Annotated in this window: 48 protein-coding genes and 1 tRNA gene (2 of these 49 running past the window's edge); 26 read left to right on the forward strand and 23 right to left on the reverse strand. The window is 61.1% G+C overall.

Going from position 1 to position 57,529, the window contains the following annotated elements:
* Positions 1-1,220: the 3' portion of an MFS transporter gene (locus QMG80_RS03700; protein ID WP_085771584.1), read on the forward strand. Its footprint begins 28 nt before the window's first position; only the last 1,220 of its 1,248 coding nucleotides appear in the window; its start codon lies off the left edge, out of view; it ends in the stop codon at positions 1,218-1,220.
* Positions 1,221-1,242: 22 nt separating this feature from the next.
* On the opposite strand, the gene QMG80_RS03705 is transcribed toward QMG80_RS03700, so the two are convergent.
* A complete protein-coding gene (locus QMG80_RS03705) occupies positions 1,243-2,328 on the reverse strand; it encodes a hypothetical protein (RefSeq protein WP_085771585.1) in 1,086 nt (361 codons plus the stop codon).
* A gap of 157 nt (positions 2,329-2,485) precedes the next feature.
* On the opposite strand from QMG80_RS03705, the gene pdxR reads away from it, so the two are divergent.
* Positions 2,486-3,979: a MocR-like pyridoxine biosynthesis transcription factor PdxR gene (gene pdxR / locus QMG80_RS03710; protein WP_085771586.1), complete on the forward strand. Its 1,494-nt coding sequence runs from the start codon at positions 2,486-2,488 to the stop codon at positions 3,977-3,979.
* Between the two features lie 82 nt (positions 3,980-4,061).
* On the opposite strand, the gene odhB is transcribed toward pdxR, so the two are convergent.
* On the reverse strand, positions 4,062-5,309 hold the full coding sequence (odhB, locus tag QMG80_RS03715) for a 2-oxoglutarate dehydrogenase complex dihydrolipoyllysine-residue succinyltransferase (RefSeq protein WP_085773656.1): 1,248 nt from the start codon (positions 5,307-5,309) through the stop codon (positions 4,062-4,064).
* Between the two features lie 457 nt (positions 5,310-5,766).
* Here odhB and xth point away from each other — a divergent pair, with 457 nt between their 5' ends.
* The 4 genes from xth to QMG80_RS03735 all read left to right on the forward strand — a co-directional run bounded on the left by xth (position 5,767) and on the right by QMG80_RS03735 (position 8,478).
* Positions 5,767-6,546, forward strand: a complete 780-nt coding sequence (gene xth / locus QMG80_RS03720) for an exodeoxyribonuclease III (protein ID WP_085771587.1) — start codon at positions 5,767-5,769, stop codon at positions 6,544-6,546.
* Positions 6,547-6,783: 237 nt separating this feature from the next.
* The gene (locus QMG80_RS03725) at positions 6,784-7,182 is read left to right on the forward strand and encodes a hypothetical protein (RefSeq protein WP_158658705.1); all 399 of its coding nucleotides are present in this window, start codon (positions 6,784-6,786) and stop codon (positions 7,180-7,182) included.
* A 61-nt stretch (positions 7,183-7,243) separates the two neighbouring features.
* Complete coding sequence (locus QMG80_RS03730; protein WP_342586542.1) at positions 7,244-7,852, forward strand: 2-hydroxychromene-2-carboxylate isomerase; 609 nt, start codon at positions 7,244-7,246, stop codon at positions 7,850-7,852.
* 14 nt (positions 7,853-7,866) lie between these two features.
* Positions 7,867-8,478: a LysE family translocator gene (locus QMG80_RS03735; RefSeq protein ID WP_085771589.1), complete on the forward strand. Its 612-nt coding sequence runs from the start codon at positions 7,867-7,869 to the stop codon at positions 8,476-8,478.
* 70 nt (positions 8,479-8,548) lie between these two features.
* Here the strand turns inward: QMG80_RS03735 and QMG80_RS03740 are convergent, their stop codons facing one another.
* Both QMG80_RS03740 and QMG80_RS03745 read right to left on the reverse strand, forming a co-directional pair.
* Positions 8,549-10,084, reverse strand: coding sequence for an acyl-CoA carboxylase subunit beta (locus QMG80_RS03740; RefSeq protein WP_085771590.1), 1,536 nt, complete (start codon positions 10,082-10,084; stop codon positions 8,549-8,551).
* Positions 10,085-10,240: 156 nt separating this feature from the next.
* Positions 10,241-10,927: a COG3904 family protein gene (locus tag QMG80_RS03745; protein WP_085771591.1), complete on the reverse strand. Its 687-nt coding sequence runs from the start codon at positions 10,925-10,927 to the stop codon at positions 10,241-10,243.
* A gap of 904 nt (positions 10,928-11,831) precedes the next feature.
* Here QMG80_RS03745 and QMG80_RS03750 point away from each other — a divergent pair.
* On the forward strand, positions 11,832-12,719 hold the full coding sequence (locus QMG80_RS03750; RefSeq protein WP_085771593.1) for a hypothetical protein: 888 nt from the start codon (positions 11,832-11,834) through the stop codon (positions 12,717-12,719).
* A 100-nt stretch (positions 12,720-12,819) separates the two neighbouring features.
* Here the strand turns inward: QMG80_RS03750 and QMG80_RS03755 are convergent, their stop codons facing one another.
* Positions 12,820-13,887 carry an acyltransferase family protein gene (locus QMG80_RS03755; protein ID WP_085771594.1) on the reverse strand — a complete coding sequence of 356 codons (1,068 nt, stop codon included), beginning with the start codon at positions 13,885-13,887 and terminating at the stop codon, positions 12,820-12,822.
* 950 nt (positions 13,888-14,837) lie between these two features.
* Entirely contained in the window at positions 14,838-15,014 is a 177-nt protein-coding gene (locus QMG80_RS03760) for a hypothetical protein (protein WP_158658707.1), read from the reverse strand.
* 152 nt (positions 15,015-15,166) lie between these two features.
* Here QMG80_RS03760 and QMG80_RS03765 point away from each other — a divergent pair, with 152 nt between their 5' ends.
* Positions 15,167-17,182: a hypothetical protein gene (locus QMG80_RS03765; protein WP_085771595.1), complete on the forward strand. Its 2,016-nt coding sequence runs from the start codon at positions 15,167-15,169 to the stop codon at positions 17,180-17,182.
* Between the two features lie 638 nt (positions 17,183-17,820).
* Here QMG80_RS03765 and QMG80_RS03770 read toward each other — a convergent pair.
* Complete coding sequence (locus tag QMG80_RS03770) at positions 17,821-18,051, reverse strand: helix-turn-helix domain-containing protein (RefSeq protein WP_245299879.1); 231 nt, start codon at positions 18,049-18,051, stop codon at positions 17,821-17,823.
* Positions 18,052-18,706: 655 nt separating this feature from the next.
* On the opposite strand from QMG80_RS03770, the gene QMG80_RS03775 reads away from it, so the two are divergent.
* A complete protein-coding gene (locus tag QMG80_RS03775) occupies positions 18,707-20,722 on the forward strand; it encodes a hypothetical protein (RefSeq protein WP_085771597.1) in 2,016 nt (671 codons plus the stop codon).
* A gap of 482 nt (positions 20,723-21,204) precedes the next feature.
* Positions 21,205-22,278: a glycosyltransferase family 2 protein gene (locus QMG80_RS03780; protein WP_281926164.1), complete on the forward strand. Its 1,074-nt coding sequence runs from the start codon at positions 21,205-21,207 to the stop codon at positions 22,276-22,278.
* A gap of 146 nt (positions 22,279-22,424) precedes the next feature.
* Here QMG80_RS03780 and QMG80_RS03785 read toward each other — a convergent pair whose 3' ends face one another.
* From QMG80_RS03785 to QMG80_RS03800, 4 genes are all read right to left on the reverse strand, one after another.
* The gene (locus QMG80_RS03785) at positions 22,425-23,456 is read right to left on the reverse strand and encodes an exopolysaccharide biosynthesis polyprenyl glycosylphosphotransferase (RefSeq protein ID WP_085771600.1); all 1,032 of its coding nucleotides are present in this window, start codon (positions 23,454-23,456) and stop codon (positions 22,425-22,427) included.
* 824 nt (positions 23,457-24,280) lie between these two features.
* The gene (locus QMG80_RS03790; RefSeq protein WP_085771602.1) at positions 24,281-24,658 is read right to left on the reverse strand and encodes a hypothetical protein; all 378 of its coding nucleotides are present in this window, start codon (positions 24,656-24,658) and stop codon (positions 24,281-24,283) included.
* Positions 24,659-24,733: 75 nt separating this feature from the next.
* On the reverse strand, positions 24,734-26,644 hold the full coding sequence (locus QMG80_RS03795; RefSeq protein ID WP_085771603.1) for a long-chain-acyl-CoA synthetase: 1,911 nt from the start codon (positions 26,642-26,644) through the stop codon (positions 24,734-24,736).
* 141 nt (positions 26,645-26,785) lie between these two features.
* On the reverse strand, positions 26,786-27,031 hold the full coding sequence (locus QMG80_RS03800) for a phosphopantetheine-binding protein (protein WP_199769075.1): 246 nt from the start codon (positions 27,029-27,031) through the stop codon (positions 26,786-26,788).
* 185 nt (positions 27,032-27,216) lie between these two features.
* Here QMG80_RS03800 and QMG80_RS03805 point away from each other — a divergent pair, with 185 nt between their 5' ends.
* From QMG80_RS03805 to QMG80_RS03820, 4 genes are all read left to right on the forward strand, one after another.
* Positions 27,217-27,906 carry a polysaccharide deacetylase family protein gene (locus QMG80_RS03805; protein ID WP_085771605.1) on the forward strand — a complete coding sequence of 230 codons (690 nt, stop codon included), beginning with the start codon at positions 27,217-27,219 and terminating at the stop codon, positions 27,904-27,906.
* A 264-nt stretch (positions 27,907-28,170) separates the two neighbouring features.
* Positions 28,171-29,355, forward strand: coding sequence for a WecB/TagA/CpsF family glycosyltransferase (locus QMG80_RS03810; RefSeq protein ID WP_158658708.1), 1,185 nt, complete (start codon positions 28,171-28,173; stop codon positions 29,353-29,355).
* Between the two features lie 191 nt (positions 29,356-29,546).
* The gene (locus tag QMG80_RS03815; RefSeq protein WP_281926165.1) at positions 29,547-31,241 is read left to right on the forward strand and encodes a thiamine pyrophosphate-binding protein; all 1,695 of its coding nucleotides are present in this window, start codon (positions 29,547-29,549) and stop codon (positions 31,239-31,241) included.
* Positions 31,242-31,597: 356 nt separating this feature from the next.
* Positions 31,598-32,326 (forward strand): hypothetical protein, encoded by a 729-nt coding sequence (locus tag QMG80_RS03820; RefSeq protein WP_158658709.1) that lies wholly within the window; start codon positions 31,598-31,600, stop codon positions 32,324-32,326.
* A 161-nt stretch (positions 32,327-32,487) separates the two neighbouring features.
* On the opposite strand, the gene QMG80_RS03825 is transcribed toward QMG80_RS03820, so the two are convergent.
* Positions 32,488-33,171: a hypothetical protein gene (locus QMG80_RS03825; RefSeq protein ID WP_158658710.1), complete on the reverse strand. Its 684-nt coding sequence runs from the start codon at positions 33,169-33,171 to the stop codon at positions 32,488-32,490.
* Between the two features lie 586 nt (positions 33,172-33,757).
* Between QMG80_RS03825 and QMG80_RS03830 the strand changes: the two genes are divergently transcribed.
* A complete protein-coding gene (locus QMG80_RS03830; protein WP_085771609.1) occupies positions 33,758-34,423 on the forward strand; it encodes a class I SAM-dependent methyltransferase in 666 nt (221 codons plus the stop codon).
* Between the two features lie 100 nt (positions 34,424-34,523).
* Here the strand turns inward: QMG80_RS03830 and QMG80_RS03835 are convergent, their stop codons facing one another.
* Entirely contained in the window at positions 34,524-35,450 is a 927-nt protein-coding gene (locus QMG80_RS03835; protein WP_085771610.1) for a glycosyltransferase family 2 protein, read from the reverse strand.
* Positions 35,451-36,545: 1,095 nt separating this feature from the next.
* A complete protein-coding gene (locus tag QMG80_RS03840) occupies positions 36,546-38,000 on the reverse strand; it encodes an NAD-dependent succinate-semialdehyde dehydrogenase (RefSeq protein WP_085771613.1) in 1,455 nt (484 codons plus the stop codon).
* 196 nt (positions 38,001-38,196) lie between these two features.
* Here QMG80_RS03840 and QMG80_RS03845 point away from each other — a divergent pair, with 196 nt between their 5' ends.
* Positions 38,197-38,748 carry a Uma2 family endonuclease gene (locus tag QMG80_RS03845; protein ID WP_085771614.1) on the forward strand — a complete coding sequence of 184 codons (552 nt, stop codon included), beginning with the start codon at positions 38,197-38,199 and terminating at the stop codon, positions 38,746-38,748.
* A gap of 59 nt (positions 38,749-38,807) precedes the next feature.
* On the opposite strand, the gene QMG80_RS03850 is transcribed toward QMG80_RS03845, so the two are convergent.
* Both QMG80_RS03850 and QMG80_RS03855 read right to left on the reverse strand, forming a co-directional pair.
* Entirely contained in the window at positions 38,808-39,299 is a 492-nt protein-coding gene (locus QMG80_RS03850) for a peptidoglycan-binding domain-containing protein (RefSeq protein WP_085771615.1), read from the reverse strand.
* A 216-nt stretch (positions 39,300-39,515) separates the two neighbouring features.
* Positions 39,516-40,550: a CorA family divalent cation transporter gene (locus tag QMG80_RS03855; RefSeq protein ID WP_085771616.1), complete on the reverse strand. Its 1,035-nt coding sequence runs from the start codon at positions 40,548-40,550 to the stop codon at positions 39,516-39,518.
* A gap of 376 nt (positions 40,551-40,926) precedes the next feature.
* Here QMG80_RS03855 and QMG80_RS03860 point away from each other — a divergent pair, with 376 nt between their 5' ends.
* Complete coding sequence (locus QMG80_RS03860) at positions 40,927-41,358, forward strand: YeeE/YedE family protein (RefSeq protein WP_085771618.1); 432 nt, start codon at positions 40,927-40,929, stop codon at positions 41,356-41,358.
* A gap of 12 nt (positions 41,359-41,370) precedes the next feature.
* Positions 41,371-41,835, forward strand: coding sequence for a DUF6691 family protein (locus QMG80_RS03865; RefSeq protein ID WP_085771619.1), 465 nt, complete (start codon positions 41,371-41,373; stop codon positions 41,833-41,835).
* Positions 41,836-41,910: 75 nt separating this feature from the next.
* Here QMG80_RS03865 and QMG80_RS03870 read toward each other — a convergent pair whose 3' ends face one another.
* A complete protein-coding gene (locus tag QMG80_RS03870) occupies positions 41,911-43,080 on the reverse strand; it encodes a sensor histidine kinase (RefSeq protein WP_158658711.1) in 1,170 nt (389 codons plus the stop codon).
* Positions 43,081-43,270: 190 nt separating this feature from the next.
* On the opposite strand from QMG80_RS03870, the gene QMG80_RS03875 reads away from it, so the two are divergent.
* Together QMG80_RS03875 and hpnH are read left to right on the forward strand one after the other, a co-directional pair.
* Positions 43,271-44,539, forward strand: a complete 1,269-nt coding sequence (locus tag QMG80_RS03875) for an Hsp70 family protein (protein ID WP_085771620.1) — start codon at positions 43,271-43,273, stop codon at positions 44,537-44,539.
* Between the two features lie 164 nt (positions 44,540-44,703).
* Entirely contained in the window at positions 44,704-45,855 is a 1,152-nt protein-coding gene (hpnH, locus tag QMG80_RS03880) for an adenosyl-hopene transferase HpnH (protein WP_085771621.1), read from the forward strand.
* A gap of 68 nt (positions 45,856-45,923) precedes the next feature.
* Here hpnH and QMG80_RS03885 read toward each other — a convergent pair whose 3' ends face one another.
* The 4 genes from QMG80_RS03885 to QMG80_RS03900 form a co-directional block, all read right to left on the reverse strand.
* Complete coding sequence (locus tag QMG80_RS03885; protein WP_158658712.1) at positions 45,924-46,424, reverse strand: SH3 domain-containing protein; 501 nt, start codon at positions 46,422-46,424, stop codon at positions 45,924-45,926.
* A gap of 126 nt (positions 46,425-46,550) precedes the next feature.
* Positions 46,551-47,309 carry a phosphorylase family protein gene (locus QMG80_RS03890; RefSeq protein ID WP_085771623.1) on the reverse strand — a complete coding sequence of 253 codons (759 nt, stop codon included), beginning with the start codon at positions 47,307-47,309 and terminating at the stop codon, positions 46,551-46,553.
* Complete coding sequence (locus QMG80_RS03895; RefSeq protein ID WP_085771624.1) at positions 47,306-48,469, reverse strand: M48 family metallopeptidase; 1,164 nt, start codon at positions 48,467-48,469, stop codon at positions 47,306-47,308. Before QMG80_RS03895 ends, QMG80_RS03890 begins: the two co-directional genes overlap by 4 nt.
* Before the next feature lie 9 nt (positions 48,470-48,478).
* Positions 48,479-49,702, reverse strand: a complete 1,224-nt coding sequence (locus tag QMG80_RS03900) for a DUF898 family protein (protein WP_085771625.1) — start codon at positions 49,700-49,702, stop codon at positions 48,479-48,481.
* 233 nt (positions 49,703-49,935) lie between these two features.
* On the opposite strand from QMG80_RS03900, the gene clpB reads away from it, so the two are divergent.
* The 6 genes from clpB (at position 49,936) to QMG80_RS03930 (ending at position 56,896) form a co-directional block, all read left to right on the forward strand.
* The gene (gene clpB, locus QMG80_RS03905; protein WP_085771626.1) at positions 49,936-52,560 is read left to right on the forward strand and encodes an ATP-dependent chaperone ClpB; all 2,625 of its coding nucleotides are present in this window, start codon (positions 49,936-49,938) and stop codon (positions 52,558-52,560) included.
* A 282-nt stretch (positions 52,561-52,842) separates the two neighbouring features.
* A complete protein-coding gene (locus tag QMG80_RS03910) occupies positions 52,843-53,025 on the forward strand; it encodes a DUF1328 family protein (RefSeq protein WP_085771627.1) in 183 nt (60 codons plus the stop codon).
* A 241-nt stretch (positions 53,026-53,266) separates the two neighbouring features.
* A complete protein-coding gene (gene apaG, locus QMG80_RS03915) occupies positions 53,267-53,659 on the forward strand; it encodes a Co2+/Mg2+ efflux protein ApaG (protein ID WP_085771628.1) in 393 nt (130 codons plus the stop codon).
* Positions 53,660-53,666: 7 nt separating this feature from the next.
* The gene (gene argE / locus QMG80_RS03920; protein ID WP_085771629.1) at positions 53,667-54,821 is read left to right on the forward strand and encodes an acetylornithine deacetylase; all 1,155 of its coding nucleotides are present in this window, start codon (positions 53,667-53,669) and stop codon (positions 54,819-54,821) included.
* A gap of 47 nt (positions 54,822-54,868) precedes the next feature.
* Positions 54,869-55,660: a hypothetical protein gene (locus QMG80_RS03925; RefSeq protein ID WP_085771630.1), complete on the forward strand. Its 792-nt coding sequence runs from the start codon at positions 54,869-54,871 to the stop codon at positions 55,658-55,660.
* 18 nt (positions 55,661-55,678) lie between these two features.
* Positions 55,679-56,896, forward strand: coding sequence for a hypothetical protein (locus tag QMG80_RS03930; RefSeq protein ID WP_085771631.1), 1,218 nt, complete (start codon positions 55,679-55,681; stop codon positions 56,894-56,896).
* Between the two features lie 49 nt (positions 56,897-56,945).
* Here the strand turns inward: QMG80_RS03930 and QMG80_RS03935 are convergent.
* Positions 56,946-57,030: transfer RNA gene (locus QMG80_RS03935), tRNA-Leu, on the reverse strand.
* 307 nt (positions 57,031-57,337) lie between these two features.
* On the reverse strand, positions 57,338-57,529 hold the final stretch of the coding sequence (dksA, locus tag QMG80_RS03940) for an RNA polymerase-binding protein DksA (protein WP_085771633.1). Its footprint extends 225 nt past the window's final position; only the last 192 of its 417 coding nucleotides appear in the window; its start codon lies off the right edge, out of view — the gene reads right to left on this strand; its stop codon occupies positions 57,338-57,340.

Genomic DNA, 57,529 nt, shown 5'->3' on the forward strand with positions numbered 1-57,529 from the left:
ACTTCTTCCTCGCGGACGTCCGAGGCGGCCTCGGGCCTTACGTCAATGTCCTTCTGGTCACCGACGCGCATTGGAGCCAGTTCGCCGTCGGCGCCACATTGATGGTCAGCGGCCTCGTCGGCGTCGCCGCGCATCCGGCCGTGGGCGCTTTCATCGACCGCACCTATGCAAAGCGCGAGGCCATTATCCTCGGCGCGTTTCTTTTGTCCGCCTGCGCTCTGGCGATCGCAAACCGGCCGATCCTTCCGGTCGTGCTCGCCGCCGACGTCATCATGGCCGTCCTTGGCGGTCTCTTCGCCCCGGCGATCGCCGCCATCACCCTGGGTCTCTACGGCCATGAGGCGCTGGCAGGGAGGCTCGGACGAAACGCCGCTTTCGACAAGGCGGGCAATGTCTCCATCGCCGTGATCGCAGGGGTCGTCGGGGTCACTGTCTCGCAAAAGGCGCCCTTTTACCTTGTGCCGCTCTTCACCCTCTTGACCGCCGCGGCGGCGCTCTCGATCCCCGCGCGCGCCATCGACCACGCCCGGGCGCGCGGCCTGGAGCCCAGCGCGACTCGCGAGGAGCAGCCCACCGACTGGCGGACTCTTCTCACCTATCGCCCGCTGCTCATCTTCGCGGCGTCGGCGGCGATTTTCTACTTCGCTAACGCGCCCATGCTGCCGCTAGTGGCCCAAAAGCTGGCCTTGGCCAATCCCGGCTGGGAGACGGGCCTCACCTCCCTATCGATCGTCCTCGCGCAGCTCGTGACCATTCTCATGGCCCTGCTGGTCACGCGCGCGAATAAGATCGGCCGCCGTCCGCTCCTCATCGCGGCCTTCGTCGCGCTTGTGATCCGCTGCGCCCTTTGCGCCGGGTTCAGCCACCCGGCGGTCCTATTGCTGCTGCAGGCCCTTGAAGGCGTGACGGGCGGGCTTTTCGAAACCCTGCTGCCTCTCATCCTCGCGGATGTGATGGAGGGGACCGGACGCTACAGCCTCGCGCGGGGCGTGGTCGGAACCGTGCAGGGCGTCGGCGGCTCCTGCAGCCAAGCTGTGGCCGGGTTCATCGTCACACGAGCCGGCTATCCCACGGCCTTTCTCGCTTTGGCGCTCTTCGCAGCGGCGGGACTTCTCATGGCCCTGCTCCTCTTCCCGGAGACGACGCCAGCAACCGCCAGGTCACGCGGCGTGAGGGCGAAATCGCCCGATGGGAGGAGGGCGATCGATTCCCGAAATTAGAAATTCAGCCTTCAACAGCCTGCTAGACCAAACTAAGACGCAACCCGCACATTCCGAGGAGGATGAGGAGCGTGATGAGAGCGCCGGAGGCCGAACCCCAGAACAGCATCCCATCCGCCCATGCTCTCGAAGCGCCGCGCGCGAGCAGATTTGTGCGGATCGCCGCGAACACATGTCCAAGAGCGAAAAAGACCGCCCATGCATAATGCGGAATGAGACGAGCGCTCCAAGGGTCTTGGATCAAGCCCATGGGCGCTCCCGTGGCGAAATCCCAATCCGAATCGATCTTGAGATAGGATCGCGCCAGGACGAAGACCGCGTTGAGATGGGAGACGATATAAAAGAACAGATAGATCCCGGAAGCGAGCTGAAAAGCGCGAAGGCCATCCATGCGCCGCGCGCTTGCGCGCCACGCCAAAAAGCCCCCAGAAGCAGCTGTTGAGAGGAAGATGAGAGGGAGAGCGGGCTCTAAGAAGGGAAACCGATAAACATGGCGCAGAGCCTTCATGACGCCCATGTATGCGCTCGGCCCGACGAGCCCGAAGAGATGATTGGCGACATGCGCGAGAACGAAGATCGTGATCGCGACTCCGAGCACTCGGTGCGTCAGCCGCGGCCTTGACGAGGCGGGAAGCGCTCGGCTCGATAGGCGCTCGTCGCCAGGCGCGGCGACCAAAACTATCGCCACAATCCAGAGCGCCGAAACAATCCATTTGTCGAGAGCCGATACGCTGGCCATGTAGCATAGCACGCCGATGAACGTATAGATTGGCACGGCGGCTACAGCCAGGAACGCCACTCGCGCGGCGCGTAACTGCGCCGTGCTCTTGAGCTCCGCTCGGGCCAAGCGCGCCGCGGCGAGCCCGGCAATCGCGGGCGTCGCGACGGCGAGCGCAAGAAGCGCGAGGGCCGATGGAAAAAGCATCGCGGCCGACACCGCTGAAGCAATCTTCAATCGCTCAATGCAGAAGTGGAAGCCGTCGAGCCAGAACGGATAGAATAGAGCCGCCAGGGGCGCCATGAAGCGTTCATAGCCCATCATCGCAAGGCGGCCGGAAGTTCGTTGCGGCGTTTCAACATAGGAAGCGCGCGTCGATGGGTCGTGCATCGTCCTTCCTCCCTTTCGAATATTGGGTGTCCGAGCGCGCGTTAGCTGAAGTGCGCCGCTTTTGCGCTCGTTGAGGCGTTGCGATAATTGACGGTGGTATGGCTCTGCGTAAAGCGCCATTTAGAAGATAATGACAGAGCCATTTAGGGGGCTGGCCATGCGCCGCGCGGAAGAAAGAGAGTTTGGAATAGCGGCTCGGCCCTCGCATCTCTCGCTCCAACGTTGGCTCTATGGCGAGCTGCGCGAAGCGATTTTGGCCGGTCGGCTGTCCCCAGGCTCCAGGCTCCCGGCGAGTCGGGATTTCGCGCGCCAGCACGGCGTATCCCGAGGCGTCGTCCTGATCGTTTTCGCCCAGCTGACAGCTGAAGGTTATCTGATCGGCAGGGTGGGCAAAGGCACTTTCGTTTCGGAAGCGCTGCCCTTGAAGAGCGCTTCGTCGCAAACGCCCGAGAGGAAGGCCTCCCCCAATCTCCTCTCGCGGCGCGGTCGGCTGCTCGCGCAGAGTCCATTTCCGATTCACAACCGGCCCAAGACCGCGCGCCCCTTTCGTCCGCATCAACCCGACATTGACGCGTTTCCACTGAAAGTCTGGAATCGTATCGCGGCCCGACGATCAGGCCTGCTTCAACGTCAGCAGTTGCAAAGCGGCGACGCACGCGGCTTTGGGCCGCTGCGCCAAGCAATCGCAGATCATCTGCGTTACTCGATGCGCGTTTCCTGCGACGCGGAGCAAGTCATGATGCTCGGAAGCGCGCAACAAGGATTGGATCTGTGCGCCCGCCTCTTGCTCGATCCGGGCGATGAAGTCTGGGTGGAAGATCCCGGTTACATGGGCGCCCGTGACATCTTCGCCGCCGCCGGAGCCAAAGTCGTGGCGGTTCCGGTTGATGCTGAAGGCGCAGATGTGTCGGTCGGCGTTCAGCGGGCCCCGCGCGCCCGCTTGGCTTACGTCACGCCCGCGCATCAGACGCCTCTGGGCATGTCCATGGCGCTGGAACGGCGTCTGGCGCTGCTACGATGGTCGCGCGCGGCGAATGCCGTGGTGATCGAAGACGATTACGATGGAGAGTATCGCTACACGGGGAGACCTCTGGCGCCTCTCAAGAGCCTCGATGAGGACGATCGCGTGATCTATGCGGGCACGTTCAGCAAATTGCTATTCCCCTCGCTGCGCCTCGCCTATCTCGTCGTCCCCGACAGACTCGCCGACGCTTTTGCCGCGGCTTTGTCGCTCAGCAGTCGTCATCAGTCGCTCCTGCCTCAAATCGTGCTGCATGAATTCATCGCCGAGGGCCATTTCGCGCGGCACCTGCGCGAGATGCGAATTCTTTATGGCGAGCGCGCGCGGCAAATGGAGAAGTTCGCGGCGTCTCGTCTATCCGGACTGCTCACGCTGCCGCGGATCGCGACGGGGCTCGATGCTTCAGCGCTTCTTCCGAATGACGCGGATGATCGACGCGTCGCCGCCGCCTTACTCCAGGGCGGCATCGAAGCGCGCGCGATCTCGGAGTATAGGTTGTCGGAGCCGGCGCCGAGCGGGTTGGTTCTTGGGTTCGCGGCTTTCGGAAATGTCGCGATGGAGGAGGGCGTTGCGCGCGTCGCCGAAATACTGGAGCGCCTCAAACGGGGCGTCGGTGACGACGACCCATAGGACGCGGTGACACAGATGCTGTCGCTCGCTCGGGCGCGACAAACTACTGCGTTCAGCGCATTTCGCCCGAACGCAGCGCGATCTAAAGATCGAGCGCCAAGCGCTCCGGCTCCTCGAGCTGCTCCTTGACGCGCACGAGGAAGGTCACCGCCTCCTTACCGTCGACGATGCGGTGGTCATAGGAAAGCGCGAGATACATCATCGGGCGGATCTCGATCTTGCCCGCGACGACGACCGGCCGCTGCTCGATCTTATGCATCCCCAAAATGCCCGATTGCGGCGGGTTGAGAATGGGCGTCGACATCAGCGAGCCATAGACGCCGCCATTCGATATCGTGAAGGTGCCGCCGCGCAGATCCTCGATCGAAAGCCTGTTCTCGCGCGCCTTGGCGCCCAGAGCCGCGATCGCCGTCTCGATCTCCGCGAAACCGAGCCGGTCGGCGTCGCGCAGCACCGGCGTGACGAGGCCCTTTTCGGTCCCGACCGCGACGGCAAGGTCGACATAGCGCTTATAGACGATGTCCGAGCCGTCGATCTCGGCGTTGATCGAGGGAATTTCCTCGAGCGCGCGGCAGCAGGCTTTCACGAAAAAGCCCATGAAGCCGAGCTTGACGCCGTGCTTTTTCTCGAAAAGGTCCTTGTACCGGCTCCTCAGCCCCATCGCCGCGCTCATGTCGACCTCGTTGAAGGTCGTGAGCATGGCGGCGGTGTTTTGGGCTTCCTTCAGGCGCAGCGCGATCGTCTGGCGCAATCGGCTCATCCGAACGCGCTCCTCCTCGCGTTCGCCGCGAAGGGACGGCGCCGGGGCGGGGAGGGGCGCGCGGGGCGGGGGCGCCGTGGGACGAGCGGCGGGCGCCGGCGGCGCGGCCGTCGCTGCGAGCACATCGCCCTTCAGGACCTGCCCGCGCTTTCCCGAGCCTTCCAGCGTCGAGAGGTCGACGCCGCGGTCGAGCGCCGTCTTCAGCGCGGCGGGCGACGGCGGCATGGCCGTGGAGCTGGACGGTAAGGCGGGAGCAGCCGGAGCGGGCGCCCGCGGGGCGGGCTGAGCCGTCTGCGGCGCAGGCGCCGATTTTGGGGCGGGCGCCGCCGCCGCGGCTCCCTCGCTGATTCGCGCCAGCAGCGCGCCGGGCGCGACGATCGCGCCCTCGGTCGCGAGAATTTCCGAAAGCACCCCGGCGGCCGGCGCGTTAACCTCGAGCGTGACCTTGTCCGTCTCGAGCTCGGCCACGGGCTCGTCGATGCGTACGGCTTCGCCGGCCTGCTTGAACCAGCGGCCGACAGTCGCTTCGGTGACCGATTCGCCCAGCGTCGGCGTAATGATGTCCGTCATTTCTAAAGGTCTCCGAATCGGCGCGGCAACGAACTCCGCAATTCGCTCCAACTGATTGGTCTGGCGCGGTTTCTCGAACTCTGCTGTGCGAGCGGACAGCGCGCTGGCGGCGTTGCGGAAAATATTAGGGCGCATTGCCGCGTCGCTCCAGCCCTTTCGCAAACCTCGTCGGCGCGCGCCTGGAGCATGTCACGGAAAAGCGCGAAGCGGTTTTCCTGTCATGACATGCTCTAACTTTTTGACTTTGCGCGATTCCCTATCGCTCGAACGATTCCGTTCGAGCGGGAAACGCGCTAGGTTTCCGTTCGATCGGAAAGCGGGTTAAATCGTCGCCTCGGCGCCCTAGTGCGCGACGCACAAGGCGCGCTCTAGACTTCTGGAATCGATCATTTTCTGCGTGCAGGCGATTCTGCCTGAACGCGGCGTGATCTGGCGCCGCGCTGGAGACGGGGCGCCAATGCGCATTGCGAGCTGGAACGTCAATTCCGTGCGGCTGCGGCTGCCGGCGCTGCTCGGCTATCTGAAGGAAAAAGAGCCCGACGTCCTCGCGCTGCAGGAGCTCAAATGCCAGGACGAGGCCTTTCCGCGCCAGGAGATCGAGGACGCGGGCTATAATGTCGCGGTCTTCGGGCAGAAGGCGCTGAACGGCGTCGCGCTCTTGACCAAGACCCCGCTCGAGGATGTGTCGCGCGGGCTTCCGGGCTTCGAGGACCCGCAGTCGCGCTACATCGAAGGCGCCGTCACGGACGGGAGCGGCGAGGTCTGGCGCGTCGCGTCCATCTATCTGCCGAACGGCAACCCGCCCGAGAGCGAGAAATACCCCTACAAGCTCGCCTTCATGGACGCGCTCGCCGCCCATGCGCGAAAGCTGCTCACTTTCGAGGAGAAGCTCGTGCTCGCGGGCGACTATAATGTGATCCCGGCGCCGGAGGACGTCTATGACCCCAAGGCCTGGGTCGGCGACGCGCTCTTTCTGCCGCAGACCCGGGCGAGGTTCAACGCGCTCCTGAACCTCGGCTTCACCGAGGCGCTGCGCGCAACGAGCGACGCCGCGGGGCTCTATACTTTTTGGGATTATCAGGCCGGCTGCTGGCAGAAGGACAAGGGCCTGAGGATCGACCATCTGCTGCTTTCCCCGCAGGCCGCCGACCGTTTGCAGAGCGTCGCGATCGATAAGGAACTGCGCGGGGCGGAAAAGCCCTCGGACCACGTGCCGATAAGGGCGGTGTTCGGGTGAGGGGCGGATACGGGGATGCAAGCATTCGCCCAGTCCAGACAGAGCTGAAACAAGCGCCGACTTCGGCGGCGCCTCGCCATTGAATGCATGGATGCGATTATGCGAGCGCCCTCAGCAAACTCAAGGACGGCCTGTGGCGATCCTTGACTTTGCTGAGAGCACTCGCGACGCTCCACCATGCATTTCAACGGCCTACTCTCATTCCGCTCTGAAGGTCCTCTCGCGCCACGCTCCGCCATGCATTCAATGACAAGTTTGCGCTCCGTCTCGGCAGTCCTGACGCTCGCCCTTCTGGCCTTTGCGCCGCAAGGCGCGGAAGCGGCGACAAAATCTCATCAGACGATCACCTGCCCGCTCCCGGGCGGCGAGACTCTGACCTTCGTTAAGCCGGTAAAGCTCGGCGATCTGCCAAAAATCGAGCTCGATTATCCGTCCAAGGTCACGCTCTTCAGCTTCCGCGACGGCAATTTTCTTACCGTGGCCGTGGATGAGTCCGACTCCTCGCGCGTGCGGCTCGTTATCTCGGCGCAGCTCAACAAAGCGACCGGCGCTTACGATGGTCAGCTCGTGATCGATTCGGGCGGCCATGAATTGCAGCTCGATAATGGGCCGGTGCGCTGCAAGACGGGATCGTGAGGACGCGCCGGGAAAAGACGACAAGACCTGAAGCGACTCTCCGGCCTTCGCGAGGATGGGAATGAGCACAATCGACTTCTGGTACGAGTTCGCGAGCACCTATTCCTATCCAGCAGCCCTGCGCATCGGCGCTTTGGCCGCCGCCCGCGGCATAGAGGTGACGTGGCGTCCGTTCTTGTTGGGGCCGATTTTCGCCGCGCAAGGCTGGCGCGACTCGCCCTTTAATATCTACCCCGTGAAGGGCCGCTACATGTGGCGTGACATGGAGCGCATCTGCGCCTCGCTGGCGTTGCCGCTGGTCCGCCCCGAGCCCTTTCCACAGCAGAGCCTGCTCGCCACCCGAATCGCGATCGCGCTCGACGCGCAGGCGCGGCCGGCGTTTTCGCGTAGCGTCTATCACGCCGAATTCGGCGAAGGCCGGCCGATCGCCGAGGCTTCGACGCTTGCGCCGCTGCTCGTCTCGCTAGGCCTCGACCCGGAAGAGGTGATGGAGCGGGCGCAAAGCCCCGAGAACAAAGATCTCCTGAAGCGGGAATGCGCGCGCGCCGCGGAGATCGGTTTGCCGGGAGCGCCCTGCCTCGTCACCGCCGATAACGAGATATTTTGGGGCAATGACCGACTGGACGCGGGGCTGGACTGGGCTGCAGGGACGCGACGCCCGTCGACATAAGAGGAAACGCTCAAATGTCTCTCCACCTCTATTTTGCATTCCTCGCGACGGCGACGGTTCTCATCTTGATTCCGGGCCCCAATGTCGCGCTCATCGTGGCGAACAGCCTTGCTCATGGCGCGCGCAATGGACTGTGGACGGTCGCGGGAACGAGCACGGCGATGTTGTTTCAGCTCGCTCTGACCGTGCTTGGGCTTTCGGCTGCTTTGTCGTTCCTAGCGGAGGGGTTTGAAATGCTGCGCTGGATCGGCGTCGCTTATCTCGTCTATCTCGGCGTGAAGACCTGGCGCGCTCCGCCCGTCGATCTCGCGCGGACCCGAGCGCAAGCAGACTCCAGGCGCGCGGCCCTGCGGGGATTTCTGGTCTCGCTCACCAATCCGAAGACGCTTCTGTTCTTTGGAGCTTTCCTGCCGCAGTTCATAAGCGCTGAAGCTGAGTCGACCGGGCAGCTCGTATTGCTCGCGGGAAGCTTTCTCGCCCTGGCAATGTTTTCCGATTCAATGTGGGCGCTGTTGGCCCATCGACTTCGCGGAGCGCTGACCCGCCGGCAGGCGCTGCGCAACCGCCTTACCGGCGGCCTGCTTCTGGGCGCCGGCGTGGGGCTCGCGCTGGCGCGCAGGCCCTGAAGCGCGAGAGGCTTGGCCCCAGGCAGAATTGCCCGGGGGGCGCCTCAACGGTCTCGCGGATGCAAAGCCCCTACAGCGGAATATTGTCGTGCTTCTTCCAGGGGTTCTCGAGCTGCTTGTGGCGCAGCAGCGCGAGCGCGCGGGCGATGCGCTTTCGCGTGGCGCTCGGCATGATCACCTCGTCGATATAGCCACGCTCGGCGGCCACAAATGGCGAGAGGAAGCGATCCTCATAGGACTTCGTGCGCTGCGCGATTTTTTGCGGATCGCCGATTTCGGAGCGGAAAATGATCTCCACCGCGCCCTTCGCGCCCATCACGGCGATCTGCGCTGTGGGCCAGGCGTAGTTCACGTCGCCGCGCAGGTGCTTTGAAGCCATGACGTCATAGGCGCCGCCGAAAGCCTTGCGCGTGATGAGCGTCACTTTCGGCACGGTCGCTTCGGCATAGGCGAAGAGGAGCTTCGCGCCGTGCTTGATGAGCCCGCCATATTCCTGCGCCGTGCCCGGCAGGAAGCCCGGCACGTCGACGAAGGTCACGATCGGAATGTTGAAGCAGTCGCAGAAACGCACGAAGCGCGCGGCTTTCTTCGACGCGTCGATGTCGAGCACGCCGGCGAGCACCATCGGCTGGTTCGCCACGAAGCCGACCGTGCGGCCTTCGATGCGCCCGAAGCCCACGACGATGTTCTTCGCGTGGGTCTCCTGGATCTCGAAGAAGTCGCTCTCGTCCACGACCTTCAGGATCAGCTCCTTGATGTCATAGGGCTTGTTGGGATTGTCCGGGATCAGCGTGTCGAGCGAATGGTCGATCCGCTCGGAATCGTCGAAGCTCGGCCATTCCGGCAGCTCGTCGCTGTTCGACGAGGGCAAGAAATCGAGCAGCCGCCGCATCTGCAGGAGCGCCTCGACGTCATTGTCATAGGCCTTGTCGGCGATCGAGCTCTTGGTCGTGTGCACCGAGGCCCCGCCGAGCTCCTCGGCCGTGACGATCTCGTTGGTCACGGTCTTCACGACGTCCGGGCCGGTCACGAACATATAGCTCGTGTCGCGCACCATGAAGATGAAGTCGGTCATTGCCGGCGAATAGACGTCGCCGCCGGCGCAGGGTCCCATGATCACGGAAATTTGTGGGATGACGCCGGAGGCTAGCACGTTGCGCTGAAAGACCTCGCCATAGCCTCCGAGCGCCGCGACGCCCTCCTGAATGCGCGCGCCGCCGGCGTCGAACAGCCCGATGATCGGCGAGCGGTTCTTGAGCGCCATGTCCTGCAGCTTGGTGATCTTTTGGGCGTGCGTCTCGGAGAGCGAGCCGCCGAAAACCGTGAAGTCCTTGGCGAAGACGAAGATGGGCCGTCCGTTGACCGTGCCCCATCCGGTCACGACGCCGTCGCCGGAGATCTTCTCGCCCTCGTCCATGCCGAAATCGGTGCAGCGATGCTGCACGAACATGTCGAACTCCTCGAAGGAGCCGTGATCGAGCAAGAGCTCGATGCGCTCGCGCGCCGTGAGCTTGCCTCGGCCGTGCTGCGCGTCGATGCGCTTCTTGCCGCCGCCGAGCTGGGCGGAGTCTCTTCTTTCTTGCAGCTTGTCGAGAATATGCTTCATTTTTCACGCTCTGCATTGCGCCGCAGCCAGATTAGGCAGGCGCATTTTGGGGATTGTCGATCGAAGGCCATTTCAACGGCTAAGGAATCTCCTCGCCGCGCGCCGCGGGTCGAGGAGGGCTTGCCCGTTCGGGATAGGATTTAGGCGCGACCCATCTCAAAGCCGCTGCGAGGCGAGGCGCCAGCGTTGGATCTCGGCGCGCGTCAGCACATGGACCTGGTCCGACGAGCCGCGCTCCGCCGAGTCGATGAGCCCGCTGTCGACGCCCATGCGTCGCGCGTAATTGGAGAGCTTCCGGCGCATGCCGCCATCGTCGTAATAGCGCTCGTTGACGAAGCCGCCCTGCGCGGCGTCGAAGCTCGTGTTGTAGTTGTACATGCGGTGGAGGCCGACGCGACTTTGCGGCGGGATGACCCGCTTCTTGCCGCCCATGAGCGCGTAAACGCAGGCGGAGTAACAGACGCCCGCCGGCAGGGCGCCGTCATAGGCCTGGCCGCTCCCCGGACGCGCCACCACCACCGCCATGCCGAGACGGCGGATCGTCGCCCCGAGCTCCATCGCCGCCTGGACATGGCCGCCGGGCGAATCGAGCAGTAGGACGCGGCGCGCTCCGCCCCCGTTCTGCTGGAGGAACTCCAGAAGGCTCTGGGCGGTCCCGTCGTCGATCTGCCCCTGCGCCGAGATCACTTGCGGGCAACCGCCGCGGCAATTCGGCGAGTCGATCGAGACGAGCGAGAAGCTCATCGTGTCCCCCGCCCTCGCCGGAAGACTAGCCGTCAGAAGGGCGAAGAGGCTGAGCCCCGTCGCAAGCCGACGGAATACGTCGGCGCCGATGCTTCCCATGATGAACCCGCCCCAAGCTTAAAGATTAAACCATCCTAATGCGTCGCGGCGACGGGGTGAAGAGCGTTCTGCGCGCTGGAATCAGCAAGCCCCTCGGCGCATAGGACGAAGCTAGCATGAACTTGTCAGTTGAGCTCGACCGTGGTACTCGCTTCCCAGAATTCAGCGGGATCCGGGCGCATGAACAGGAACAGGCTCTTCACGCTCGTCACGATCCTCGCGTCGCTCATCGCTCCGGCGGCCTGGGCCGCCGGCACGGCCGAGCAGCGAGCGGCCTGCCAAGACGACGCTTTCCGCCTTTGCTCGGATGACGTGCCTGATACTGCGGCCATCGAAGCCTGTCTCCAAAGGCACATTCGCTCGATAAGCCCCGCTTGCCAGCGTCAATTTGGTTATGCGCCCGGCAAGGCCAAAACATCTCGCCGCCAATAGCCTCTGCCGCTCTAGGGGAACGGCAGGCCACGAGAAACCGCGTCTGGGATCGAAGCCGCGAGGCGCTGCGGCCTGGACGGCGAGCCTCTTGTGGCTGGAGTCGGCCTTCGCCGCCGCGCCTGGCTGAGATCTTTATGGGCGCCGCCTCGATTATAACGCGCAGGCCAAGCTTCGAGCGATCAATAGTTTCCTAATCAACAGTTTCTTCAAGGATTTCCCCGAATTGATAGTGACTTTCCGTCGCGGCCGAAATCCATTAATACTGCGACTCAAGGAACGCAAGCAGCGCGCTATACTTTGTCGAACGCTTGCCCTGGCGCTGAGATCACGATGCGTTCGAGCGGGATCGCTCAAACGCAGATAACGTGATCGATTCCAAAGCTTTAGAGCGCGATCCGCGCGAAAAACCGGTTTTCCACTTTTTCGTATCGCGCTCTAGAGCAAGTCGTCGAACACGGAATGGTGTAGGTTTATGACGATCCAGATTCAACAGCAGCTCCGTGCACGCCAGATCAACGAGTCGGATCTTTCCCTGGTCGTGGACTTGCTCGCGCGCAAATTTCCCTCGTGCAGCCGCGAATATTTCGACCGCGGGCTCGATCGCCTCGCGCGGCGTCCAGCGCCAACGGGCTATCCCCGCTTCGGATACATGCTGGAAAGCCAGGGCGCGCCGGTCGGCGTCGTCTTGACGATATTCTCGACAAGGAGCTCGAACGGCAAGACTAGCGTGCGCTGCAACCTCTCGAGCTGGTGCATAGACGAGGCCTTTAGCGGCTGCGGCCCCTTTCTCAGCGCCATCGCCGTGCGCCACAAGGACGTGACTTACATCAGCGAATCGGCGGCGCCTCATACGTGGCGGCTGATGGAGGCGCAGGGTTTCGTGCGCTTCTGCGAAGGGCGAATGCTGACATTCCCCGCCCTGACCTGTCGCCAACGGATCGGGAAAGCGCGCGCGCGCCGCTTTGATGAGCGCGAGGATTATGGGCCGGACCTCTCCCGCGAGGAGCGCGACATTCTAATTGCGCATTCGAATTATGGATGTCTCGCCTATGTCGTGGAGGAAGAGCGGGGGGCCCATCCTTTCGTTTTTCTAAGACGACGCATCCCGCGTCGATTGCTTTCGACGCTTGAGCTTATCTATTGTCGCAGCGTCGAAGACTATCGGCATTATGCGGGTCCGCTTGGTCGCGCTCTGATGGCTCGAGGCGCGTTTTCCGTCGTCTTGGATGCGAATCATCCGATCCCCGACCTCGTGGGCGAATATTCCCCTGTTGTCATGGGAAAATATATCAAGGGCCCGGCGCTCCCCAGATTTGGCGATCTCGCTTTTTCGGAGGCAGCGCTGTTCGGCCGCCCCTGAGAAAGCCATGAGCCCGACAGCGCCTGATTGGTGGAACGGACGCCGTCGACAAGGCTGCGCTCGAGACCTGGGCCACTCGAGCCCGGGGCGGGGCAGATGATTAGCGCCGGTCTGCCCCGCATTCGTCGGACGACGTTGGACTTGCTTCGACGGAATCTACCAATTCTCGCAAATTGTCAGAAGGTTGCGCTCCATTCTTCACGCCCTCATGACGAAGCCGATGAACGAGTCGAAGGGCGAGGCGCCCGGGTTCCATTTGATCGTAGAAACGCGTCGCGTAACGCTGCGCAACCCAGGTGGCGCCAAAGGAAGCTGTGCACGCATACACTGCAACCAATGTATCTGAACTCGAGAGCAGCTTTCTGGACACACTTAGAAAGAATGGATGAACAAGATACACACCATAAGTCAAACGGGAAAGGATTCTAAGAGAACTGGATCCTTGCGTATTACTGCGGGTAGCAAGCGCGCCAAGCAACAGGACGGCGGCAAGTGCATCCTGAAACCCGAAAGCGAGCGGACAGGTCCAACCTGCGATGAGTAGAGCCGCCAATAAGGCGATTACAAACGAACGTGGAAGGGATCCGTTCTGAGAACTTCCAAACATTATTCCAAGTAAAGCTGCCGGCAGCGCTTGGATGTATTGAGGTAGCGGTGGGTATAGTTCGGCTCCGGGAATCCATCCAAATGAGATCCAGGGGATAACGATGAAAAATGCGGCAGTAGAGCATGCGAAAACAATCTTCCTAGAAGTCAAATTTATAGCGATGGACATAGTAATTGTTATTAATACAACATACGGTATGTACCAAAGATGGATGCTCGTCCCCGCGAGAATCTTTAGCAGAGGCGGAGCGCTGCCATAGGAGGGCGGAAAAAAGGGCACATGGGCTGCCAGTCGAAAAATTCCATAAAATAGAAACCAAAAAAACCAAGGAATAATATAGCGCGTTACCGCGTTCTGTAAAACAGAATTGATTGGGAGCGCTCTTCGTGTTTCAAAATAAAGAGAAACAATTAGAAAAAAACTCAGGCCGGTATAGGCGAATTCATGACCAGGCGCGCCAGAATGAAACCAGACAATTCCAATGGCTGCAATAACGCGCAAAGCCTCGATCGCAGGAAGGCGCGGCGTGCTCATGACACGCGGATTCGAGCTTTCATCCATGTCTTTAATCCATTTTTGCCGTCCAAGCGCAGGTTGAGAAATCCTTCGCGAAAAGGAGGGTTCTCCCTCTGATCTGCCGGGACCGCAGCAGTCGTAGGACACTCCAACGGTCTCCCGTTCAAGAGGATCTGAACGGAAAGGGTCCGCAATGGGCTCTTTGTTTTGTGGCCGCCCGCGTCGAAATCGCCAAGGGCGAAAGCGGGTTTGCCAGGGGCCTTGAGCGATTTATGCTCTAAAATTCGAGATTCTGGGGTTTTGACTGGTTCCGTAGAATCGAGCACCCCTTAGTCGGAAATTATCTGTTAAGCAATTCCCTTGCCGATGGTCGCTCCGCCAAAAAATAGGCGGCTGGGAAGGGGTCGTCAGCAAACGCCGCTCCCGCAACAGTTATTCGCGCGCGTAGCCTGTTGGTGGCCCGATTATCTTCGAAACGCGGAAATCTCGCCAAGAACTCGTCCGCTCGTAGCGGATGCAGGGTCGAGATCATGGCAGTCTCATTCAGCCGCCGTTCGTCGCAGGGCGGCTTAGGCGACCCGTCCAAGCCTAACAGCCGGTCCCACAGCGAAAATATTTCTGCGCAGGTTCCGCTGCCACAGTCCTGCCACAATAGGGCGGTACGTACTTCCCGCAGTACGTAAAAGGCGGTACGTACTTTCACAATGCGACGGTACGTAAAAGTACGTCGTCGTCATGGCAGACATGCTTGCCAGGATCCTGAGCGAGTTCGCCTATGCAGGTTTCTCCGAGACATATTTTAACGACGTTTTTACGTGCCGAAGCCCGCTTCGTTCGGCCTGACTGGGTTCCTTGTCCAGACTCTCCTGGCGCAGGCCGGTCCCATGCCGCCAGCTCCCATCATCAATAGAATCTATGCCGATCCAAGCGGCATGGCTCGTCGAGCATGCCCGACGGTCTCCCCGCGTGCAGCCCGAACATGGGTTCCCGAAGGCTCAGTTCCCCTCGAGAATCAGGCGCCGCACCGCCCCTGTCAGCCTCGAGCTGCGCCCTTTCCCATCCTCTTTGACGAAGAGGAGGCCAGCCAGTTCGAATGCGAGGCGAAGCTTGGCGATGATGAACCGTCCCACCGCCGAAAGCCCGAATTCGGCTTCGAGCGGGCGCTCCATCACGTGAGAGACCCCTCGCGGCGCGTCCCCTGGATGCGCTGCGCGCGGCAGTCAACGAGGCGCTGCGAAGCGCCGCGCCCGACGCGTGCAGGACCCGAATCCTCGCATGCGTCAGCTCAGGATCACCGGAGACGCGCTCTGAAAAGGAGAAGCGCATGACATACTCATCTTTGATTGAACTTGTCTCGGTCCGCGCGAAAAAGACGGCGCTCGCCTTCATCTTCGCGCTCTTCGGGCTCGCGCTCGTTTCCGATCCCCTGCTTGCTGGCGGCGCTAACGTCTTCCCCGGCGCGCCCCCTGTTGTCACCTCGGCGTATTTCAGCCTACCGGCAAATCCTGCGCCGGGCTCGTCGGTGGGCACGATCACCGCGACCGTCTCGCCCACTTCCTGGTCGCTTTCTGGAGCGGGAAGTCAGTATTTCGTCATCACCGTGGGCTCGAAAGGCTGGGGCGTCGTTACCGTCGGCGCCTCCAGTCCTCCCTCCGGCAGCTACAATCTCATCGCAACGGCCACGAATAAATGGGGATCGGGGTCAGGAACACTCGGCATCACCGTGGCCGCGCCCGCCATCAACGGCGCCTGCGGCCCGGCCAACGGCCAAAGCCTGTCCTCCGCGCCGACGACAGGGCTTTGTAGCGCGGGCACGGCGTCGAGCGTCTCCGGCTCTGGCCCTTGGACATGGACCTGCGCTGGGTCCGGCGGCGGCACGACGGCGAGCTGCTCGGCTTCCCTCCAGTCGAGCTCTGGTTCCCCGCCGTCCTATTCTGCCGCCACCTGGAAGAATTACCCGCAGGACCCCAATTATTTCCCGACTGTTCTGTGGCTGCAGGACCTGCGCACGACGATCCCCGGCTACTCTTCATTCCTGGCGGCCATGAAGGGCACGGGGATGAACACGCTTTTGGACCTAAACGGCTATACGGGCGGACTATGGTGGCCGTCGAGCTTCGGCGTGGACAACACCGGTTTCTTCGCCCAAATCGCCGCCGCGGGAGTCTATCTCATTCCGCAGGTCAACTCGGCGACGAACCTCCCGAGCTGCATCGGCGGCTGCATCGGCAACCTCAGCCCCAACAACACGGATGTGAACTCGGTCGCGTCCTATCAGGCGCTCATCGCAAACACAGGGCTCAAGTCAACGATCATCGGCTATGTCATGGCCGACGAGCCGCAGACCGGCTCCTGCACGCAATGGCCGATGAGCGGCATCCCGACCGAAGTCGCGATTTTCAAGAGCTATGACTCCACGCGTCCTTTCTTTCTAAACAGCGGAGATTACGTGTTCAATTCCGGATGGTGTCCGGGGACGCTGAACGCAGATTTCATGGCGGCGATGCCCATTGGATCGATGGACTCCTATCCTCTCATCAACCCCTGGACCACCTATAACGCCGCAGGCACCGGAACGCCCGTCGACTCGCTTTGGATCCAGGGGTGGTCTGTCGCTCAGATGGTCTCGCAGCGTCCTGCTGGCGCGCCCTTCTGGGCATTCGTTGAGACTGGGTCGGACGCGCTCGGCTTTGGTGGAAGCGGCAACGGCTTTACATGCAACACATCGACCAACACCTGCACGAACGGGTCGTGGACGATCTATCAGCGTGCGCCCGCCAATCTCGTCAACGCCGAGGTCTGGATGAGCATCATCAACGGCGCGGCCGGGATCGAATATTTCTGCGAGGACACAACGGCCAGTTTTGCCTACTGCATGGGACAGGGCGGTAGCGTCGGCGCGCTCGCGGCGCAGGCGAACGTCACCTACATCAACTCAAACCTCAAATCCTTCGCGCAGGTGCTCAATTCCCCGACGGTCGGCAGATGCACGATGAACACGGGCATGGCCTACGCCAATTACACCACGTCCTGCTCGAACGGGATCCTCACCATCACGACGGGAACATCGACGGTTCCGGCGTCGGCGTTGGTCAAGAGCTACAGTGGCGCAACCTATCTCATCGCGCAGCCGGATCGTAACGGTTCGGCGGCGTTCACCTTCACGCTGACGGGTCTTGCGGGCAAGACGGCGAAGGTGGTCTACGACAGCAACTCTCGCTACGACAGCGCCAATACGAGCCTCGGCTCGACGTTCACCTTGAATAGCGCGGCGCAATTCACTGACAAGTTCGCCGCGAACGGCGACAATTATCAAGTCAAAATATACCAAATCCAGTGACACGTCGTGACGGCGGAGAGGACAGATTCGCGGCTTCGAAACGCGGTGAAGCTGTCCGGAACCGCCGTCACGCCACGGATTGTCGCGAGTTGCAGCCCGCTGGACGCTCCGCGTGTCCAGCGGGCTGCGATCCGAAGGTTCTCGGCCACGCTTTGCTTGTTGTCGGGAAGCAGCATGAGGAGCGGCTTGCGGATTTGATCGCGGCGGACTAAGCCGCGCAACGAAGTCGACCGTCGCTTTTGCTTAGGGTCCGTTCGGATTCCCTGCCAAAACTCTCCTGGCGCGTTTCCCGCTCGAATGGAATCCTTCGAGCGATAAGGAATCACGCCAAATCAAAAGGTTGGAGCATGTCATGACCGGAAACCGCTTCGCAATTTTCCGGGACACGCTCTAGAGTCGGCTCGATCCCATGCCGACAGCTCGAATCAACCGTAGCGCTTATGGGCGCCCCCGCGGAATCACTAGTCGAGCAACCCTGTGAGCGCGGTTCCCGGCGCGCAGCCGGAACATGCGCCCTAGACCACGCTGCGTTCCGGCGGAATGCCTTGAACGCAGAAAATGTCATCGATTCTAAAGATTTAGAGCGCGATTTGCGCGGAAAAACCGCTTCCCACTTTTTCGCATCGCGCTCCAAGGGCTCAATTGCCCTCGAGGATCCGGCGCCACTGCGCCTTTCTCAGCCTCAACCCGTGCCCTTCCCCGTCATCCTCGACGAAGACGATGCCGGCCGATTCGAGGGCTGAGCGAAGCTTGATGATGGTGGACGGCCCAGCAGCCAGGGGCCCGGGCTTAGCTTCGAGCCGGCGCACCGTAACATGAGAGACGCCCGCCGCCTCGGCGAGAGTCTTTTGATCCCAACGGAGTAGCATCCTGCCGGCGCGGATGATTTCGGAGGTGAGAGGGATGCTGAGGCTTTGGGGAGATACATGGTGTATCATTTTCGTTGACAGACCCTCTGTTCTGATGCACGGAAAGCGCCGCGGAGGTCCATGCAGAGCCGAGGCCTCGACGGGGAGATGCACCGTGATACACGATCCGATGGCAGCCCCACATCGTGGACTATACGAGTCGTAACTGCGCATGGTGAGGGACGGTTCTCCCACCGTGCGCGCTCTGACGATGAGAGACAATATGGCTAAGCCTGGCGTTAATCCAAGGTCTATACCGTAACAGCGCTGCCAAGCTCTCGTTGACCGTCTCTCTGCCGAAAAGGACAACTACAGCATTATCCAAGCATGTCAACTCAACTTCCAGTTGAATTTACATGGAGCCTCATATCGTGAGGAGCGCTTTCCAGGAGAGAGCGCGAGGAACAACGAAGGGAAAGCATGCGATCCGATCGAGCAAGTCATCTCCAAGCTCAACTCGATCATCCTCGCGGCGCGCGTCGCCGATACGCTGTGAGCGGCAGTTGGCAGGGGCGCTGCGAAGCGCCGCGCCCGACGCGGGCAGGACCCGAATCTTCGCTTGCTATCAACAGTTCAGCATCATCTGAAACGCTCAATTCCCAAAAAGGAGAAGCGCATGATATATTCCTCCTTGATTGAACTTGTCTCGGTCCACGCGAAAAAGACGGCGTTCGCCTTCATTTTCGCGATCTTCGGGCTCGCGCTCGTTTCCGATCCCCTGCTTGCTGCCAGCGGGAACTCTTTTCCCGGCGCCCCCCCTGTTGTGACCTCGGCGTATTTCAGCCTACCGGCAAACCCTGCGCCGGGCTCGTCGGTGGGCACGATCACCGCGACCGTCTCGCCCACTTCCTGGTCGCTTTCTGGAGCGGGAAGTCAGTATTTCGTCATCACCGTGGGCTCGAAAGGCTGGGGAGTCGTTACCGTCGGGGCCTCCAGTCCTCCCTCCGGCAGCTATAATCTCATCGCAACGGCCACGAATAAATGGGGATCGGGGTCAGGAACACTCGGCATCACCGTGGCCGCGCCCGCCATCAACGGCGCCTGCGGCCCGGCCAACGGCCAAAGCCTGTCCTCCGCGCCGACGACAGGGCTTTGTAGCGCGGGCACGGCGTCGAGCGTCTCCGGCTCTGGCCCTTGGACATGGACCTGCGCTGGATCCGGCGGCGGCACGACGGCGAGCTGCTCGGCTTCCCTCCAGTCGAGCTCTGGTTCCCCGCGTTCCTACTCTGCGACCACCTGGTCGAATTATCCGCAGGACCCCAATTATTTCCCGACTGTTCTGTGGCTGCAGGACCTGCGCACGACGATCCCCGGCTACTCTTCATTCCTGGCGGCCATGAAGGGCACGGGGATGAACACGCTTTTGGACCTAAACGGCTATACGGGCGGATTGTGGTGGCCGTCGAGCTTCGGTGTGGACAACACCGGTTTCTTCGCCCAAATCGCCGCCGCGGGAGTCTATCTCATTCCGCAGGTCAACTCGGCGACGAACCTCCCGAGCTGCATCGGCGGCTGCATCGGCAACCTCAGCCCCAACAACACGGATGTGAACTCGGTCGCGTCCTATCAGGCGCTCATCGCGAAAACAGGGCTCAAATCGACGATCATCGGCTATGTCATGGCCGACGAGCCGCAGACCGGCTCCTGCACGCGATGGCCGTTGAGCGGCATCCCGACCGAAGTCGCGATTTACAAGAGCTACGATTCCACGCGCCCATTTCTCCTGAACAGCATGGACTACATCTTTAATTCCGGATGGTGCCCTGGGACAGTCAATCAGGATTATATGAAAGCGACGCCCATTGGATCGATGGACTCCTATCCTCTCATCAACCCCTGGACCACCTCTAACGCCGCAGGCACCGGAACGCCCGTCGACTCGCTTTGGATCCAGGGGTGGTCGGTCGCTCAGATGGTCTCGCAGCGTCCTGCTGGCGCGCCCTTCTGGGCATTCGTGGACTCTGGGTCGGACGCGCTCGGCTTTGGTGGAAGCGGCAACGGCTTTACATGCAACACATCGACCAACACCTGCACGAACGGGTCGTGGACGATCTATCAGCGTGCTCCCGCCAATCTCGTCAACGCCGAGGTCTGGATGAGCATCATCAACGGCGCGGTCGGCATCGAATATTTCTGCGAGGACACAACGGCCAGCTTTGCCTACTGCATGGGACAGGGCGGCAGCGCCGGCGCGCTCGCGGCGCAGGCGAACGTCACTTACATCAACTCAAACCTCAAATCCTTCGCGCCCGTGCTCAATTCTCCGACGGTCGGCAGATGCACGATGAACACGGGCATGGCCTACGCCAATTACACCACGTCCTGCTCGAACGGGATCCTCACCATCACGACGGGAACATCGACGGTTCCGGCGTCGGCGTTGGTCAAGAGCTACGGTGGCGCAACCTATCTCATCGCGCAGCCGGATCGCCGGGGCTCGGCGGCGTTCACCTTCACGCTGACGGGTCTCGCGGGCAAGACGGCGAAGGTGGTCTACGACAGCAATTCTCACTATGACAGCGCCAATACGAGCCTCGGCTCGACGTTCACCTTGAATAGCGCGGCGCAATTCACTGACAAGTTCGCCGCGAACGGTGACAATTATCAAGTCAAAATATACCAAATCCAGTGACACGTCGTGACGGCGGAGAGGACAGATTCGCGGCTTCGAAACGCGGTGAAGCTGTCCGGAACCGCCGTCACGCCGCAAGAGTCGGCGAGCATGAGAAGCGGCTCGCCGGCTTGATTGCCGCGGATGCGGAGCTTAGAGTTCAGCCTTCCATTCTTGCGCGCGAGACCAGAGAAGGAATTTCGATTTCATAACAGCAGCCGGTTTCAAGTCGGTCGCGCCGATAAAGGAAAATCGCAAGGACCCCGGGCAAGCGCAACATGGAACTCGCGAAGCCGCACTGAAGTCGAAGGCCTCTTCCGCAAGATAGTGGCCTTCGGGCGCGCCTTCACGCGTGTTGAAAGACCCGTCCCGTTCAACGGCTTCTTCCATCTCGCGCCCGCCGATCACATCTTGTAGGGTTAATGCGCGCAAGTTGGTGCGCTTATTGCGATTATTTCGTATGCCTGCTCAAAGGGTGCAGAAACTGGAGCTGGAGCCTGGTCATGAACCGCGAGTGGCCGTCAACACCCGTTATCATCGTCAGCTATCGCACGGCCGACGATGTTGCCGGCTGCCTGGAAACGCTCGACGCGCTGCACACGGAGACCGATATCAGCGTGCACATATGCGAGAATGGGGGCGCGGCGGCTTGGGACAATCTCTGCGCGGCGTTGCTGCGCCCGGGCGGCCCGTGTCAGCCGGCAGACGATCTATCGTTTCCATTTGGGACCTGTTTCAATCGTATCGCGTGCTTGCGGCTTCGACGTAGCGGGAGCCTCGTGCTCGTGGGCGAGGCCCGGGAGAATCTCGGTTACGCAGGGGGGATCAATACGTGGCTGTCGCCGCTTACAAAGCTTTCCGGCTGGAGCGGCTGCTGGATCCTCAATCCTGATACCTTGGTTGCTCCAGACGCTCTGACCGCTCTGGCGGTCCATGCCTCCAACCGCGACCTTGGCATTGTGGGAAGCCGCATCATGGCGGCCCCCACGGACACGCACGTCGTGAGCAGAGGTTTGCGCTGGCGGCGTGTCTTCGCGAGCACATCAGCTGTAGGCGGAAACAGTCTCGCCGCCGACGAGCCAAACCCCGAAGCGATCGAAGCGGTGCTGGACGCCGCTTCCGGGGCTTCCTGCTATCTGACTCGTCCTTGCGCCGAAGCGCTCGTTCCGCTGGATGAGCAGTATTTTCTCCTTTTTGAAGATCTCGATTGGGGAGCTCGCGCCCGACGGGCCGGCTATCGAATCGGGCATGCTCATAGTTCCGTTGTCATAGACCTCGGGGGCACGAGCATCGGCAGCAGCCGCTCTACCGGCTCCGTGGCCTCCCCCCTTTCAACCTATCTGGAGTTTCGCAACCGCCTCCTATTCGTGCGAGCTCACCATCATCGCTGGCTGATGTGGACCACGCTGATGGGTTGTCTGCATGCGATTCGTCTGTTGCCACGGGGAGGCTTCGGCCCGGCCGTTCGCGGCTTGCTGGCGGGACTGCAAGGCGAGACCGGTCGTCCCGACTGGCTGGTCGCCCGACACCATGTCCCCGGATCCTTTCCCTCCACTCAGGCTCCCCCATCCCCATAGGGGCGCGGCTGGATCTGGAGCGCGTCCCGATCGCTTGGACTCACCGGATCGAAAAGGAACTCGTTCCGCCTAAAGTCGAACGGACGCTTTAGAGACGAGGCTCGCGCGAAGGAAGCGCGGCGCGTTTAGCAATATGCAGAATCGCGTCAATAGGCGGATTTGTCATAGAAGACAAGCGGTAGCGTTTTCAGGATGATCTTGAGATCCAGCCAGATCGACCACTTATCAATATATTCGATGTCATAATCGACCCGGCGGCGTAATTTCTCGACCTTGTCGAGCTCGCCGCGGAGACCGTGCACTTGCGCCAAGCCGGTGATCCCGGGCTTTACGCGATGTCGAGCGGCGTAATGCTCGACGAGCTCCTCGAGACTCTTGCCCTCGGTCTTGGTCTGCAGGGCGTGCGGGCGTGGTCCCACGATCGACATCGTTCCTTGCAGCACATTGATGAATTGTGGCAGCTCGTCCAAGCTCGTGCGCCGAAGAAAACGGCCGATACGGGTCACCCGTGGATCGCCCTTGCCGGTCTGACGGGTTGCGTCGGGATCGGTTTGATGCATGTACATCGTGCGAAATTTCAATATTTCGAAAATTGACCCGTTGAGTCCGACGCGCCGTTGCCGGAAAAAGACCGGGCCTTCGCTGTCATACTTGATCATAAGAGCGACGGCCAGCAGCAGCGGTAAGAGCAGCGTCAGCACCACGGCCGCGATCGCTATGTCTTCTTTTCGCTTAAGCCAAAGATTCCAGCCGCTAATGGGCGGCTCAACGGCGCAGATCGATATGCGACTGCTTTGAAGGCTTCGTCCGAATTCTTGGCGACTCGCCAGGTTTTGCCCGACTTGGGGGTCAAACGCCAATACGATCACTTCTGCGGAGAGATGTCTCAGCAAATTGACATTATTCATGACGAGAGGCGCGTGCTGCCATGGCGTCAATATATGCACCTGATCAATTTCAGCGAAGGAGACCTCGCCGGAAAGGGTCATGAGTTCATTGAGATCGTCGAGCCGCAGCCTGCGCACGACATGGGTCTGGCCTTGGGTTTCGTGCGCGAGTTCCTGCCCATGCAAGGGTTCGCAAAACATCCCCACAGAAAGGCTTTTATTGACGAACGCGCCGTTTTTTACCGAATGGCGCACGTGAGCCTGCATGGCGAGACGAACGGTGACGATAATGAGAGAGCTGACGAGCGCCCCAAAAAAAAATGCGGACGCGAGTAGGCGATGTTGGTCGTTTCGGCGGGGATGAGAAAGAGGCCAAAAGCGGCCCCAAGAGCCGAAATTGGGCTTCGCATCGCGCCACGCCGATCGAGAATTGTGGAAGTGCTATAGTTTTTGAATGCGATGGACGCCAGAAGATAGGAGATGCTTACTATAATCAGGCTCGGACTTGCCCAGCTGACGGAGGACTTCGGAAGGAACAAATATTGAAGCAGGACCCAGCTGCCGACGATGGTCGCCAAATCGGCGAGCATCAACGCAAACGCATAATCCTGCATAGAAATACGGCGCTTTGAGCGCAGCGGAGTCGACTCAGCGGGGCGCTCCGCGCAGCTCGTCGGTCGCGGTATATTCGCCTCGTTGGGATCTTTGAATGAACGGGAAGAATACACTGTGCGACCCATATCAGAGAATCTCCATCGACTGGGATCGAGAGCGCGTCCTAATAGCCTTTTTTAACCATATTTGCAAGAAACGGTCATGCTGACCGGCCTGTTGCTCGAGCGAACTAAGCGATTGAACCTATGCGGCTTTTCTTATTCGAAAGGGTTTTCTGGTTTTGCGTACATTCCCTCATGGGGATGCTTTCCTCGATGAGAGGATTCTCTCGCGGGGGGCCGAAAGGGCAATGGCCGCTTTGGCGTCTTCAGCCTGAGTCCGAGCGGACGACCGCGTCCGTGATCAACCGCGCATTCGGCCGCCGATCGAACGGCGTGCCCCTCTCTCGATGACGACGGAGGCTGCATCCGAACCTCCCATTAGGGCATCGCCGCTGAAAATCATGCTTTGGGCTTGCAGGCGAATTTCTTGAAGCGTCCGTCCTTATGGATGAGAAACAAATCGCCGGTGAAGTTGAAATATTCTCCGATCCAGCTGTCGACTGTAAATTTCAGTTGTATGGGGTTGCTTGAAATTGTGCGAGTATTCGTCTGCTTCTTCGATTCAGGCAATTCGATCGCGGCGGGATTCTTCCCTTCTCGCTTGAAGGATAGCGTCTCGGTTGTTGGAAACGGATCATTCGCTTTCGCATAACTGTTGCCGGTGCAGACAAGGTCGAGATCGGATGCCGAGGATCCGGCGCTGGCGCAGGGCGTGGCAACTACGAAAAACGCCAGAGAGAAACCGGCGATGGCTGAAGCGGAAAGGTTGAGTTTCAATTCCAAGCTCCCGTGCGGGGTCGGCGCTCGCGCCTTCGGCGAACTGGCTCACGTCACGGGCCCGAGGAAGCCCGATCAGAGCCTTACGCGACCGTCGACAATCTTTGCATAGAGTTCTTTTCCAATAGGCGCGCAAGCGGCCTCGCCAGGAGAAACGAAATAAAGCGGGTCGTCAATCTTGCTGGGATCAAATCCCTGCTCCATGAGCGACCGCTTCTTGAGCTTGAATGTCTCGGTGAAGTCGAGCCGGTCTGTGAGGCGGAGGAAAAGCGGCCTGGCGTATCCCGGCAATTGCTCGTCCATGATCGCGCGCAAGACGGAAAGGTCGAAGTCTCGGCCAACCGCCAAGGCCGCCATGCCGGCTCGTCCCTCATAGCTGGGCGCCTCGACGCCATAAACGATGACGTCGTTGACGTTAGGGCATCCCAAAAGGACCTCAGCGACTTCCTGGGTCGACACATTCTCGCCTTTCCAACGGAAGGTGTCGCCGATCCGATCGACAAAATAGAAAAAGCCTCGAGCGTCCTTACGCATCAAATCGCCGCTGCGCATCCAGGAGTCGCCCTCCGCGAAGACGTTTCGCAGGATCCGACGCTCCGACGCCTCGGGATCGAGATAGCCCTCGAAGTTGCTCGCGCCGTCCGCCGCGCGTTCGATCTTCGCGATCGCCTCGCCGGTCGTTCCGACGGCGCAGAGTTGGCAGCGCCCTGTGGGAAGGCGCAGCGGTTCCTCCCGCTCGAAGTCAAATTCAACGATCGCGACGCGATGGCTCGAGGAAAGAAAGGATGGAATGCGCCCGATCGAACCCGGTTCGCTCTCAAAATTGTAGAGAGAAAAATTCCCTTCCGTCGAAGCATAGAATTCAAAAATCTTGGGGATGTTGAATCGCTCCTGGAAACGCCTCCAAACATCAGGGCGCAGGCCATTGCCAACGCATAGGCGCAACCGGTTTTGCTCTACGAAAGAGTCTTGCGGCGCCAGTGTGAGAAGGCGACAGAGTTCTCCAATATATTGAAACAGAGAGCAATCGAATTCTACGACCTCTCGCCAGAAAGCGCTGCTTGAATAGCGCTTGCGGATCACGACGGAGCCCCCCGCCAGCAGAACCGGCCAGATCGCGATGATCCCGCCAACCGAGTGGAACATCGGCAGGCAGTTATACATCCGGTCGTCGCTTTTCGCGTCGATGCAGCCGCGAAACCAGAGCGCCCAATTCAGCAGGCGACGGTGGGAAACGATCGCCGCTTTCGGCAAGCCCGTGGTGCCAGAGGTGAAAATGTAGAGGGCGTGATCGTTAAAGGAGATCTCCCGGCGTTCGCTCGCGCCGAGCGCCGCTCCAGAATACGGATTCAGTTCGGCGTCTAGCCGTCGACAAGCGCTGCCCGCGCCGTAGGACAGAACCGGCAGCTCGCCGCCTTCCGGCGCCGCCTCGACGCAAACGGGGTGCAAGCTCGCCTGGGCGATCACCATGCGAGAACGGCTGACCCGAAGACACTGTTCGAGAGCTCGACCCGTGAGACTCGTGGAGAGAAGGGCGACGACGACGCCAGCACGATTAAGCCCCAGCCAGATCGCGACATATTCGGCGCGATTCTCCATCATCAGCGCTACGACGTCGCCCTTGCGCAGGTCGTTGTCGATCGCCCAGCGGGCGTAACGATTCGATCGCTCCGCGAGCTGGCCGAAAGTGTAAGACTCCTGATCGGAGATCAATGCCGGCGCGTGTGGACGAGCGTCGGCGACGGCGTCGAAATGCCTGGAAAGAGTCCCGTTTGGGTCCTTGTCGACCTGGGCGACGCTTTGGAGGGCGCGCAGCCAATCACGATTGACGCTGGCAGGGCTCAGCAAGCTCTTGCTCGGCCTGGAGGTGACGGCGTTCTCGGCCACAGCCTGCTTCCCGACTGGCTCCCGCTTTCTGGTGAAAAGCGTGCGGACGTTGCCGCGCGGCAGACTACTGATCCTTGGCGGCTTGGACAAGGCGCTCATGGCTGACCCGCCCCGGCGTTCAGGCAAAGAGCGCCGCCTGCGGGCTGCGCCAGCAACGCGCTATTTGCGTTAGACTAAGCCAAGCTCACGGTGGCGTTTGGGCGTGAGGAGATCAAGACTATCTTCCGCGGGGAACCGGCCTCACGCCGGGAGCGGTTCATAAAGCCTTACAAAATCTCCAAATGTAACGGGAAAATAGACTTCATCAGAGGCAGTGAATGGATCAACGCCAAGTTCATCCTCGAGGCGAGCGACGATTATCGCAAAGCACAAGGAATCGAGACCCGACTCTAGGAGGCTCAGATCGTCATCGAGCGGCAGAAGCGGCTTGCCCTGTTCAGCGGCGACTTGCTTGAAAAGAGAGGCAATTGTCAATCGTGTAGACACTGCGTCGACTCCCCGGTCCGCATACCCGTTGCTGTCCAGCTTAATTATTCTTATATAGAAGTCAACTTGAGACACACAGGTAAAAGAAAGCCGGGCGCGGTCGGGGCGTCCTCCGACCGTGGGCAGCTGGGCGGCAGCCCAGGAGCGGCGTGGGCTTTTGCAAAGCGACATGGAAATTTCTGGCAATGGACAAGGCTGCGCCTCCTCTCGAACTCGTGCTGAGTCTGCACGGCATTGGCACGGGTCCGCCGCGGGCTTCCGCCGACGAGCTCCGGTACTGGTTGTCCGTCGACAGATTCGTGGAATGCCTGTCTCTGGCCAAGGCGTTCACCTCGCGGACTGGTATTACCGTTCTGGCGACATTCGACGACGGCAACCGCAGCGACCTGCTGGTCGCCGCGCCGTTGCTGCGTCAGTACGGCGTTCCGGGCGCCTTCTTTGTTTGCGCCGGTCGTATGGGGCAGCCAAATTACCTTGACGCTGACGACGTTCGGGAACTCGTGAAGCAGGGGTTCGTCGTGGGCAGCCATGGGATGGACCACGTCAGGTGGACGTCGGTGAAGGGTCCCGGCCTGCATCGCGAAATTGTGGAGGCTCGACTGAAGCTCGAGGAAACGCTCGACCAGGAGATCCCAATCGCCGCGCTGCCCTTCGGAGCCTATAATCGCAGGGTGCTGGCCGCCTTGCGCGACGCCGGGTTTCTGTCGGTCTTCTGCTCCGACCCCGGGGTTTCGCCGCCGGGCGCCTGGCTGCGTCGCCGCTGGACGCTCAGATGCAGCGAGCGCTTCGATTTCGACAAAATGCTGCTGCGCTCGGGCGCCTTGAGCCATCGGGCGTCGGTGACGATGAAGGCAATGTTGAAGGCCTGGCGCTGAACGCGCTTTTGGGAGCGGACCTAACATAACTGTCGCAAATTAAGAGCAATTCTAAAAGCGGGATGGAAAGCGCCGCGGGCGCAGGATCGTCGCCAGCCGCAACAGGTCCCGCCTGATGTGCGGAAAAAGGTTGACGAACTTAATCCAATTGCACAGTTTGTATCCGCTGTACTGCGGGGCAGCTGACCAGGATGGCGAACACTCTTAACCAGCTTAAATGAATGAAGTCATGCCGGACCGCAGTTTTGTGAAGGGAGCCCACGCGTGCTAGACGAGAGTGTTTACTCGAACTCATGTATCGACGAGGGCGAAATCGATGATCTTTCGCGAGAAGTCTATTGCATTCTTGGAATGCCGATTGACGTAATCGACATGCAAGGCGTGTTGTCTCGGATATACCGAGCCGCGGCCAAGAGTTCAGACCTGTTTTTGTCAACGCCTAATCTTAATTTCTTAGTAAATTTTTATTCTGATCTCGAGTTTCGAGACGCGATGCTGCTCAGCGATCTTTCTCCCGCCGATGGAATGCCGATTGTTTGGTTGGCGCGGGTCCTCGGCGTTCCGATTAAGGAGAGAGTCGCCGGATCGGATATTCTCGTCGCCCTCAGAGGCTCGCGCGGACCGGGTCGGCCCTTGAAGCTCTTTCTGTTCGGCGGCAATGAGGGCGTCGCCGAGGCGGCGTCAGATGCGTTGAACGCGGAGCAAAACGGCGTTGTGTGTGTTGGATGGCATTTTCCGGGCTATCGTTCTGTAGAAGAACTCGGCGATGATCTCATCATTGACGCGATCAATTCGTCCAAAGCGGATTTTCTCGTGGTTTGCCTTGGCAGCATTAAAGGGCAGCTTTGGTTGAAGCGTAACGCGGAGAAAATACGCGTTCCCATTCGCTCACATTTAGGGGCTGCTCTCAATTTTGAAGCGGGTTCCGTGAAGCGGGCGCCGGCAATCATGAGAGAGCTCGGACTAGAGTGGCTGTGGCGCATAAAGGAAGAGCCATATCTTTGGCGGCGTTATTGTCGTGACGGTGGAGTGTTGCTATATTTGCTTTGTATCAGGGTTGCACCGTTACTTATATACAAAAAATTAACGATGAAGGACTCAGGCGCGTCGCTGGTTGTGAATCTAGAAATACAAGATGGCTGCAGCCGGATAAATATTTGCGGGGCAGCAACGAGCAAAAACATAGAAGAGATCATCGAAGCGTTCAGGAAATCATTGTCGAATAGTAAGTATATTGTGATTAATCTGGCTGATATTTCGACTATGGATGCGCGTTTCTTGGGGGCGTTGCTCGTTGTCAGAAAGATGGTCGGGTTGAATGGTTCCGAAATGATCTTGACCGGCGTTTCTTCCAAGCTAGAGCGAATCATTCGACTAAACGGCGCAGATTTTTTACTAGCGCCGATCGACAAAAGCAGCGGCGCCAACGAAAAAGGCGCCGCCGGGTGACGCGTCTGTAGACCAAGCTTTTGGCAGGGGTGGACAGATCGTCAACTTCACCGCGATTATTGCTTCGGCGTTTGCCGAGGAGCCATCGGCCGATGGCTCCTTGAGGGCGGCGCCGGTCGGTTCGTGGACGTCGCAGATCGCCCCGCGCCGTTTTTCCTTCGCTGACGGCCGGTTTCAAGTGGAGAAGCGTAATGCTCGGGACCCCAATGCGCAGCACGGCAGCCCGCGCGCTCGTGGATCAATTGATGATCCATGGCGTCGACCATGTCTTTTGCGTCCCGGGAGAAAGCTTTCTCTCGGTCCTCGACGCGCTTTACGAGCGTTCGCTTGCGACCACGATCTTTCGCAATGAGGGCGGCGCCTCAATGGCCGCTGAGGCCTACGCCAAGGCGACGGGACGCCCGGGAGTGTGTTTCGTCACGCGCGGGCCGGGCGCGGCCAACGCCTTTGCGGGCGTCCATGTCGCCCGGCACGATTCCGATCCGCTTATTCTTTTCATAGGACAGGTCAAACGCTCGGTGAAGGATCGAGAGGCATTTCAGGAAGTGGATTATCGCGCGATGTTCGGCGGTCACACCAAATGGACAGCGGAAATCGACGACTCCCGCAGAATTCCCGAATATCTTTCTCACGCATTTCAGGTCGCCTGTTCGGGACGGCCGGGGCCAGTGGTGCTCTCCCTTCCATGCGACATGCTCGAAGAAGAGGTCGCCGCGAGCTTCACCCCCCGCTACTTGGAAATCGAAACGGCTCCGGCTTCCGAGGACATGGCGAGATTGGCGGCCCTGATCGAGCAATCCGTCAGGCCAGCGCTGGTTCTGGGAGGGACGCGGTGGGACGAGGGCTCTCGCGCGCAGGTTCGGGAGTTCGCGGAGGCTTTCGATCTGCCTGTCGCGACGAGCTACAGGCGCGCGCCTTTGTTCGACGCCTTGCATCGCTGCTACGTTGGGGATCTCGGTCTCAACGCCAATCCTAGCCTCGTCGAGCGGCTAAGGAACAGCGACCTCGTCATCGTCTTGGGAGGTCGGCTCGGAGAGATCCCGTCCCAGGGCTATCGCTTATTTGATATTCCCACGCCTCAGACCGCCTTCGTGCATGTCTTTCCGCAGCCGGAGGAATTCGGGCGAGTCTACGCGCCGACGCTCGCCATTCATTCCTCGCCGCGGGCCTTCGCAAGGGCTTTGCGCGAGTTGACGCCGCCGACGTCGCGGCCTTGGCGGGACGAAACCGCCCGCGCACACGAGGAGTATCTCCGGTTTTCGTCGTCGTTTGCGCCGTCGGGCGACGTCGACCTCGCGCGCGTCATAATCTGGTTGCGCGAGAACATCCCGGCAGAGGCTGTTATTTGCAATGGCGCCGGAAATTACGCCTCCTGGCTCCATCGCTACTATCGCTTCCGCCGCTTCGCCACACATATTGCGCCCACCTCGGCGACGATGGGCTATGGCGTTCCCGCGGCGATCGCCCTGCAGCGTCTTCATCCGGAGAGACTGATTGTCTCGCTCGCCGGCGACGGCGATTTTCTCATGAACGGGCAAGAGTTCGCGACGGCGGCGCAATATCGCCTGCCGATCGTTTTCATCATTTGCGACAATGCCAGCTATGGCACGATCAGAATGCATCAGGAGGCGAATTTTCCCGGTCGCGTGATCGGCACGGACTTGCTCAATCCCGATTTTGCGTCCTATGCGCGCGCCTTCGGCGGATGGGGAGCCTTGATCGAGCGCACCGATGATTTCCCGAGCGCTTTCGCTCAGGCGCGCGAGTCCGGGCTGCCGTCGATCCTTCACCTTAAAATTGATCCTGACCGCATCACGCCGACGGCGACGCTCTCGGACATTCGCAGAGCAGCGTTGTCGCGGCTTCAATCCGCCGCGGTGGAGTGAGCTCTCGGCAAGGGCTGGGATCCAGCATTCCACTTTCTGTTCGCGCTCAAGCGCTTTTCTGTGACAGGCGCCGGCCGGCGCAGAGGGGACAACAGGAGAAGGACAGAACCACGACCTTGACGACCGCCTGAACATAGAATTATAATTTCGCTGACGCGGCGTTGATTAACATCGACCACATTTGCGTTAGAAATATGTGAATACTGATGACAAACGAAGGGATCTCAACCGTTCGATGCCGTCAAATTCGGGACGAGGATATTGCCGCCATTGTTGAGTTGCTAACGCATGGCTTTCCACGAACGACCAGGGAGCACTGGTCTCGCGGTTTGAAAAGATTATCCGAGCGCGAAAGCGTGGCTCCCTATCCGAAATATGGATATTTGTTGGAGGGCGGCGCCGGTCTAATAGGTGTGATCCTTCTGATTTTCTCCGTTCGCCAAGGAGAAGAGGGAAGCTACACGATATGTAATCTTTCCAGCTGGTATGTCGATCCGGAGTATCGTGGCTATGCGTCACTGCTCATTGCTGCGGCGGTTCGGCACAAGACGGTCACCTATGTGAACGTTTCCCCAGCTCTTCACACCTGGCGGACCATAGAGGCGCAAGGGTTCCGGCGCTACAGCGACGGAATGTTCGTGTCCCTTCCCGCGCTCGGCGGAGCCGCTCCCCGGGTGAGCGTGGAGACATTCGATCCTCGCCGGGACTATAAAAACATCCTGAGCGCTGCGGAATACGAGCTCATCGCGGCGCATGTCGATTACGGCTGTGTGGCGCTCATCGCGATGGAGGCTGGCCTGGGGCATCCATTCGTCTTCGTCCGGCGCCAGCGCCTGAGAGGTTTCGTCCCCAACCACCAGCTTTGTTACTGCCGAGACGTCGCTGATTTTCCTCGTTTCTCCGGTCCTTTGGGACGGGCTTTGATCATGCGCGGCGTGTTTTTGGTTCTGGTGGACGCGCGCGCTCCCTTGCGCGGTCTGCCGGGCCTGTATTTTGCCGACTGCCGTCCGAATTATTTCAAGGGCCCTCATGAGCCGGCGATCGGCGATCTCGCCTTCACCGAAGCTGTCCTGTTCGGCCTATGAGCCCGTCGACCCGCGCCGGTTTGAGACCCGCCTAGATCACGCTGCGTCGCGGCAGGATCGCCTGAACGCAGAAGACGTGGTCGCGTCAGAAAGTTTAGAGCGCGAGCTGTGCGGAAAACCGGTTTCCACTTGTTCGCGTCGCGCTCCAGAGCGACGCCCGGTCAGTTTTTCAATTCCGGGGCCGCCTCGACCAGCATTTGTCCGAAGGCCGTCCAGAGATCGAAAACCTCCGCAGTTGGGCTGAGGAACCGACACAGGCTGCCGTGGCCCAGCTCTGGATCGCTGTCCAAAGTAATGTGCCCGTCCAGAAAATGCTTGAATGCTTTGAGCAAGGGGGTGTCCCAATGCTGCGCCTTGAGAATGCTGCGAAACACTTGCTCGAGCCCCCCGTCTTCGTAGGTGGGGAGGCTGACTGCCCGTGTGGCCGGGTCCATGGAGCGGCTCAGAATGAGATAGGCTTTGCCGATGGATTCGAGCCGAAGCCGCTCAGTCTGTTCAATTGGCGTGAGCTCGAGGGTTCTGCGCATGAACTCGCAGTGATCGACTCGTTCATTGGTTTCGACGACCCCGGGATAGGGTGAGAGGTTATCCGTATCTCGCTCGCCTCGATCCAATTCCTCAAGGTTTTTGTCATTCGGGTACAAGATGCGCGCAAGGCCGACTGTCTCGCAGAATTGGATCGAGAAAAAGTAATAGACCCAAGCAATGCTCGTCAGTCCTTCCTGGGAAAGGTTGCTCCAATGCAAATTACAAATCGTCTTGATGACGTCTCGATATGCATTAACTTTAGCCTCGTTCGAGGCTTGCGAGACGCCTTTTTCCATAGACAACTGATGAGAGCTCATCGCCATCCCCCAGACTGCAGCCCAATACAATCCGCACCCGACTCACATAAACTCGAGAATTTCATGGCGCTGGATTGATTGGCGTCACGTTGCTCAGCCAAGCCTCACTCATGCTTGGCGAGTATCGATCACGAGCTTGACGCTTATCGTAGGCAATTTCTAATCACCCGCATGATGAGATGTCAAGATAGCACCGTCATAGGTATAAATACGCGGCAAATGTAATAAGTATGGTTGCGGGGGCTAAGTAGCGCCTTACAATGATTTATTCCATTTGATTAAAGGATTGGCCGTCTTCTTTGTTGGTTCTTTAAGGCGGGACTCGCGATGGGCCTCGACTCCCCTGCGAAGACCTCTTCGTTGGGTCGTCGCTGAAAAAGGGCAATCTGCGCCGCGGGTTTTGGCGATCGCCGACGACAGCCTGTGATATGCTATATTTTCCGCAAGTCTCGATTCGAGGGCAGGCAAAAGTCGCGCCCTACCCTGCCGCCATTGGGTCGGTTCGTGCTGCGAGGGAACGGCTCCGGCAAGGCCTCGAAATTGCGGCGCCAACCGCTGAGTCAGGTGGGAGAAGGAGGGCAACACAGTGTCGAGCGGCTATTTTGAATTCACCCGGAGCGAGATCGCCCCTCTCTTACCCCAAACGGCGTCGCGCATCCTGGACGTGGGTTGCGGAGCTGGCGCCACGAGCCTTTGGCTCAAAACGAAATATCCCGACGCGAGGCTGACAGGAATTGAGGTCAATCCCGAGCTGCGACCGGAGCTGGAGAAAAAGCTCGACGAGGTTCATATCGTTGATTTGAACTCGACAATGCCGTCATTCGAAGCGCCGGATCTTGTATTGTTTCTCGATGTTTTGGAGCACCTTGCAAATCCGAAGGAAGTGCTGCGAAGAATGCTTGGTAAATTTAGCCGAGATGTTACCGTCATCGTGTCCCTGCCGAACATTGCACACGCTTCCGTCTCGATCCCATTGTTTTTTCAGGGTCGTTTTGACTATGCCGACGCGGGCATTCTGGATCGCACGCACCTTACCTTCTTTTATCGCGACAGCGCGGTCGCCCTTCTCAATGAAGCGGGGCTCAAAGTCAGTCACGGATTGGAAGCCGGATTTAGCGGGCCAAAATCCCGCCTGCTCGATCGATTGACCTTTGGTCGCCTCCGCGATCGTTTGGCGAAGCAATATATAATGTGCGCTCAGATCATGCCCATCGGCCACAGACAAGGCCCCATCGTTTGGAGCCCGGTCTGACGGCGTCTGGCTGTCAGGCTTCCTTGATGCTCCCACCGAGGCTTGGCGCGTTTCCCTTTCCCGCTCGAACGGAATTGTTTGAGCGACAAGGACTCGCGCCTTAGACGTAGCTCTTCTCTTTGGGTCTAAGGATCCAAAGCAGTTTGCCGGCGCCCGCCGCAATCGTGATCACCTGCTCTTTCGCCTTTGAGGAGCGCGCGACCGACCAATAGGCGGCTCCGATCGCGCCCAGCAGAATCTGAGCGCCGCCGCTCGCCATCAAAAACACGATGCGGAGCTTGTCGGCCAAGGTGCCTTCAATGAGCACCCAACATCTTATCTGACCATTTCGAAATCTACGCTTCAGGAGATACGCAAAGTTGCAGCGCGTCGCGGGAGTCCTCTCTCGAACGCAGGCCTCAGGCGCCCATACGAATCGATGGCCGCGATTCACGAGATCTTTGAGCAGCATGATGTCTTCACCGCCGCTGGCGTTGAAACGGTCCTGAAACGGATTTTCAATACTGAAGCATCGTGCCTTGACAAAGCATGAATTGCCTGTGCCTAGCTGGTAGTATCGGTTCGATATGTCCTCGCCAGTCGTCGCATGCACGCGCCTACGATAGAAATGCCTGGCGTATTCCTGCAATTCAAAGTGTTCGGTTTCAAATTCCGGCTCAACGGCCCCGAAGGCTGCGTCCGAACCGGTCGTTGTCAGCGCTTCGCACAGCTTGGAAAGCCAGACCGGTTCGGCGACCTCGTCATCGTCAAGAAAGGCAATGAATTCTCCCCGACTTTCGCTTACCGCCCGATTTCGGGCGTTCGACAAGCCTGGAATCGGACTGTGAACATAGCGCACGAGATTGCCGTGCGCCTCGCAGACGTCACGGGCTGAACCATCTGAGCTGTTGTCGATAACGACGATCTCAATATCCAGTCCGGGAGGCAAAAGCTGCGCTTCGACACTCTCGATCGCATCATGGAGCAGCTTGGGCCTATCCTTGGTGGGTATCGCGACCGACACAAGCTTTGGCAGATCAGTTTTCATCGCCCGATCCCATTTTGTTTGCGATCACTGTTGGATTTTCTGAGGCGCGCCTGAATCACTCAATGGCGAACAGGTCTGTCTTCCCATGGGCCTGCGCCGCAGTTGCATGAATGGAGGCGTTGGCGTTGGGAGAGATTGGGTCGCGGGGACTCAGTGATGCCTCGTCGAGCGACATGATCCTATCCCATATTGCTGCGAGGACTGATTTGATGCGAAGGGCAACCAAGGCCAGAGAAGCAGATTGGCGCGTCTTTGCCAAGATCTTTGAGAATAGTTTGGAACAGAAAGCCGACTCTCGACATGAGGCGTAGGGATTTTCTAGCGGAGAGCCTCGAGGCGCTCCCTGAGATTGAGGAAATTTCGCGGCGAAGAAAATTCGCAAGGCGCCGCCGCCTTGGCCCGCTTGCTCGCCCTTTCAGCGCTTCGCTCCAAAAACGGACAGCTGTTTGCCACAATTCTGCCATAATCCTAGAATATATACGTACATTAAGTAATTATACGGATTGGCAAATCAATCATGTCTATACCATTTGAGTTTAAGTCATATAGGTGGCTCACGGTCAGGGAGGTCGGATACGGCTTTGCGATGACTCGACACAGCGCCCCGCATTGGGCCGGTCAGCCCAGCTCATACCGGCGATCTTTGTCTCAATTATCTCTTTCGCACCCTGCGATGCTGGTTTTCCCACAAAAGGGAAGGCAATGTTTCTAGCTTGCGCGATCGTTTGTTTTTTCTTAGGGGCGGGACTGGGTCTTCGCTTCAAAGTCCTCGTCCTTGTGCCCGCGATTGTTATCATGTTGCCCATCATCTGCGTGGCGATGGCTATAGGCGGGCACAGTTTTTGGTCAGCCGCGGTCTCATCGTTCGGATGCTCGTTGGTCTTGCAGTTTGGCTATTTGGGCGGCGCCCTCATTTCATTTCTCGCTTCGCGAGTCCGCAGGGAAAAGCCTCGCGACGAGGCTTGCATCTTCCCAGATCAAATGATGGCGGAACCGACCCGGTTTTTTGCCGGCGGAAAAGGGATTGGCGAACCGGACTAAACCGATCTGCGCTTGGCGAGCCTCGATCTGCCGTCCGCGCATGCGCGTCCGCCGTCACATTCCGCCGAGGCAAACATATTTGAGCTCGAGATAATCGTCGACGCCATAGCGCGAGCCCTCGCGGCCGAGCCCGGATTGTTTCATGCCACCGAACGGCGCAGCTTCCGAGGACATCAGCGTTTCATTGACGCCGATCATGCCGAAATCGAGGGCCTCGGCGATGCGGAAGATGCGCGAAAGATCGCGGCTATAGAAATAGGCGGCAAGCCCATAAGGCGTCGCATTGGCGAGGCGCAGCGCTTCCGCCTCATCTGTGAATGCAACAATCGGCGCGACGGGACCAAAAGTCTCCTCGTTGAAGATCAGTGCGTCCGCAGTCACGCCTTCGAGCACGGTCGGCTCGAAAAAGCTTCCGCCGAGCTTATGGCGGGCGCCCCCGAGCAAAAGCTTCGCGCCGCGAGCCAGCGCATCGGCGACCTGCCGCTCGCATTTTTCGACCGCCGCCTCCTCGATCAGCGGACCTAGCGCCACGCCCTCATCGCGACCGTCGCCGACCTTGAGCTCCGAGGCGCGGGCGGCGAGCCTCGCGGCAAACTCGCTGATCACGCTCTCATGCACGAGCAGGCGATTGGCCGAGATGCAGGTCTGCCCGCAATTGCGGTATTTGACGGCGATCGCCCCCTTCACCGCGAGATCGAGATCGGCGTCGGCGAAGACGATCAGCGGCGCATTGCCGCCGAGCTCCATGGAGCATTTCTGCACATTCTCGGCGGCCTGGCGCAGAAGGATCTTGCCCACTTCCGTCGAGCCGGTGAAGGACAGCTTACGCACGAGCGGGTTTCCCGTGAGCTCCTCGCCGACAGGGGCGGGGTCCCGGGCCGTCACGACGTTGACGACGCCAGCCGGAACGCCCGCGCGCATCGCGAGATCGGCGAGCGCCAGCGCCGAAAAAGGCGTCTGTTCCGCGGGCTTCAGCACCATCGTGCAGCCGGCGCCGAGCGCCGCGCCGACCTTGCGCGCGAACATCGCCGAGGGGAAGTTCCAGGGCGTGATCGCTGCGACGACGCCGATCGGCTGCTTGAAGACGAGCTGTCGCCTGTCGTTCGCCGTGGGGGGCAGGACGTCGCCATAGACGCGTCGGCCTTCTTCGGCGAACCAGTCGATGTAAGTGGCGCCATAGGCGATCTCGCCGCGCGCCTCAGCGAGCGGCTTGCCTTGTTCGGCGGTGAGGATCTGCGCGAGGCTCTCCTGCTCAGCCAGGATGAGCTCGAACCAGCGGCGCATGATCGCCGCCCGCTGCTTCGCCGGCGTCGCGCGCCATGAGGAAAAGGCGCGTGCGGCCGCCTCGATCGCGCGGCGCGTCTCGGCCGCGCCCATGTCGGGCGCTTCCTCGAGCGTCGCGCCGGTCGCGGGATCCAGCACCGGAAAGCGCGCGCCGCTGTCGGCTTGGACCCAATGGCCATCAATGAGAGCATCGCGTCGTGTGACGACAGACGAGCGCACGTCCATGGCTGTTTCTTCCTTTCGGCTCGCTGGCGAGACGCCTCATCCGCCCTCATCCGGGCTTTGCCGGAGAGGCCCCGTTTTGGCGCGCGACTTTCTTCGAATTCGCCGTCATTGACAAGGCCAGGAAGCCGCTCGCTCTTCAGCGACGCTCCCCTCCCGCCAATTCCATTCCAGCGCAAGGCCCGCTATTCTGCGCGCTATGGCGGAACCCGCTCCAACGCCAATGGATGTTCAGGCCTTCCTCGCCTTTGCCGAAGGGCAGGAGCGCGGCCGCTTTGAGCTTTGGCGCGGGGAGCTGGTGGCGATGGCGCCTGAGCGCGCCGAGCATGTGCGCGCCAAGTTTGCGGTTTCGCGCGCCTTCGCGGCGGCGATCCAATACGCCGGCCTGCCTTGCGAAGCCTTCGTCGACGGCCTCGCGGTCGCGATCGACGCCGAGACCGCCTATGAGCCCGACGCGCTCGTCAATTGCGGCGAGCGGATTCCTGCCGGCTCCTTGCTGGCTCCCGCGCCCGTCGTCGTCGTCGAGGTCGTCTCGCCGAGCTCGCATAAGCGCGATACGAGTCTCAAAGTCGACGGCTATTTCAGCGTCGCGACAATCGCGCATTACCTCGTCGTTATCCTCTCGAAGCGCGTCGTTCTCCACTATCGCCGCGAGAGCGACGAGCGCATCGGCCTCACAATCTTGCGCGCGGGAACGCTAACGCTCGATCCCCCGGGCATGACGCTGGAGCTGGCGGAATTTTTTGCGTGAGGCGCGGCGAAAGGCCGGCGGGGCGCGACCATCGCCGCCGCCCGCCAGTTCACGCGCCGTCAGCCGATGACGAAATTCAGTCCGACCGCCGTCTCCAGTGTGGCGCTTGCCGCGTGCAAGGAAACGGCCCAGGTCTGGTCTCCCACGATTCCGTCTTGGGTCACGCCGCCCCACTTTTGAAACGCGATGACCGACGCCTTTGTCTTCGGCCCCAGCTGACCGTCAATGGCGCCCGGCGTGACTCCCCAGTCCGTCGCGCCGGTGGAGAGAACTTTCTGCAGGCTTTTGACCGCGTCTCCCGATGAGCCGTCGTGCAAGGTGGGCATGGGTCCGCCGTCGGGGAGGGCGGCCCAGGTCTGGGGGCCGACGACGCCGTCGACGGTCAGACCCGCGCCTTGCTGAAAGCTTCTCACGGCGGCTTCGAGCTGAGGGCCAAACACGCCATCGACAACAATGCCGAGGTTGGGCGTTCGGCGCAGCGCCCTTTGCAATCGTTCGACAGTGGGGCCGCTCGCTCCGATCTTGATCGTATGCTGTCCCGGATTTGGCATAACCGCCTCCCTATAAAAAAATGATCTCCGGACGGCGCCTCTGCAATCAGACGGCGGCTGATCCAGGGAATGGCGCCGCCGCTCGGCTTGCTTTCAATTCGAGCGCGAGCCGTTGACATGTCTCAACGCGCGGGCGCCCCTTTTGTTCCTTGTCGCTTGGGACCGCCGCGGACGGTTCTTCGTCTTGTCGCAGCGGCGCAGCCGCACGCGATAAGGCTAGCGCAGCAAGGAATTGCGCGGACGTGTGAGGCCCATGCGTCGCATGAAAAAGAGCATGGCGAGCGCCGCCAATATGCAGAGGCCGAAGGCGAAAGCCGTGCCCCATTCGGTGTCCGCGTAGGGAAGATTGCGCGTGTTCATGCCAAAGAAACCCGTCACAAAGGTCGCAGGCAGCAGCAGCGTCGTCACGATGGTCAAAAGATAGATGCGGTCGTTCAGGACCATCTCAATGATTGAATTGAGCTCATCTTGCAGCAGACGCGCGCGATCCTGCACCTCGGAAAGGTCATGCGCCAATATGTCGACACGATGGGCGAGCCGCGCCCCCGTTTCCTTCAGCTCTCCGTGCTCGGGCTCGCTCAGCATGACTTCGAGGCGGCGCAGCGGCGACCGCAGGCCGGCGATCTCGCGGGCGAGCCGCAGCGCCGAGCGCCGCGTGACGCCAAGTGTCGCGCGTTCGTTTGCGCCGCTGTTGTCGCTGACAATTCGCTCCTCGATGTGATCGAGCGCGGCGGAGAGCTCGAAGATGATCTTGCTGAGCTCGTCGCAGAGACGCCCGACGATGGTTTCGAACAGATCGAGCGGGGTTTCCACCACGTGGCCGGCCGAAAGCGCCATGCGTGTCGCCTCGATCGACTCGAGAGGCCGCTCCCTCGCGCTGACCAGAAATTGTTTGCCGAAGACGAAGCGAAGATAGCCGGTCTGGGGGAGGCGTCCGCTAATCCCGCGCTCATAGTCGAGAATCGCGCCGCGCACGAGATTGCCGGAATGGTCGATGAATTGATGTTCTATCGGCTGCGTCAGGGTTCGGCGCATCTCGTCCGAGAGGCCGGCGAGTTTCGTCAGGAAGCTGTGGACGCGCACGTCGTCGAGGTTGAGATGCAGCCAGATGAAGCCCTCCCCCGGCGCGCCGAGCTTTTCGACGTCCGCCGCGTCGCCCGGCGTCGCGCGTCCCGCGTCGTCGAAGCGAAGCACGAAAAGCCCGCCAGGAATGTCCAGGTCGAGGGCGGGCTTGAGACGGTCGAAGCTCATGAGCGGCCTCTATCGAGAAAACAGCCTGGAGGGTGGTCAGCGAGACGCGAGCGACAGCGTTTCATGCTTCGCGAACTCTAGCGCGTTTTCCCTTCGGGCGAAATCGTTCGAGCGATGAGACGGCGCGGAAGATCAGGACCTTGGCGTGGACGCCGATCGCAAAAGCCTGTCGGCTTTCCCAGCATTCGCCCGTTCCGCTCGAGTCGGCGCGAAAAATGCCTTCTGTTGCTCGCGCATTCGCTTTGTGCGCGTTTCCCGCTCGAACGGAATGGGTCGAGCAAGAAGGAATCGCGCTCATTCAATCGGGTGGAGCGAATTCCGATCGCAAAGGTCTGTCGCCTTTTGCGGAATTCGTTCGATGAGGGAGGAGGGCCGCATGGAATTCGATTGGACTCATTTCACGCCCGGGGCGTCCCTTGCGGGCGGCGCTCTGATCGGGCTCGCGGCGGCTGCTCTGCTGCTGCTCTCGGGACACACCTTAGGGATCAGCGGCATTTTTTACGGGGCGATGACCGGCGCGGGCCTCGAATTCCGCTGGCGCGCGACCTTTTTGCTGGGACTGCTGGCCGCCCCGGTCGCGCTGATGGCCGTCTCCGCGTCCGAGCAACCGCATTTCGACGCGTCGCTCGCGCAAGTCGCGCTTGCGGGACTTCTCGTGGGCTTCGGCGCGCGCCTGGGCTCCGGATGCACGAGCGGACATGGGATCTGCGGGCTTTCAAGGCTGTCGCCGCGATCCTTGGTCGCGACGCCGACCTTCATGCTCGCCGGTTTCCTGACCGTCTACGTCATCCGTCATCTCGTCCCCTGAGGAAGCCCCCAGATGCGCGCTTTCGTCATATTCGCGGCAGGTTTCGTCTTCGGCATGGGGCTTTATCTCTCCGGCATGACGCAACCGAGCAAGGTTCAAGCCTTTCTGGACTTAGCCGGCCGCTGGGATCCCTCGCTCGCCTTCGTCATGGCGGGCGCGCTCGCAGTTGGTTTCCCGGCCTTCTCCCTCGTGAAGGGACGGCGTCGCACGCTTCTCGGCGATGAATTGCGCCTCCCGCCAGTCGGCAAGATCGACAGGGCGCTCGTCTCCGGCAGCTTTATTTTCGGCGTGGGCTGGGGTCTTGCGGGCGTCTGCCCCGGCCCGGCGCTCTTCAACGTGGGACTTTTCGACGTCGCCTCGATCATTTTCGTCATCGCCATGGCGGCCGGCATGGCGCTGGAGCGGTTTCGCAAGGAGACGCCGAGGCGCGAAGCTTCCGGCGAAGGCGGGCCGCCCTCGATTGTCGCTGACGCGTGAGGAGAACCGGGCTTTCCATGCGCCGGGCTCAGCCTGCTGGGGTCGACCCCGCGCGGATTTTTCTCGAAAGCTCCTTCACCTGGGCCGTGCCGGCTCTCTTGCGGCGGGGACGAGCGGGGCGATGGGCGTCAGCGTTTCAGGGGGCTTCCTCGGCTCGATCGGCGCTTCCACCTTGAACGTCGCTCCTTGCCCCGGCTGCGACTCGGCCTTGACGGTCCATCCGTGCTGTCTGCAAATCGCTCTGACAGCCGCGAGGCCAATGCCGTTGCCCGGAATGTTCGAATAAGACCGTAGTCTCGCAAAGGGCTCGAAAATATCCTCCGCTTGCGCGGGCTCGAAACCGATCCCCTTGTCCTGCACAAAAAGCTCAACGCCGTAACCTGCGTCATCGGAAGCCGATACAGTGACGTCAGGGCTTTCGCCGTCCTTGTGGAATTTTAGAGAATTGGTGATGAGATTGCTCAATAAGCGCATGAATTGCAACCGATCGGCCTTCACCTTGACGTTTTTGGCGACAAGATTTTGAATCTTCGCTCCGCTCTCGAGTATCGGCTCGGAAAGGTCATCCAAGACCTGATTGATCTCCTCCCGCACGTCGATGATCTCGAGATTCGGCGCGCTGGAAGACGACAGGCAATAGTCCAGCATGCCCGTCACGAGATCGCGTGCGCGCGCCGCCGAATGGCTCACCACTTCGCTGGCGTGCGCGGCCGTTGGTCCATCGCCCTCGGCCAACGCCGTTTTGAGAAGGGAGGCGAAGGCGGCGATCTTGCGCAGCGGCTCTTGAAGGTCATGCGAGGCCAGATAGGCGAAACGCGAAATCTTCTGATTGGCGGCTTCCAGCAGGCTCGCGCGCTCCCGCAGCTCCTTCTCGATCTGCTTATATTTCGTGATGTCGAACACAGTCACCGCCAGGAATGTGCCCGTCAGCGTGCGAATGGGGCTGACCCCCACGCGCAGGCTCAGTTCGCTCGAGTCTTTGGTCTTGCCCCTGATTTCCTGGTCGTCCCCGCTGATGAGCCGGACAGGGCTGTCGAGCTGCGGCAAAGCGAGCGTTTGATCCGAGGCCGAAGAGAAAATGATGTCGATGGGCTTGCCCACGAGCTCGTCGGCCGAATAGCCGAAGAGGGATTCGGCGGCGGCGTTGGCGAAAAGGATCTTGGCGTCGCTGCCGATGAGGAAGCGGCTGGCGAAAGACGTATCCACGAGCAACTGCAGCCAGGCGTAGTTTTCGCCATTCGCCATGCGCCTCTCCTTCGATCCCGCGGGGTTCACATAGGCGTCGGTTTTCGGGAGGGAACAGGCGCCGGGCTCCGCTTGATGAAACAGCTCAGCTTTCGTAGAAAGCCGGCCCCATTTGGCGCGCCACAGAATATCGCCGAGACGGACGCAAGCGCCGCGCGCGTCCGCGCGCTCGCCCACAAGGAAAACGCACGTGAGTCCAGCCTGCGGAATTGACTTCGGGACGTCGAATTCCTCCGCAGGCTTCGTCCAAGCCGGAGAGCCCGTGCTCGTGAAGGTCGAGGGCGACAGCACCTCCATCCCCAGCGCGATCTTCTATCCGGCCTTTGGCGAAGGCGTCTGTTTTGGCGGCCGTGCGATCGACTCCTATGTCGAAGGCGAGAACGGGCGCCTCTTCCGCGCCATCAAAAGCATCCTCGGGAGCTCGCTCATCAATGAAACCACCGTGGCGGGCGGGAAGAGGACCAAATTCACCGCGATCCTCGGCAGCTTCCTCGGCCATATCAAGAAAACCACGGAAGAACAGGCGGGCGCGCCGATCGAGCAGGTGGTTCTCGGGCGCCCGGTCTTCTTCGTCGATGGCGACGCCGAGGCCGATCGCATCGCCCAGGACCAGCTCATGCAGGTCGCGCGCGCTGAGGGCTTCAAGCATATCGAGTTTCAGTATGAGCCGATCGCGGCGGCGCTCGACTATGAGCATGGAGTCAAGGGAGAGGAGATCGCGCTGATCGCCGACATCGGCGGCGGAACGTCCGATTTCTCGATCGTCCGCGTGTCCGCTGAACGCAGAAAGCTCGCGGACCGGAAACAAGACATTCTCGCCTATGCGGGCGTCCATGTCGGCGGCACGGATCTCGATTACAAGCTCAGTCTCAAGCAGGTCATGCCGCATTTCGGCTATCAGACGCGCCAGCGCAAGCGCCCGGAGCTCGACCTGCCGAACGGCTATTTTCACGAGCTCGCTCTATGGCACCGGATTGCGTTCCTCTACACTCAAAAAGTGGAGGCGGAGTTGAAGCATCTGCGCGCCATCGCCGAAGAACCGGAGAGAATAGAGCGTTTCTTGAGGGTCGTGCATGAGCGCGCCGGCCATCGGGTCGCCGGAGAAACGGAAAAAGCGAAAATCCTTCTTTCGGACAAGGCCGGCGCAACCATAGACTTGGCCTCTATCGTCGAGGGACTCTCGATCGAGACCTCGCAGGCGCTGTTCGAGGAGACGATCCGGGCGGAATGCGCGAAAATTGCCGCTTGCGTCGAAGACTGCATCAAAAACGCGGGCCTTCGCGCCGACGCCATCGACGCCGTGTTCCTGACCGGCGGCAGCACGTCGACGCCGGCGGTCGAGCGGGCCTGCCTCCTGCACACGCCTCGGGCGAAGATCGTGAGAGGCAATAAATTCGCAAGCGTCGGCATGGGGCTCACGATTGATTCGGGGCTGAAGTTTGCTCAGAGTAGAGGATAAGAGTCGGAGCGCGCGGCTCAGGCTCGCCCTTGGGGTGTGGGCGCCTCGCCGGTCGGGGGGGTTCGCAAGGCCATTTTCCCGCCGTATATAGGCCTCAGAGCGAAGGCGCGCGGCGGGGCGCGTCGCATCGGCGGTCTATTGGCCCAGAACCCAAGGACTTCAACTTGTCCATTCCCTTCCGCCAAGCCATCAAGGTTGGCTCCTATCTCATTCGCCAGCAACTCGCCGGCCGTAAGCGCTTTCCGCTCGTCTTGATGATGGAGCCGCTGTTTCGCTGCAATCTCGCCTGCGCGGGCTGCGGCAAGATCGACTATCCCGACGAGATCCTGAACCGCAGGCTCAGCGTCGAGGACGCCCTCGCCTCCGTCGACGAATGCGGCGCTCCGATCGTCACGCTCGCCGGCGGCGAGCCGCTGCTGCATAAGGATCTCGCCCAGATCGTCGAAGGCATCATCGCGCGCAAGAAATTCGTCATCGTCTGCACCAACGCGCTGCTGCTCGCCAAGCGCATCGATCAGTTCAAGCCCAGCCCTTACTTCAACTGGTCTATTCATCTCGACGGCGACAAGGAGATGCATGACGCCGCCGTCTGCCAGGAGGGCGTCTACGAGCGCGCGATCGAGGCGATCAAGCTCGCCAAGTCCAAGGGCTTCCGCGTCACGACGAACTCGACCTTCTTCTCCAACACCGATCCGGCCCGGGCCGCGGCCTTCCTCGACGAGATCACGAAGCTCGGCGTCGAGAGCATGACGGTCTCACCGGGCTACGCCTATGAGCGCGCGCCGGATCAGACGCACTTCCTCAACCGCGCCCGCACCAAGGAGCTGTTCCGCGGCATATTCAAGCGCGGGCGCGGCGGACGCAACTGGCCCTTGCTGGGAACCGGGCTGTTCTTCGATTTTCTTGCGGGCAACGTCAGCTATCATTGCACGCCCTGGGGCATGCCGCTGCGCACGGTCTTTGGCTGGCAGCGCCCCTGCTATCTCCTGGGCGAGTCCTATGCGCCGAGCTTCAAGGCGCTGATGGAGGAGACGGATTGGGACGCCTACGGCGTCGGCAATTACGAAAAATGCGCCGACTGCATGGTCCATTCCGGCTTCGAGGCGACCGCGGTCTCCGACATGTTCAAGCGCCCTTGGCGCGCGGCCTGGATCGCGCTTTTCGGGGTCAGGACCGAAGGGCCGATGGCGCCGGACATTCCGCTCGATCGGCAGCGTCCCGCCGAATATGTTTTCGACGCCAATGTCGCGACGCTGACGCAGCTTCGGGAGCACGAGGCCGCGCAGCGGGCCAAGCGCCCTCCCACGGCGGCCTGAAGAAACGAAAGCGGCGATCGCTTTGACGACCGCCGCGCTCGAAACTCACAAAGGAAACGCGCCGGCGGCTAGTCGAAGATCGCGCCTGCGCGCTTCAGCTCCCATTGGGGCGCCCAGCCGGTGACGCCGCCGGAGGTGACGCGGCACCAGTGGCCGCGCCAGCTCGTGACGCAGGCGCCCTTATTGACCGTCTTGCCCTGAGACACGATCCCGGTGACGGGCCAGTTGCGTCCCGGTCCCTTATGGATGTGAACCGACCACTTCGCGACGACGGGGGCGATAGCGACATTGCCGTGGCCCGCCGGAGCGAGCGTGGCGCCTTTCACAAAGCCCTTGACCTTGCCGTAGCGCACTTGGCACCAGCCCTGGTTCCAGCCGCCGTAGCAATTGACGACGTCGACATGCGCCCCCGCCGGGATTTGAGCGATCACCGGCCAGGAGGAGCCCGGACCCGAGAAAACCGTCGCCGGACTCGTCATGGCGTGTTTCGCCAGGGCGCTTCCCCCCGCGAGCAGCCCCGCGCCGGCGCATAGCGCCAGAAAGACCTTGATAGGCTTCGTAAGCTTCATGCTCTCCTCCCACTCGCGCGAGCGAACCCTCATCGTTCTTTTGTCGAGGCCGCGCTTTTTTCAACGAGTGGTTCTGCTCCTTGGTTCCACCTTGAATTGCGGAATTTTCGTAATCGCTGGCCGAGGTCACGAAAGCGCGAGGCGCAGCAGGGGCCCGATATGCGGCCCACAGCGCCCCAGTGTCCTAAACGCCGCCCCCGAGTCGAGCCCCGCGGCGATGAGGCCGAGGAGCTGACGCGGCTCGCGGCCGAGCTCCCGAAGAACCAGGGGCAAATCCACGGAGCCGTCGGCTCTCACCGCCTTCGCCGCGAGCGGCGGCAGCGCGCGCCCGGCCGGGTCGCTGACCACGCGCGCCGCCGCAAAGGGCAGGCCCCGCTGGCGTGCGAAGGCCGCCGCCAAATGCGACTCCATGTCGACGGCGAGCGCGCCGCTCTCCCGGAAAAGGCGCGCCTTGCCCTCCGCCGTCATGATCGGCGCCTCGACTCCCGCGACGAGCCCCTCGCGCGCCGCCACGCCCGCTCCGGAGAAGCCTTCGATGAGCACCCGGACCAAGCCCGGCGAACAGGCGAACCGCTCGCTCTCGGCGACCACCCCGTTCGCGACGATCATCGTCCCGGGGGAGAGAGAAGGGTCGAGCCCGCCGGCGAGGCCGAAGCTCACAACAGCGGAAAAGGCCCCCTTCGCCCGTTCGTCGAGGGCGCGGCGCAGCAGGCCGGCGTCGGCGCCGCTGATCAGCGGAACGACGTCGGAGCCGAGCGCGGCCGCCTCGCGGACAAGGCCGGTGACGACGAGGACAGGAAGAGCGCCGGCGCCGGGCGACACGAGCGCCCTGCCGCGTCGCAGCTCCTGGGATCTCCGCCTGCCGTTGGATCGTTCTTCTGTCATTGTCGGGCGCCTAGCTTGGCGAGGATCAAAGATGCAGCGGCGAGGTCGTTCTCGAAGGCGGCTTTCCCCCTCCCGGCGCAAATCCCCTTTAGCGCGCTCCATTCTTCGTCGCTGAGCAACGGCGGACTCCTCGCTCCCTTGTCCTGAGCCGCAAGCGCCTGGAGCCGCTCCTCGCTCAACGGATGGTCATGCAGGATCGTGAATGCGCCGTTCTCCTCCGGACCGGTTATCCGCAGCAGCAGCTCGCCCAAGGGCTTCGCCGGGCGTCCGAGCCTTGCGAGCGCCTGCGCGGCAAAGGCGTCGGCCGCGGCTTCTGTCTCTCGGGAGTGGGAGGCGAAGAACAATTCTTTTCCGGCGAAGACGAGCGCGCCGCCGCCGGTCACGTCGCCGAACAGCAGCCCGATGAGATAGGCGCCGCCGCCATTGGCGATCATCCGTCGCACATGGTCGCGATGCTGAAGGTGTCCGAGCTCATGCGCGAGCACGCCAACGACCTCGTCCTGGTTCTGCGCCTTGGCCAGGAGACCGGAAAGCAGAAAGACGCTCCCGCCCGGCAAAGCGAAGGCGTTCGGCGTTTTGGAGGAATAAGCGACGATGTTTGCCGGCATGCGCAGATCGGCGGCGGCTTGCAGCTTCTCCGACAGCTTGCGCAACGCCGCGACGCCGGACGGCGCCGTGCAGCGCGCGCCGGGGACGATGGCGCGCAACTGATTCTCCGCGACCCGTCCGAGCCTTTGCTCCAGCGCGAGCGGAATGTGATCGGCGATCACGTCAGCGGCGTATGGCACGCCGAAGAAGAGGAGGCCCAGGATCGAGCCCACCGCGGCGAGCGACCACAGCACGATCTTGCGCGACGACACGTCGCCCGGATCGGCGCCATCGAGCGCCGGACACAGCGCGGCGAGGCGGATCTTCGCGTCCGGATCGCTGAGCTGGAGCCGCGCGAGCTCGGGCGCGCTCGTCGCGCGTAGCCGCAGCGCGTCATCTCCGGCCGGGGCGCGCCGCATTTCGGCGTAAGGCCAGGCGGCGACCCTCGCGCCCTCCGCGACGATCTCGAGCGCGTCCTCGCCGAAGACCAGCGTCACCGCGCGCTTCTTGTTCACGACGCCGTCGAAGTAGATCGCGCGGGTCGCCTCGGGGGGCGGCGGGGCGTCGCTCATGAGCCGCCCTTAGAATCCGGCGATGTCGAAACTGTCCATCAGCCCTTCGCCGATGGCGTCGGCTGTCGTCTCGCGCGCCTTCACCTCGCGGGCGGCGTCAAGCCCATGCAGGGTCAGCGAGAGGATGACGAGCTTCCAGACGCGCTGGACGAAATAGATGCGCCACAGGACGCCCATGGCGAGCAAAAGCAGCAGGTACCAGCCGATGATCGTGGCTATGAAGGCGGGATGCGGCCCGCTTTTTGACCCCAGCGCATCGAAATTAACGACGCCGAAATGAGCGAGCGCGAAAGAGACTCCGGCGAGCAGCGCGACGCCGAGTAGCAGCGTGAGCACAGCCCAGCCGATAAACTTCCAGTAGTTGCCGATCAGCGCCCAGGTCCTGAGATCGCTGGTCGCGCCGACATTGCCGATGCGCACGCCCTCAACCCACCACCGCCACTGGATGGCCTTGTAGGCGCCGTAGAAGAAGACGGCGACGAGCCCCAGGACGAGCATCGAGAGCCCGCCCAAAGCCGCGGCGCCGGCATGGGGCTTAGCGCCGTGCCCTTCCCCTGAATTGGCAACCCCGCCAAGCAACACGATCCACAATACCACCCCGACCACTCCGACGAGCCAAATCCACGAGCCGCGCTTGAAGAAATCCCAGCCGCGCCCGACGAAGCTTCCCTGCAGATCGCCGTATAGAGTGTTGCGCATTTTGTAGCGCTCGAGCGCCGCGGCGGCCCAAGGCAAGGCCAGACCGAGCGTCGCGATGACCGCCGCGCCCCAAAGCATCGCGCGCCAGGAATAGGCCCAGCCCGATCCGCCCATGCCGAAGCGCAGCCCGCGCCAGGCGGTGCGGTGCAGCCGGTAGCGTCGCGCGCGATAGAGAGCGAACTGCCCGAAGGCGATGAAGAAGAGCACGAGCGGCAGGGAGGCGAACGCCTTGTAGCTTTCCGCGGCGAGCCCGAGCAGGAGATAGGCGATGTAGATCGGCGCGAGGATCGCCAGCGCGAAGAGAAAGCCGTAGAGCAGCTCGCGCCCCGTGCCGAGATACTCCAAGGGATCTCCGCCGAGGATCGTTGCGCCCCAGAGATGTTGGCGGATGCGAGTCGCAAGCCAGAAGCGGTAGAAGCCCGCGGTGGCGAGCTCCAGCAGCGCCCCTTTGGTGACGAGACGGCGGAATTCCGCGTCTTCGCCAGTGAAGCGCGCCCGCTCCTCTTGGAGCGGCGGGGCGACGGGATCGTGCATTTCCGAAAGCCTTTCGAACGGCGTCTCATGCGTGACCCGCGTCGCTCGGCGTTGGCCTGGAGCTTCGCACTCCTTATCCCGGGCCGCATCGTCCAAGACGTTACGCCGCGAGCTTCGCCGGCTCAAGGGCCGGCCTGGGCTTTCTCGCCCGGCGCGACGCTTCGCCCCCCTTTGAAACCACGAAACCGCTCCCATATCGCGCTTAAGACCCCGCTCTCTATTCAGGAGACCCAATGAATATCGACAAATATACCGATCGGGTTCGCGGCTTCGTGCAGTCGGCGCAATCGCTCGCCACGCGCGAGGGCCACCAGCAGTTTACGCCCGAGCATGTGTTGAAGGTCCTGCTCGACGACAGCGAAGGGCTGGCCGCCGGACTTATCGACCGCGCCGGCGGGAGCTCGCGCGAGGCGCTCGCCAAGACGGAAGCCGCGCTCGCCAAGCTCCCCAAGGTGCAGGGCTCGGGGGCGGGCCAGCTTTACATGGCGCCCGCCACCGCGAGGCTCTTCGACAATGCCGAGAAGATCGCGCAGAAGGCCGGCGACTCTTACGTCACGGTCGAGCGGCTGCTGCTGGCGCTCGCCCTCGAGAAAGGGACGGAAGCCGCCCGCATTCTCTCGGAGGCCGGCGTCACCCCGCAGACGCTCAACGCCGCCATCGAAAGTCTGCGCAAGGGCCGCAAAGCCGACAGCGCTTCGGCGGAGAATCAGTACGACGCGCTGAAGAAATATGCGCGCGATCTGACGGAGGCGGCCCGCGAAGGCAAGCTCGATCCGGTCATCGGCCGTGACGAAGAAATTCGCCGCACGGTGCAGGTGCTCTCGCGCCGCACCAAGAACAATCCCGTGCTGATCGGCGAGCCCGGCGTCGGCAAGACGGCGATCGTCGAAGGCCTCGCCCTGCGCATCGTCAACGGCGACGTGCCGGAATCGCTCGAGGACAAGAAGCTGCTTGCGCTCGATATGGGCTCGCTCATCGCCGGCGCGAAATATCGCGGCGAGTTCGAGGAGCGCCTGAAGGCCGTGCTGAACGAGGTCACCGCCGCCGAAGGCCAGGTGATCCTGTTCATCGACGAGATGCATACGCTCGTCGGCGCCGGCAAGGCTGATGGCGCGATGGACGCCTCGAATTTGTTGAAGCCTGCGCTCGCGCGCGGCGAATTGCATTGCGTCGGCGCGACGACGCTCAATGAATATCGCAAGCATGTCGAGAAGGACGCCGCCTTGGCCCGGCGCTTCCAGCCCGTCTTCGTCGGCGAGCCGACCGTCGAGGACACGATCTCGATCCTGCGCGGGTTGAAGGAGAAATACGAGCTGCATCACGGCGTGCGCATTTCCGATGCGGCGCTCGTCGCCGCCGCCACGCTCTCCAATCGTTACATCTCCGACCGCTTCCTGCCCGACAAGGCGATCGATCTCGTCGACGAGGCGAGCTCGCGCCTGCGCATGCAGATCGACTCGAAGCCCGAGGAGCTCGACGAGCTCGATCGTCGCATCGTGCAGCTCAAGATCGAGCAAGAGGCCTTGAGAAAGGAGAGCGACGCCGCCTCCAAGGACCGCCTGGAGCGATTGGAGAAGGAGCTTGCCGGACTCGAGGAGAAATCGGCGGCGCTGACGCAACGTTGGCGCAGCGAGAAGGACAAGCTCGGCCAAGCGCAAAAATGGAAGGAGCAGCTCGAGAACGCCCGCAATGAATTGGCGCAGGCGCAGCGACGCGGCGACTTCCGCCGCGCCGGCGAGCTCACCTATGGCGTGATCCCCGATCTCGAGCGCAAGCTCGCCGAGAGCGAGGGCAAGGGCGACGTGCTCGTCGAGGAGGCGGTGACGAGCGATCACATCGCGCAGGTCGTCTCGCGCTGGACCGGCGTTCCCGTCGACAAGATGCTCGAAGGCGAGCGCGAGAAGCTCCTGCATATGGAATTGGAGATCGCGAAGCGCGTCGTCGGCCAGAAGGAGGCGGTGATCGCGGTCTCGACCGCGGTGCGTCGCTCGCGCGCCGGCTTGCAGGATCCCAATCGCCCGATGGGCTCCTTCATGTTCTTAGGCCCGACGGGCGTCGGTAAGACCGAGCTCACCAAGGCGCTCGCCAACTTCCTCTTCGACGACGAGACGGCGATGGTGCGTCTCGACATGTCGGAATATATGGAGAAGCACTCGGTCGCCCGCCTCATCGGGGCGCCTCCGGGCTATGTCGGCTATGAGGAAGGCGGCGCGCTGACCGAGGCCGTGCGTCGACGGCCCTATCAGGTCGTTCTTTTCGACGAGATCGAGAAGGCGCATCCGGACGTCTTCAACGTGCTGTTGCAGGTGCTCGACGACGGAAGGCTCACTGACGGCCAGGGACGCACCGTCGACTTCAAGAACACGCTGATCGTGATGACCTCGAATCTGGGCTCCGAGTTCCTCGTCATGCAGAAGGAGGGGGAAGACTCTTCCGCGGTCCAAAACGAGATCATGCAGGTCGTGCGCGCGCATTTCCGCCCCGAGTTCCTGAACCGGATCGACGAGATCATCCTGTTCCAACGCCTGCGCCGCGAGGACATGGGCGCGATCGTCGATATCCAGTTCGAGCGCCTCTCCAAGCTGCTGGAGGATCGCAAGATCACGCTCGAGCCCGACGCCAAGGCGCGCGAATGGCTCGCGCAGAAGGGCTATGACCCGGCGTATGGAGCGAGGCCCCTGAAGCGCGTGATCCAGAAGGAGCTGCAGGACGCGCTCGCCGAACGTCTGCTCGCCGGCGAGATCAGGGACGGCGCGCGCGTGTCGGTCTCGGCGGACGCGAATGGGCTTCTGATCGACGGGCGTCCGGCGAAGCGCGCGGGCGCTGACAATATCGTCGCGATGAAGAAAGGGGCGTGAGGCGGCGCAAACCGATCTCTCGGTCAGGCTGAGATCCGTCAAATCATCGGGGGCGACGCCTGTCGCCCCCGCAAATCGATCCTCATCTTTGCGCTTCGCGCCGTCTCAACGACGCCGGCTGCGTCGGATTAGCATGATCTAGACGTCAAGAGTCGCTACGTACGGTTCAGCCGATATTGTCCACGCCGCCCTCGCCTCCAGTTTTATTCTCGCTCAGCAGGAAGAAAACACGCGGTCGCGTGAATATGTTCCTGCAAAGATCATGAGCAGATGGGGCGAGCCATGGGCAATCTTCTCTACTGGGCCGTGATGTTTTTGATCGTCGGCATCATCGCGGCGGCGTTCGGCTTCGGCGGGGCTGCGGGAACCGCGGTGGAAGCAGCGAGGATCCTGTTCTGGGTGGCTGTCGTGTTGTTCGTCATCTCGCTGATTGGGGGCCTTGTGGGACGAGGAAGAAGCCTCTGACCACGGGAGGCGGAAACAGGCGGCGCCGACAAGGCGCGTCGCCTGTTTCGCGCATTTTCTGCCAAATAAGCGGGCGCCTGAGCGGAGCGTTTTGCTCGCCGCTTCAGCGGAAATCTTCGCTGCGCGGGGCACTTCACTTTTCGTCTCGATGCTCTATTTAGTCTAGACGCGAGCTTGGCTTGGCAATGGGCCGATCTCGATCCTCCGCATTCTCGACTTAACAGGACTCGTTCAGCCCGCCATGTATGTCGCGATCACCCATGACATCCAGGTCACTGCAATCCCGGACTTCCTGTTGGATCGCTCGGACCCCGCGCAAGACCGCTACTTCTGGACCTATACGATCGAGATCGCCAATCTGGGGCGACGCCGCGTGCAGCTCCTGACGCGCCACTGGGTCATTATCGACGCCTTCGGCCGCAAGGAGGAGGTGCGGGGGCCGGGAGTCATCGGCGAGCAGCCGGTGCTGGAGCCAGGCGAAACCTATCGCTATCATTCCTTCTGCCCTCTCACGACGCCCTCGGGCCTCATGAAAGGCAGCTATCGCATGGTCGACGACGCGGGCGAGAGCTTTGACGTCGAGGTGCCGGCTTTCTCGCTCGACAGCCCGCTGTCGAAGCCGACGCTCAACTAGGCCCCAGATGTCGCGTCTCGAATCGGTCATCGCTCTGACCGAAAGGCTTGTCTCGTTCGACACGGAAAGCGCCAAGAGCAATCTCGATCTCATCGCTGACGTCGAAGCTTATCTGCGCGAGCAGGGCGTCTCCTTCGTCCGTATCCCGAACGCCGCGGGCGACAAGGCCGCGCTCTTTGCGACGATCGGTCCCCATGTCGAGGGCGGCGTGCTGCTTTCGGGCCACACAGACGTTGTGCCCGTGACGGGCCAAGCGTGGAGCGCCGATCCTTTCAAGCTCCGGCGTGAAGGCGAGCGGCTCATCGGGCGCGGCGCGGTCGATATGAAGGGCTTCGACGCCGTTTGTCTCGCGATGATCCCCGAGTTCAAGGCGGCGGCGCTCAAGCGCCCGATCCACATTCTCCTGAGCTACGATGAGGAGACGACCTGCGTCGGACCGATCGACGCCATCCGGCGCTTTGGTCATGACCTGCCGCAGCCTGGGGCGGTCATCGTCGGAGAGCCGACGTCGATGCAGGTGGCGGACGCCCATAAAAGCGTCACGACTTATACGACGCATGTGCGCGGCTTCGAGGTCCATTCCGCCAATCTGCACACAGGCGTGAGCGCGGTTCACGTCGCCTGCAGGTTGGTCTGCGAGCTGGAGCGGATCGGCGCCGCGCTTCGCGAGGAGGGCGACCCGTCGGGCCGCTTCGATCCGCCCTATTCGAGCATCCATGTCGGGGTGATTTCAGGGGGCACGGCGCGCAATATCGTCGCGCGCGATTGCGCCTTCAATTGGGAGTTTCGCGGCCTCCCGCAGGCGCCGATGCATCTCGCTCAGCAGCGGCTGGCCGCCTTTGTCGAGACTTTGGCGCCGCAGTTCGCCGCTTTCCCTGGGACGGGCGTTGAGACGATCACGGAGGCCGAAGTGCCGGGCCTCGCCCCGCAGCCCGGGTCGGGGGCGGAGGTTCTCGCCCTGCGGCTCGCCAGGGCGAATCGGACGATCTCCGTTCCCTATGCCTCCGAGGCGGGACGCTTCCAGCGCGGCGGAACGCCCGCCGTCATCTGCGGCCCAGGCCGCATAGACGAGGCGCATCAGCCGGATGAATTCATCGAGATCGCGCAGCTTGCGGCCTGCGTCGATTTCATGCGCGGGCTCGTGCGCGAGCTTTCGGCTTGAAGGACTTCTCGGGTTGGGCCGAGGACAAGGCCTAAGGGTTAGATGCAATGTGCATTACAGTGGAGAGAGCCCACTTTGAGCAGCTAATTCGCGACATACGAGAAAAGATATCAATTCTCCGGCAAAGCGCACCGGAGCGGGGCAGCGAGTTCTTGCTGAGCTTGGAGCCAAGCTACGCCGAAGCAGCTATAGTGTTCAGAGACTTTCCAAAGGCCCACGGAAATATCATACAAAGGGCCGTCGGAATGGCGCTTGCTGGCCACGTGGGCGGTCTGTCAAAAACTGAAGCGCGATTTTCGTTCCTCTCAGGAGTATCGGTCTCGGTTGACAACTTCTTTCTTTCAGCCACCGGCAAAATCTATCTCTTTGAGACGAAGCGAGACATAGCCAATGTACGTGACGCCTTAAAGGTTGAGGCGACGCGTAATATGAAGGAGGTCGCGGCTGGCCTTGAGTCATATGTCACCGCAAAGACGGGCCGCTTATTGCGCCATCCGATAGAATGCGCTTTCTTCAGTTATGTCGATGACGAAGCGCCACGCCCAATCCGGCTGAATGTTGGGTCTCCCACTGCTCCCTCCTACGTTGATATGCCTGTATACGGTCGCACTGAAATGAATGCCCTTATTGGCGACTGCTTCGGAATGTTCCTTGACTGTTTCGACGATTTTGTCGGTCAAGAGGTCGGCCAAAACATACCGGGCGTCAGACTGCGCGGTGAAAAGCAGTTGGACGTTAATCCTCTTCGTCGAGGGGTTTTGGGCAGCACCGACGAGGGTATCATTTTCTTTGGGAGTGCGGGCTGTGTGAGTCCGTCGGCCGACGACATCTTGTCTTAATAAAAGGATTCGCACCAAATGCCGCTCATGACGCTATGGAGCACGAGTCCGGCTGCTGTAGATCAGTTCACCATTGAACAGGTAGTCGCCACGGCCGGCGATGGCGTCCTTAAAGACGGGTCAGTATGCTCGTCAGAGTTGCGCGGCTACCTTTCGCAGGTTCCGAGCGCTAAGCTCGAAAGCTACGTCGAGCGTTGCCTGGGATCTCCATTTCCTAAAGGCGGGATGGTGCTTCAGGACATTGTAAACGAGCTGGGTAGAAGACTGGACTACAGGGTAACGAATGGACGCTACCAAGGGATTTCTGGTGCTATTGGGTTTGACGGTATTTGGTTGTCGCCAGAAGGTCACTCGATAGTCGCTGAGGTTAAGACCACAGACGCATATCGGATATCGCTCGACACGATCGCTGCTTATCGAGATAAACTTCTTGCTGGCGGACAAATTACAAAGCCTGCATCCATTCTTATTGTCGTTGGACGGGACGATACAGGTGAATTGGAGGCACAGGTTCGCGGATCTCGCCACGCCTGGGATATAAGACTAATCAGCGCTGATGCCCTGGTGAAGCTGGTAAAGCTTAAAGAAAGTGCGGATGGGCCAGAAACAGGGCGAAAGATTCGAAGCTTGCTTACGCCCATGGAGTACACGCGCCTTGATGGAATGATTGACGTGATGTTCACAACAGCAACGGATGTAGAGCAATCCAGCCAGGTTATTGAACCTGACACAGAGGAAACAACTGTCGCGTCGGCGACAAAAGTGCGGGTCAAGGGTACCTGGGAATTTACAGATAGCAAGCTTCTTCAGGGCAAGAGAGAGGAGATCATAGCTGCACTCTCGAAAAAAACCGGGACAAAACTGATTCGGAAAAGCGCCTCCCTTTATTGGGATTCTGATCACACCGTGCGCATCGCTTGCACGATATCTAAACGCTATACCGCCAAGGGAGCTTACAGATATTGGTACGCGTATCATCCTGCCTGGGATGCGTTCCTCTCCGAAGGTAGTGTAGCATTCTTAGTTCTAGGGTGCATGGACTTACAGGCAGCTTTCGCGGTCCCATTTGACGTAATGCATTCATTACGAGATGCCTTAAACATCACCGAACTCGAAAGCGGAACGATGTATTGGCATGTCCACTTAACCAAGAGCGCCGAGGGGATCTCGATGCTCCTGCCGAAGAAGGGGACGCCTATGTCGCTTGAGTCCTACAGGGTGCCCTTAGTGCCTTAACCCCACTTCCCTTCCAGCATTCGAAAAACAAATATGCTAGAAATTCGTTTGGTGCGGTCGAGAGGACTCGAACCTCCACTGGTTGCCCAACTAGCACCTCAAGCTAGCGCGTCTACCAATTCCGCCACGACCGCTCCGGGCGCTCTCGTCGAGCGCCAGAGGGGAGCCCTCTAACAAATCGGACTCGCGATGACAAGCGGATGTCGCGCTACTTTCTGCGAGAGGCTTGCCGCAAGAGAAACGCCTTGACGAGACGCGCGCGAGGCGCCGGTCGGCGCCGCCGCGCGAAACCTCCGCGACCTCGTCCTGGGGAGCCCGCGAAGCGGGCGTCTCGAGGGGTTATGCGAAGAATCTCTTCAAATCGCATGGGGGCCCCATCCTTCGAGACGCGCCCTTCGAGACGCGCTCTGCGGGACGCTCCTCGGGATGAGGTCTGGAGCATCAATCGTCGCGATAGACCTTCTCGCGGCGCTCGTGCCGTTCCTGCGCCTCGATCGACAAGGTCGCGATCGGGCGCGCGTCGAGGCGACGCAGCGAGATTGGCTCGCCTGTCTCCTCGCAGTAGCCGTAAACGCCATCGTCGAGGCGCGAGAGCGCCGCGTCGATTTTCGATATCAGCTTGCGCTGCCGGTC

It is taken from the genome of Methylocystis bryophila (genome assembly GCF_027925445.1).
GTDB lineage: Bacteria > Pseudomonadota > Alphaproteobacteria > Rhizobiales > Beijerinckiaceae > Methylocystis > Methylocystis bryophila.

Coding starts and splice junctions, on each gene's coding strand:
- QMG80_RS03705 (WP_085771585.1), bottom strand. CDS start 2,328: ATGCACGACCCATCGACGCGCGCTTCCTATGTTGAAACGCCGCAACGA.
- pdxR (WP_085771586.1), top strand. CDS start 2,486: ATGCGCCGCGCGGAAGAAAGAGAGTTTGGAATAGCGGCTCGGCCCTCG.
- odhB (WP_085773656.1), bottom strand. CDS start 5,309: ATGACGGACATCATTACGCCGACGCTGGGCGAATCGGTCACCGAAGCG.
- xth (WP_085771587.1), top strand. CDS start 5,767: ATGCGCATTGCGAGCTGGAACGTCAATTCCGTGCGGCTGCGGCTGCCG.
- QMG80_RS03725 (WP_158658705.1), top strand. CDS start 6,784: ATGCATTCAATGACAAGTTTGCGCTCCGTCTCGGCAGTCCTGACGCTC.
- QMG80_RS03730 (WP_342586542.1), top strand. CDS start 7,244: ATGAGCACAATCGACTTCTGGTACGAGTTCGCGAGCACCTATTCCTAT.
- QMG80_RS03735 (WP_085771589.1), top strand. CDS start 7,867: ATGTCTCTCCACCTCTATTTTGCATTCCTCGCGACGGCGACGGTTCTC.
- QMG80_RS03740 (WP_085771590.1), bottom strand. CDS start 10,084: ATGAAGCATATTCTCGACAAGCTGCAAGAAAGAAGAGACTCCGCCCAG.
- QMG80_RS03745 (WP_085771591.1), bottom strand. CDS start 10,927: ATGGGAAGCATCGGCGCCGACGTATTCCGTCGGCTTGCGACGGGGCTC.
- QMG80_RS03750 (WP_085771593.1), top strand. CDS start 11,832: ATGACGATCCAGATTCAACAGCAGCTCCGTGCACGCCAGATCAACGAG.
- QMG80_RS03755 (WP_085771594.1), bottom strand. CDS start 13,887: ATGGATGAAAGCTCGAATCCGCGTGTCATGAGCACGCCGCGCCTTCCT.
- QMG80_RS03765 (WP_085771595.1), top strand. CDS start 15,167: ATGACATACTCATCTTTGATTGAACTTGTCTCGGTCCGCGCGAAAAAG.
- QMG80_RS03770 (WP_245299879.1), bottom strand. CDS start 18,051: ATGCTACTCCGTTGGGATCAAAAGACTCTCGCCGAGGCGGCGGGCGTC.
- QMG80_RS03775 (WP_085771597.1), top strand. CDS start 18,707: ATGATATATTCCTCCTTGATTGAACTTGTCTCGGTCCACGCGAAAAAG.
- QMG80_RS03780 (WP_281926164.1), top strand. CDS start 21,205: ATGAACCGCGAGTGGCCGTCAACACCCGTTATCATCGTCAGCTATCGC.
- QMG80_RS03795 (WP_085771603.1), bottom strand. CDS start 26,644: ATGAGCGCCTTGTCCAAGCCGCCAAGGATCAGTAGTCTGCCGCGCGGC.
- QMG80_RS03805 (WP_085771605.1), top strand. CDS start 27,217: ATGGACAAGGCTGCGCCTCCTCTCGAACTCGTGCTGAGTCTGCACGGC.
- QMG80_RS03815 (WP_281926165.1), top strand. CDS start 29,547: ATGCTCGGGACCCCAATGCGCAGCACGGCAGCCCGCGCGCTCGTGGAT.
- QMG80_RS03825 (WP_158658710.1), bottom strand. CDS start 33,171: ATGAGCTCTCATCAGTTGTCTATGGAAAAAGGCGTCTCGCAAGCCTCG.
- QMG80_RS03835 (WP_085771610.1), bottom strand. CDS start 35,450: ATGAAAACTGATCTGCCAAAGCTTGTGTCGGTCGCGATACCCACCAAG.
- QMG80_RS03840 (WP_085771613.1), bottom strand. CDS start 38,000: ATGGACGTGCGCTCGTCTGTCGTCACACGACGCGATGCTCTCATTGAT.
- QMG80_RS03845 (WP_085771614.1), top strand. CDS start 38,197: ATGGCGGAACCCGCTCCAACGCCAATGGATGTTCAGGCCTTCCTCGCC.
- QMG80_RS03850 (WP_085771615.1), bottom strand. CDS start 39,299: ATGCCAAATCCGGGACAGCATACGATCAAGATCGGAGCGAGCGGCCCC.
- QMG80_RS03855 (WP_085771616.1), bottom strand. CDS start 40,550: ATGAGCTTCGACCGTCTCAAGCCCGCCCTCGACCTGGACATTCCTGGC.
- QMG80_RS03860 (WP_085771618.1), top strand. CDS start 40,927: ATGGAATTCGATTGGACTCATTTCACGCCCGGGGCGTCCCTTGCGGGC.
- QMG80_RS03865 (WP_085771619.1), top strand. CDS start 41,371: ATGCGCGCTTTCGTCATATTCGCGGCAGGTTTCGTCTTCGGCATGGGG.
- QMG80_RS03870 (WP_158658711.1), bottom strand. CDS start 43,080: ATGGCGAATGGCGAAAACTACGCCTGGCTGCAGTTGCTCGTGGATACG.
- QMG80_RS03885 (WP_158658712.1), bottom strand. CDS start 46,424: ATGAAGCTTACGAAGCCTATCAAGGTCTTTCTGGCGCTATGCGCCGGC.
- QMG80_RS03890 (WP_085771623.1), bottom strand. CDS start 47,309: ATGACAGAAGAACGATCCAACGGCAGGCGGAGATCCCAGGAGCTGCGA.
- QMG80_RS03895 (WP_085771624.1), bottom strand. CDS start 48,469: ATGAGCGACGCCCCGCCGCCCCCCGAGGCGACCCGCGCGATCTACTTC.
- QMG80_RS03900 (WP_085771625.1), bottom strand. CDS start 49,702: ATGCACGATCCCGTCGCCCCGCCGCTCCAAGAGGAGCGGGCGCGCTTC.
- clpB (WP_085771626.1), top strand. CDS start 49,936: ATGAATATCGACAAATATACCGATCGGGTTCGCGGCTTCGTGCAGTCG.
- QMG80_RS03910 (WP_085771627.1), top strand. CDS start 52,843: ATGGGCAATCTTCTCTACTGGGCCGTGATGTTTTTGATCGTCGGCATC.
- apaG (WP_085771628.1), top strand. CDS start 53,267: ATGTATGTCGCGATCACCCATGACATCCAGGTCACTGCAATCCCGGAC.
- argE (WP_085771629.1), top strand. CDS start 53,667: ATGTCGCGTCTCGAATCGGTCATCGCTCTGACCGAAAGGCTTGTCTCG.
- QMG80_RS03925 (WP_085771630.1), top strand. CDS start 54,869: ATGTGCATTACAGTGGAGAGAGCCCACTTTGAGCAGCTAATTCGCGAC.
- QMG80_RS03930 (WP_085771631.1), top strand. CDS start 55,679: ATGCCGCTCATGACGCTATGGAGCACGAGTCCGGCTGCTGTAGATCAG.